Below are 57,671 nucleotides of genomic sequence, written 5' to 3'. Positions count from 1 at the left end.
TCTCGCCTTCGCTCATTTGACCAGCAACACCGGGCACTGAGTCAGATGCAGCACGCGGTTCGCCACCGAGCCCATAACCAGGCCGGCCACGGTGCCACGACCATGCGAGCCCATGACGATCATGTCGCACGCCAGTTCATGGGCCACCCGGGCAATCACCTCGGCCGGTTGACCGACGTGGATATGTGTCGTGTGAAAACGGCCCGCTGCATCGAGTTTTTGCTGGGCCTCGACCAGCTGCGACTGACTCTCTTCGAGGTAGTAGGCATGCAAGGTCTCCTTGTCGATATGCGCCTGAACGCGACCGATCGGAATCGGCGGATGAACATGCAGGAGATGAATTTCCGGTACCTCGCTATACCAGGCAAGGTGGGCAATCAGATGGTCGACAGCACGCAAGGCGCAGGCTGAACCATCAACCGGCAGCAAAATTTTCATAGTCATGGCGAATCCTAAATCCAGTGCAGCAAACGCAGCAGGCCAAGCAGGCCGTACAAACCGAAACCGAGAACGAGCAAGCCGGAAAAAATGCGCACCGACGGTCGACGGACGAACTCATTCATCCTCGCCAATACGATGCCCGCCAGCAACAGATTTGGCAAGGTCCCGAGGCCGAAAGCCAGCATCAGCAAGGCCCCACGACCGCTCGAACCTGCCGTCAAGGCACTGGCCAGGGCGCTGTACACCAGACCGCAAGGCAGCCACCCCCAGAGCAGGCCGAGCGGAAAGGCCTGGGCCACCGTCCGCGCCGGCAGGAATTTCCGGGTCAGCGGCTGCAACCGACGCCAAAGATGCTGCCCGAGCCGCTCGCTGAAAGCCAGCGCCCGCGTCACACCGAGCAGGTAAAGGCCGAGCGCGACCAGCATCAGGTTGGCGAGAAAATACAGCACGAGGCGGACCGGCATCTGTCCCTCCAAGCCCAGGCTGGCCGCCCCGAGAGCACCGGCGATGGCGCCGGCCGTGGCATAGGAGAGAACGCGCCCGACATTGTAGGCAAGGTGCATCGACCAGCGTGCCGGGCCGCCCATCGAGAGCGCCCCGACAATGCCGCCGCACATGCCGACACAATGGGTTCCGCCGAGCAGACCGACGAGAAAAAGCGCGAGATAGCCGGAATCAGGCATCAGTCAAAGCAGGGAGTTGGCAAAGCGGAGAGTTTAACCCGCCCCCTTCGGCTACAGGCGGCATTCCAGGACAACGCGCAGCGACACGATCCCGCCACCAGGCGGGATCGCAGCCAATCAGATGACTTTGGAGTAGCGCTTGCGCTGACGGTCGGCCCGCAGATAGCGGTCGAACGCCATGGTGATGACGCGGACCAGCATGCGGCCCGGCGGCAAGACGGTGATCCAGTCGCGATCGATCTTCAGCAGACCGCCGCGCTCCATTTCCTTGAGGTCTTCCAGCTCGGCCTCGAAATACTTGTGAAAATCGATCAGGTGCGCGCTTTCGATGCTTTCGATCGACAGCTCGAAATGGCACATCAGGGCCTGGATGATCGAACGACGCAGAATATCGTCGGCGGTCAGCTCAATACCACGGAAGACCGGCAGCGAGCCGGCATCGAGACCGTCGTAGTATTCCTCGGCGGTCTTGACGTTCTGGTAGTAGGTCGGCCCGACCTTGCTGATCGACGAAATACCGAACGACAGCATGTCGCAGTCGGCGTACGTCGAGTAGCCCTGGAAATTGCGATGCAGGCGGCCCTGGCGCTGGGCGACGGCCAGCTCGTCATCCGGCTTAGCGAAGTGATCCATGCCGATGAAGACGTAACCGGCTTCGGTCAGCTTCTTGATCGCCAGTGCCAGAATCTGCAGCTTGGTGTCGGCCGACGGCAAATCCTTTTCGTCGATCCGGCGTTGCGGCTTGAACAGGGTCGGCAGGTGAGCGTAGTTGTAGATTGACAGGCGATCCGGGTCCATTTCCAGCACGCGCTCCAGCGTCCGGTTAAAGCCCATCACTGTCTGGTGCGGCAGGCCGTAGATCAGATCGACGGAGACCGACTTGAAGCCGTTGCCGCGCGCCGCATTGATCACGTTGGCCGTTTCTTCGACGCTCTGCACGCGATTGACGGCGACCTGGACGCGCTCATCGAAATCCTGGACGCCGACGCTCATCCGGTTGAAACCGAGTTCGCCGAGCAGCGCCACGGTCGAGTAATCCACCTTGCGCGGATCGACTTCGATCGAATATTCGCCACCGTCGAGCAGCTTGAAATGCTTGCGCGTCTCGCCCATCAGCTGACGCATCTCGTCGTGCGACAGGAAAGTCGGCGTACCGCCACCCCAGTGCAGCTGGATGACCTCGTTGCCGCCTTCCTGGGCATCGAGTGCCGCGCTCTGGATCGCCAGTTCCTTGGCCAGGTACTTCAAGTACTTGGCACTGCGCCCGTGATCCTTGGTGATGATCTTGTTACAGGCGCAGTAATAGCAAATGGTGTTGCAGAAAGGGATGTGGAAGTATAATGAGAGCGGTCGGCTAATACCGCCAATGTTCCGCTTGCCAAGCCACAGCTTTGCAGCGTCCGAGTCGAAAGCCTCGACGAAGCGGTCGGCCGTCGGGTAGGACGTGTAGCGTGGGCCGTTCACATCGAAGCGGCGAATGATCTGAGGATCGAAGACGAGGTTTTCAGTTGCGAAATTCATTAGACATACCACCAAATGTAGGTCGGATTATGTTCGGATGGCGCCGAATCGTGGTTGACTTGGATCAAGCGAACGCAGGTTGACTATGCCCCAACATTCCACCTCCGGGGAAATATCCCTTTCGGTCATCAAGACCGCCTGCTCCAACTGCAACCTGCGCGAATTGTGCCTGCCTTTCGGGCTCAATATCGAAGAATTGGAGCGGCTGGATGATCTTGTCTCCACCCGCCGCCGCATCAAGCGTGGCGACCACCTTTATCGGGCCGGCGAAGCCTTTGACGCCATCTACGCCATCCGAAGCGGTTTCTTCAAGACCGACGTACTCCTTGAAGATGGCCGCGATCAGGTCACCGGTTTTCAAATGGCCGGCGAACTGCTCGGGCTGGATGGTATCAGCACCGAGCACCATACCTGCAATGCGATCGCCCTCGAAGACAGCGAAATCTGCGCCATTCCCTTCTCGCGCCTGGAAAGCCTGTCGCGTGAGATTCACACGCTGCAGCACCATTTTCACAAGGTGATGAGCCGTGAAATCGTCCGCGATCATGGCGTGATGATGCTGCTCGGCACGATGCGCGCCGAAGAGCGACTGGCCGCCTTCCTGCTCAACCTGTCGCAGCGCTTCACGGCCCGTGGCTTTTCGCATGCCGAGTTTTACCTGCGCATGACGCGCGACGAGATCGGCAGCTACCTCGGCCTCAAACTCGAAACGGTATCGCGCGCCTTCTCCCGCTTCCAGGAGGAAGGCCACATCGCCGTCCAGCAGAAGCACATCCGCATTCTCAACGTGAATGGCCTGAAGGCCCTGATGAACCACCGCTCCTGAGCGGAGCGCTACGCCCAGGAACTACCAGCGCAGCCGGGCCAGCTCGGCGGCGCGGTCAACTATCTTGCGCAGCAGTTTTTCGGCGCGCCCCCGGCCGGCGCTGCCCTGCCCCGGCATCCGCCAGGCCAGCACGACCGCAGCCGGCTCGCCCGGCGTCGTATAGACAGCAATCGACAGCGGACACAAGGCAATCTGGCTGACATCCTCTTCCAGCAGTTGCCAGGCCAGCTGACTGCTACAGAACTGGACGATTTCGGCCCCAACGAACGGACTGGCGCTTTTGGCCAGATCGCCCGCCGTACGCGCCAGCATCTGGTTGAAGGGAATCACCGCGCTGACCACCAGCCCTTCGGCCTCGATGGCTTCGACCAGGGCTTCGCGCGTCGCCGAGAAATCGCTGCCGGCGACCACTTTCGTCGCCACATCGTCGGCCGCCACGACCGGTGACCCCAGGCAACAGGCCAGCCCAATCAGCAGGCTAAACGCCGAGCGCAGAAAAAAAGGCGCCCCGAAGGGCGCCAACAAGAGCAAAGACGAGGGTGACATCCGGAACATGGCGGATATCGATTCAGCAAGAATCAGAAGAAGATGATGCCGCCAAAGGACAGGGTCCGGTTCTTGTTGTCGTAGTTGGTGTCAGAGACATTGGTAACCTTTTCATCGTTGAACTCACCGACCAGGGTGATGAACTTGTTCAGCGAATGATAAACGCCCAGCGTATAAGCGCGGTTCTTGATGCTGTTCATCGGGCTGGCGCCGGTCAGCGCATAGCCGTTCTTGTCCTTGTTCTCGCCGTAGTTCAGGCCGACCTTGGTGTCGCCGAACTTGTAGGTACCCTGCAGGAAATAGCCGTCCGAATCGGTCTTGTTGCCGGCGCCATTGCTGCCGCCGTAGAACTGGGCACCGACCGTGGACAAGCCGAGGCCACTGCCGGTAAAGGCATAGGCGACCGCTTCGAAGTTGCCGAAGCCGGCCTTGGCGCCGAGTTCGAAGCCATTGGCGCTGAACGAGCTGGTCGAGCAAGGGCTGACCGAGCAACTGGTCGTCTGGCTGACAAAACCGGTCCACAACTTGCCGCTGGCCGAGCTGCCTTTCCAATCGTAGCTGGCCATCCCCTGGATGCCCGGCGCCTTCGTTTCGTCACCGGCGAACTTGCTCGGCTGGAAGATGCCGATCGCGGCCTGGAGGCCGTTCAGGTTCGGCGTCGTATAGGTGATCTGCGGCTGGAAGCCGGTGTACATGTAGCCGTGGCCGATCATGCCGAAGGTGGTGTTGTACGGGATGCCGGCATTGCTGGTGCCGCCGACGCCGATCAGGGTCATGTCGGAGAGGATGATGTTCTGGCCGAAGAGACCGATGTCACGACCGAACTTCAAGGTACCCCAGCTGCTGTTGCCGAACTGGAAATAGACGTTGCGAGTGTCGATCTGGCTGTAGGGATTGGTCGTCCCGGCGCCACCGGCGTTGTTACCGATCGGCAGGCCGACGGTCTGCGAATTGTTGTTGATGCCGGGCGCGAAGCTGAAGTGCGCCTTGATGTCCTGGCCATTGGCCTGGGTCGTGGCGACAAAGTTGATCCAGCCCGGCAACAGGCCGTTGGTCAGTTCGCTGTTATTCGTCGTCGTCGAAGCGCCGGTGGCGCGGTTGATCGACTGGGCTTCGCGGTTGACGTAGAAGCCGTTGATCGTGCCATTGATATCGAGCGTGATGTCGTTATGGGTGAAGCTGACGGCCTGACTGGCGCCGCTCAGACTGGCAAGCATGGCGAAAAGCAAAGGACGAACGGTCTGATTGTGATTCATTGAATGTCTCCGGATGTTTGTACTTGAACCCCGCCGGCACCGATGCTTGGTGCCGGACTTCCCCGCTGCCACCATCTCGTGTGACAGGCTGCATCCCTGTTCGCGAAGCCCGTGCCAACACTTGGCAACAATTGCGAAAGCACCACCAGGCAAAGGTTTCAAGGGCATCCAGGCGAGTTTCACGAAACGCTGATGGAGCGATTCGAGCGCTCATTTTTCGGACACCTGTTCAAGCGCCTGAGCCAAAAATCAACATCCGCGCCGCTGGCGGTGGACGAAAAAAAAGCCCGGCGAACCGGGCTTCGAAGAGACAACGATCAAGTCATGTCAGAAGGCATAGCGCGCACTCAGGCCGAGCAGCCAATTGCGCCCCGGCGCCGATTCGTAATAACGGCCGTTGCTGTCGCCGACGACCACGGAACCGACGTACTGCCGGTCGAAGATGTTGTCGATACGGGCAAAGCTGCGCAGGGTCAGCGCGCCGTAGCGCAGGTCGAAACCGGCCCGCAGGTTGGCGATGGCGTAGGACGGCGCTGCCGGTTGCGAATTGCTGTCCTCGACATACATCTTGCTGCGCATGATGCCTTCGACGGCGGTGTGGAAGCCGCTGGCCGGGTGCTTCCAAGCCACTTCGCCGAACAGCGTATTGGCCGCGACGCCGGGTAGGCGGTTGCCGGCCGGCACGGTACCGGAGGAACTGGTGAAATCCTCGTCGTAGCGGGCATCGAGGTAGGTATAGGCAACCCGGCTGCTGAAGTTTCCGGCCCAGCGCGAATCGAGCGCTAGTTCCAGGCCGCGCCGCATCGTCTGACCGGCGTTCTGGTAACTGGTCCGTCCACCACTGCTGGCAGCGACGACCAGCTCATCCGTAGTGCGCACCTGGAAGAGGGCCAAATCGAGCCGGCTGTCGTTGCCGACATAGGCCTTGAAACCGGTTTCGAGATGGGTGCTGAGTGCCGGCTTCAGGCTGTAGCTGAAACTGCCGTTGGCGCCTGAGTAGAACAGCTCGTTCAAGGTCGGCGTCTCGAAACCGCGGGCCGCACTGGCGTAGAGGTTGACGGCCGGGGTCAGTTTATAAAGCGCGGCCAGCATCGGCGTCGTCTTCTCGTAGCTGACGTTGCCGCTATCATCGCCATTGCCGGTGGCGACGTAGTGATCATCCACCTTGAAATCGATCCGGCTGTGCCGCACGCCGCCGGTAAAGGCCCAGCGCTCGCCCTGCCACTCGGCCTGGGCGTACTGGTCGAAGCTGGTGACGCTGTCCGTCTCCTTGCGGCGCAGCGCGCCCTGGACACCAAGATTGGTAGCGCTGGTGTAATTTTCGTAGCCGCGCCGCTCGTCGGTCGATTGTTCGTATTCCAGGCCGACGGTCGTCGTCAGTTTGCCGCCCGCCAGGTCGTAGCGGCCGATCCAGCGCCCGGAGAGGCCGGAGTAATCGCGGTCGAAATCGATCACGCCACCTGAGTGCTTGCGCTTCGGATCGTTGGCCGGCGTCGAGGGCAGGATCAACTGAAGCGAGCGGGGAATGGACTGGAACTGGGTCACCGAACGCTGGCCGGCATAGGCGGCGAGCTGGATCGTGCTGGTGCCGAAGCGGCGCTCGTAGCTCAGGCCGCCCTGCGTCTGGTCGATGGTTTTGCGGGTGTTGTAGAGCAGCGCGGCGCTTTCGACGCCGCGCGGATCACTCTGGTACTTGTTCCAAGTCAGGCCGAGCGGATCTTCGGCCTTCTGCGAAAAGCCGTTGGCGATGAACATCAGGCGGCTGTCCTCATCCGGTCGCCAGGTCAGTTTGGCCATCTCCTGATTGCGTTCGGCGCTGCTGTGATCGCGATAGCCGTCGGTGATGAAGCGCGAGGCATCGAGCACGTAACCGACGCCGCCGGCTTCGCCCTGGGCCGCGACATTCCCTTTCCAGGAACCGTAGCTGCCGGCCGTGAAACCGCCTTCGACGCTGGGCCGGCCCTTGCCGTCGGCGGTAAACATCTGGATGACGCCGCCGGCGTGGTTGCCGTAAACCGAGGACATCGGGCCGCGCATGACTTCGATACGGTCAGCCCGGTCGAGATTGAAAGTGGCGGCCTGGCCCTGGCCGTCCGGCATCGAGGCCGGGATGCCGTCGCTAAGCAAGCGGATGCCACGGACGCCGAAGGCGGAACGGGCGCCGAAGCCGCGCGATGAAATCTGCAGGTCCTGCGCGTAGTTCTGGCGGTTCTGCACCGAAATGCCCGGCACCGAGGACAAGGCTTCGGACGCATTGACCTTGGCCTGATCGGCACCGATGCGTTCGGCTCCGACGACATCGACCGCGGCCGGCAGGTCGAAGCTGCTGTGTTCGATGCGGCTGCCGGTGACGACGACGCTGTCGAGGGTCAGCGGCTCAGTCTCGGCCAGGGCAAGACAGGGAAAGATGCTGGCCAGCATAAGGACCAGACGCTGCGGGCGATGTCTCATTATTTTCTGTTTCTAGTGGGGGTTGGCCTGGCGATTTTGCCTGAAATATCAGGTCGACCGCAGCCATCCCTTGTTATAGGCGGCGACCAGGAAAGCCTGGGTGTCGCGGGCGATTGCCTCGGGCTGGCCGGGAAAGGCCTGGTCGAGATCGGCGACGATGGCCTCGGCCGTGCGCATGCCATCGCAGCGCTTGAGAATTTCTCCGGCTGCCGGATTGAGTTTGATCAGGCCTTCCGGGTAGAGCAGGATGTAGGCGTCCTGGCTGGCTTCCCAGCGGAAGACGAATTGCGGGCTGAGGCGCGGACGTTCATCGGTAATCATGGCGACACCTGCTCGGACGGGGAAACAAAAGGTGGCGGCAGCAGCTGCCGCCACCGGGCTGCCTAGCGAACGTAAACGTAGGCCGTGACTTCGAAGCCGAGGCGGATTTCGCAATAAGCGGGGGTTTGCCAGTTCATGGTGTGTCTCCTTGTAGGTGTGAAACGACAGGCGCCGTTTCTGAATCCATTATTGAGAAGCGCTCCCGGCGCGGCGCCCGGGCATTTGCCAAAAGCGGCTCATGATTTTCATGAGATCGCTCAGGCCGTCTCGCCCATCTTGCGGTACGGCCCCCAACCGTCGACCTGCATCGGGCAATGGGCGAGCAACATGGCGTCGAGCATGCTCCACAGGATGTCGAGCTTGAACTGCAGGATGCTCAGCGCCCGCTCCTGCAACTCGCGGGTGTTGAAATGGCCGAGCGTGATGCGCAGGCCATGCACGACGTCGCGCGGCGCTTCGTTCAAGCGGCGGCGGAAGTAGTTGTAGCCCTCGGCCTCGATCCACGGATAGTGGGTCGGCCAGTGATCGAGACGCGACTTGTGGATGGTCGGTGCGAACAGCTCGGTCAGCGATGCGGCAGCGGCCTCCTGCCACGGCCGCTGGCGGGCAAAATTGACGTAGGCATCGACGGCGAAGCGGACGCCGGGCAGCACATGCTGCTGCGAGACGATTTCCTCGCGACTGAGGCCGACCGCTTCACCGAGGCGAATCCACGCTTCGATGCCGCCCGCTTCGCCCTCGAAACCGTCGTGATCGAGAATGCGCTGCACCCAGTGGCGACGCACTTCGCGCTCCGGGCAGTTGGCCATGATCGCCGCATCCTTGATCGGGATGTTGATCTGGTAGTAATAGCGGTTGGCGACCCAGGCCTGGATCTGCTGGCGGGTCGATTTCCCCTCGCCCATCATCACCTGGTAGGGATGGTGGATGTGGTAGCGGTCGCCCATCGCGCGCAGCTTGTCCTCGAAGACTGCTGCGGTCCACGGCTGCAAATCGTCCATTTTCATGTTGTCTCTCCGTACTCGATAAGCATCCCGTCCGCGGCCAGTTCGATGCCGGCCCGCGTCAGTTCGGCGCGCTCCGGCGAGTCCTCGTCGAGGATGGGATTGGTGTTGTTGATGTGGATCAGCAGCTTGCGCGGCTTCGGGTAGCGGGCCAGCAGCGCCATCATGCCGTCCGGCCCGGACTGCGGCAGATGGCCGATCGAGCGCGCCGTCTTGGTCGAAATGCCGAGGCGGATCATCTCGTCGTCGGTCCAGAACGTGCCGTCGAGCATGACGCAGTCGGAGTCGGCCAGGAACGGTTCGAGATGCGGCTCCATGGCGCCGAAGCCGGGCGCGTAGAAGACTCGCTGGCCGCTCCGCTCGTCCTCGATCAGCATGCCGATGTTGTCGCCCGGATGCGGGTCGTGGCGGTGCGGCGAATACGGCGGCGCCTTGCTGGTCAGCGGCACCGGCGTCAGGCGCAGCCCCGCCGCCCCGGGAATGGAGAAGGACGACGGGGGAACGACCGACACCGGCTGCCAGCGCACGGTGCAGAAATGGGACAGGACGTTGAATACCGGGTTGCCGCTAGTCAGGTCCTCATGCACCTGCGCCGTACACCAGACATCGAGCGGCTTGCCCTCGCGCAGCATGAAGAGGCCGGTGGTGTGATCGATCTGCGCATCCATCAGCACGACGCCGACGATGCCGGTATCGCGCAGGCCGCGCCCCGGCTGCAGCGCCGGGCTGGCGCGGAACTGCGTCAGGATGTCCGGTGAAGCGTTGAACAGGACCCAGTCGACGCCATTGGCGCTGACCGCGATCGACGACTGGGTGCGCGGCGTGGCCCGCAGGCTGCCGTCGCGCACCCCGGCGCAATTGCGGCAGTTGCAGTTCCACTGCGGGAAGCCGCCACCGGCGGCGGAGCCAAGGACAAGTATTTTCATGGCCCCAGTGTGCGCCGACCTGCTCCGGCCGGCCTGCAGGGAAGGATGAATTGGGCCTCATGCTTTTCTGGAGTTGGCGGGCCGCCGGTTTTTGCCCTTTTTTACCGGTCGACCGCCGGACTCCGCTGTACCGCCCGAAAACAAGCTGTTTACAGCAGGTGCCCTCCAGGCGAATACTGCAAGCCACCTGAACGCCCCGCCCAGGAGCCCGCTTGATGCCCCTCCCCCAGTTTTCCCTGAGCAGTCGTTTATGGCTGGTGCTGGCCATGGTGCTCCTGCCGCTGGTCGGCCTGACCATTTACGACTACCAGAGCGAGCGCCACAAAGCCAACGCCAGCCTCGAACGCGAAGGCCGCTTGCGGCTCAACAAGGTGCAGGTCGAGGAAGAAGCGGCGCTGCGCCAGATCCGCCAGACCTTGCAGACGATGGCGACAGCCGACAACATGCAAACGCTGTCGCCGGGCGACTGCAGCGCGCTGGCCGAACGCATGCTCAAGGCCAGCGAAGGCTTGGCGAACATCGGCGCGGTGCTGCCCAATGGCGATGTTTTCTGCAGCGCCAAGCCGTTCAGCACTGTTCAAAACGTCGCCGACCGGACCTGGTTCCAGAAGGGCATGCAAAGCCGCGAACTCAGCCGCGGCCAATATCTGCTGGGCCCGATCAGCAAGCAGCACAACATCACCTTCAGCTATCCCATGCTCGACGCCGACGGCAAACCACGCGCCCTGCTCTTCCTTGGCGTGACGCTGGATTGGTTTGACCGTTTCACGAAAAGCCAGGAACTCCCGGAAGGCTGGACATCACAGCTCTACAACGTGGATGGCACGGTGATCTCCCGTTATCCTGACCCCGAGTTGTGGCGAGACAAGCAATTGAGCGCCGCAAGCCTGGCGCGCTTTCTTGAAGCACGACGCCGGGGGGAAAACCGGGTCGTGATGACCGGCCTCGACGGCGTCGAACGGTTGTTCATGCTGGCCCCGGTCGGCATCGCCAACGAGCAGCTCATCGCCAGTATCGCCGCACCGCTCAGCCAGACGCTGACGCGGATCGAGCATTCCTTCTGGCAGCGCCTCGCCGTGCTCGCCGGGCTGACGCTGCTCTCGGTCATCTTCGGCCGCTACTATCTTTATCGGCTGATCGAAACCTGGGTTGAGCAGACGGAAAACGCCGCGCGGCGAGTGGCAAGCGGCGATCTGTCGACGCGGCTACCGAGCACCAAGATGCCGCAGGAGTTCGCCCTCCTCAATCAGCGCTTCAACGAAATGGCCAGCGCCCTGCAGCAGCGCGAAGCGCAATCGCTGACCGACCAGCAGGCGATCGAGGCGCTGAACCATGAACTGACCGAAAAACTGGCCACCCTGCAGGCTGCCGAACAGCGCCTGCGCCTGCTATCCACGGCCGTCGAACAGAGCCCGACGGCGATCATCATTACCGACGTCGACGCCAGGATCGTTTTCGTCAATGAGGCATTCACCCGGGCCAGCGGCTACAGCGCCGCCGAGGCAATCGGTGCCAACCCGCGCATCCTGCACTCGGGGGAAACCCCTCAGGAAACCTATGCCTCACTCTGGCCGACCCTGCTCGCCGGCCAGACCTGGCGCGGCGAGTTCATGAACCAGCGCAAGGATGGTTCGCACTACCTCGAGCGGGCGACGATTTCGCCGGTCCGCGATGAACAGGGTGCAACCACGCACTACGTCGCGGTCAAGGAGGACGTTACCGAGGCCCGCCAGATCGAGGCCGAACTGGCCAATCAGCGCAACCGCCTGGAGCAGCAAGTCAGCCAGCGCACCTACGAACTGGCCGTCGCCAAGGAAAGGGCGGAAGCCGGCAATCGCTCGAAATCAGAATTCCTGGCCAACATGAGCCATGAAATCCGCACCCCGATGAATGCCATCATCGGCCTCAACTACCTGTTGCTGCAAAGCCCGCTGCAGCCTCAGCAAAGGGACAAGCTGGCCAAGGTTTCGGCGGCGGCCAATCACCTGCTGCACATCATCAACGACATTCTCGACCTGTCGAAAATCGAAGCCGGCAAGCTACTGCTGGAACAAAATACGTTTTCGCCGCGCGACCTGCTCGGCACGGTCGCCGAACTGATCCGCGACCAGGCCGTCGGCAAGGGCCTGAGCGTCATCATCGACAGCGACGCCCTGCCGCGACTGGTCTGCGGCGACGCCAACCGCCTGCGCCAGATCCTGCTCAACTTTGCCAGCAATGCGCTCAAATTTACTGGTCAGGGCTCGATCACGCTGTCGGGCAAGGTCGTCGTCGGCGATGCGCAGGCCTGGGTCTGCCGCTTCGCGGTCAGCGATACCGGCATCGGCATCGAGCCGGAAGACACCGGGCGCCTGTTCAATGCCTTCGAACAACTGGATGGCTCGACGACGCGCCGCTTTGGAGGAACCGGGCTGGGCCTGGCCATTGCCCGCCACCTGGCGCAATTGATGGGTGGCGACGTCGGCGTCGACAGCACGCCCGGCCAGGGCAGCACTTTCTGGATCACGACCCGCCTCGGCCGGGTCAGCAGCCCGCTGCTGGCCGACGAAGCGCCGGTCGTCGCCGATTGGCAGCCGGCCCAGATGCAAGGCCGCATCCTGCTCGCCGAGGATGATCCGATCAATTGCGAAATCGCCGGCGAATTGCTGAGCAGCGCCGGCCTGCAGGTCGAAACCGCCGCAAACGGCATTGCTGCGGTCGACCTGTTCAAAGAGGCATATTTCGACCTGATCCTGATGGATGTCCAGATGCCAGTCATGAACGGCCTCGACGCCACCCGCCAGATTCGCGCCCTGCCCGGCGGCGGCGAGATTCCGATCATTGCACTGACGGCCAATGCCTTTAGCGAAGACAAGGAGCAGTGCTTCGCCGCCGGCATGACCGATTTCCTGGCCAAGCCGGTTGATCCCGACACGCTCTACCAGATGCTTGGCAAGTACCTGACCGAAATCCACCAGGCAACGGCTGGCCTGATCAAGGAAGCGGACAGCATCGACCGCCAACAACTCAGCCAGCATCTCGACCGGCTAGCCAGCCTGCTCGCCAGCGGCGATGTCGAGGCCAGCCATCTTTTCGCCCGCCTCGCCGCAATCCTGAAAAGCGACTGGCCGGAGGATTATGAAATCCTGCGCCAGGAGATCAGCACCTTCAATTACGATGCCGCCTTCGAACTGCTGCAAGCGCTGCAGGAAAAAATTGCCTGAAAATTGCGCCAGGCGGCACGGCATCGCTTGTCGTGCCCGCCGAGTCGAGAGACACTGCTGAAAACAAAACAGACATGATCGGAGCGTAGGGATGAGACATCCGGAATGGGAGGCGCAGGGCGGCAGCAAACCGATCGTTCTGGCAGTCGACGACATCCCGGATAACCTCAGCGCCATTTCCGAAATGGTGCGCGCCCTCGGCGTCGATGTCCGGGCCGCCACCAACGGCCCGACCGCCTTGCGCTATGCCCGGCTCGAACCCCGCCCCGACCTCATCCTGCTCGATGTCATGATGCCCGGCATGGACGGCCATGCCGTCCTCGCCGAACTGCGGGCCCAGCCGGAAACCTGCGACATCCCGGTCATCTTCGTCACTGCCCTGACCGACCCCGAGGAAGAAGAAGCCGGCCTGCACGAAGGTGCCGTCGACTACATCACCAAGCCGATCAAGCCGGCGGTGTTGCGGGCCCGCGTCGAGGGCCACCTTGAACTGAAACGCGCCCGCGACCTGCTGGCCGGGCAGAAACTCTGGCTGGAGCAGGAAGTCAGCCGCCGGGTTGCGGAAAACAACCAGCTCAACGCCCACCTGCAGGTTGCGCTGTCGACCTCCGGCTTCGGCACCTGGGAACACGACCATCAAACCGGCAGCATGCGCTGGAGCGACTCCCTGGCCCACATCCTGGGCCGGGAAAGCGGGCCGCCGAGCCTCGGCGAATTTCAGTCGCTGATCCATCCGGAAGACCGCGGCACGGCAGACAAGGGCATGGCCGAGGCGCTGACCGGGGGCGACGAGATTTACCTCGACGAAATCCGCTTGCAGCATCAGGCCGGCCATTGGGTCACGCTTGAAGTTCGCGGCCGGGTCATTCGCCGCGATGCCGAGGGCAAGCCACAGCTCATCCTCGGCACGATGGCCGACATCAGCCGGCGGAAGGCTGCCGAGGCCGAACAGCGGCTGACCTCGGCGGTTTTTGCCGGGATCAACGACGGCATTTGCGTGACCGACGCCAAGGGCAACATCCTGCTGATCAACGCGGCCTTTACCAAGGTTACCGGTTACCGCCCCGAAGAAGTGTTCAACCAGAATCCGCGCCTGCTTCAGTCCGGCGTGCATGGCCCGGCCTTTTACCGGGAAATGTGGGACTGCATCAACCAGCACGGCAACTGGCAGGGCGAAATCACCAACCGACGCAAGGATGGCGAACTGATCACCGAATGGCTGAGCATTTCGGCCGTCCAGGATGCGCACGGCCAGCCGATGCACTACGTCGGCATCTTCAGCGATCTTTCCGAACGGCAGAGCGCGGCCGAGCGCATCCAGTACCTGTCCAGCTACGACCCGCTGACCAACCTGCCCAACCGCAACCTGTTCGCCGACCGCCTCGGCCAGTCGCTGATCAGCGCTCACCGCTTCAAGCGGGAAACCGCCGTCATCCTGCTCGACCTCGACCGCTTCCGGCTGATCAACGACACGCTCGGACCGCCGGTTGGCGACGAGATCCTGGTCGAGGTCGCCCGCCGCCTCGGCCTGCAGGTGCGCGATGGCGACACCGTCGGCCGGCGCTCGGGCAACGAGTTCGGTTTCGTGATGGGCAGCCTCGGCCATGAACGCGATGCCATCGCCCTCGCCCAGCGCATGCTCGATGCGATCGCCGTTCCCTTCGAGCTCAACGGGCAGTCGGTCGTCATCACCGCCAGCATCGGCATCAGCGTCGCACCGCGTAACGGCGTCGATGCCGACGCCTTGCTGAAAAGCGCCGATGCCGCCCTGCTCCGCGCCAAGAAAGGGGGCCGCAACACCTTCCGCTTCTACTCGCCGGAGATGGATGCCGATGCCGCCCGTCGCCTCGGGCTCGAAGCAGCGCTGCGCGAGGCGCTGGCGCGCCAGGAACTGTCGGTGCACTACCAGCCGCAGATCAGCCTGGAAAGCGGCAACATGATCGGCATGGAAGCCCTGCTGCGCTGGAACAACCCACAGTTCGGCGCCATCTCGCCGCTCGAATTCATCCCGATTGCCGAAGAAACCGGACTCATCCTGCCGATCGGCGAATGGGTCCTGCGCACCGCCTGCCAGCAGACCCGGCAGTGGCTGGACCTCGGCCTGGTCAATCTGCGGGTGGCGGTCAACCTGTCCACCCGCCAATTTCGCCAGACCAACCTGGTCGGCGTCGTCCGCCAGGTGCTGGCCGAAAGCCGCCTGCCGGCCGGCGCCCTGGAACTGGAAATCACCGAAAGCGCCTTCATCGACGATATCGAGGAAGCCATCGTCCAGTGCCAGGCGCTGAAGGCGCTCGGCACCAAACTTTCGCTCGACGATTTCGGGACCGGCTATTCCTCGCTCGCCTACATCTCGCGCTTTCCGTTCGACAAGATCAAGATCGACCAGGGCTTTGTCCGCGACATCATCGAAAACCCGGTCAATGCGGCGATTGCCACCGCCGCCATCGTCATGGCGCGCAGCCTCAACCTGTCGGTCCTTGCCGAGGGGGTGGAAACCGAGGCCCAGGCCGACTTCCTGCGCGGCCGACGGTGCGATGCGATGCAGGGCTTCCTGTTCAGCCGCCCCTTGCCGCCCGCCGAATTCGAACAACTGCTGGCCAGCAACAAACGGCTGCCGCTGGTCGACAAGCCGCGCGACAGCGGCCAGACACTGCTCGTCGTCGATGACGAACCGCACATCCTGACCTCGATTTCGCGCCTGCTGCGCCGCGAAGGGTTCCAAATCCTGACTGCACAGTCGCCGGCCGAAGCCTTTGAACACCTGGCCAAACATAGCGTTCAGGTGGTGCTTTCCGACCAGCGCATGCCGGACATGTCGGGCACCGAGTTTTTTGCCCGGGTCCGCCAACTCTATCCAGACACCATCCGCATCGTGCTCACCGGCTACACCGATCTCGATTCGGTCACCGGCGCGATCAATCGCGGCGCGATCTACAAATTCCTGACCAAGCCATGGGATGACGACCAACTGCGCGAACAGATCCGCGAAGCCTTCCGACTGGCCAAGGACACGCACCCGCACAGCCCGCCCCCGCCAGCCAATGACCAGTAGCCCGCTTTTCGCATTTCTCAGGCTGTTCGTTCCCGGCGCACTGGCCATCCTGCTGGTCGGCATGTTCTACAGCAACAGCGAGGAGAACCACCGGCTCGACAAGATCAAGCACCAGGAAACGCTCGATGTCGGACTAGCCGCGACGACGCTGTTGCGCCAGATGGACGGGGTGCTCGGCGACATCGCGTATATCGCCGGTGACCTGACGCTGCAGCAACTGGCCAACAATCCGGCCTCCGCTGAAATTCGCCGCCTGGAAAGCAGCTTCATCAACCTTTCGGGCGCCAAAAAGGTTTACGACCAGATCCGCTGGATCAACCAGGCCGGCCAGGAAGTGATCCGGGTCGATCTGCGGGATGGCCAGGGCCGGCTGGTGCCCGCCGACAAACTGCAAAACAAGGCCGATCGCTATTACTTCCGCGAGGCGATGCAGGCCGACGCCGGCCGGATCTATCTTTCGCCGCTCGATCTGAATGTCGACAACGGCCAGATCGAAAAACCCTTCAAGCCGATGTTGCGCATCGCAACAGCAGTCGCCGACCGGCAAGGCAACAAGCAAGGCGTCGTCGTCCTCAATTACCTCGGCGATGTGCTGCTCAAGCACTTCGTCAGTAGCGGCGAGGCCAGCGGCAAGCACCTCGCGCTGCTCAACAGCGCCGGCTACTGGCTGCATGCCCCCAATGCCGCCGACGAGTGGGGATTCATGTTCAACGATGCCAGTCGCAGCCTGGCCGCCCGCTATCCGGGCAGTTGGCAGCGCCTGCAGGCCGCGAACGGACAGTTTGCCGACGAGCATGGGCTGTGGACTTACCAGAGCGTGCAACCCTATCCGGCCGGCAACGGCGCCGGGGTCGCGAGCGAGGATTATCGCTGGCTAGTCGTCTCGCATCTGAGCAATGACCAACTGGCAACCCTGATCCACCCGGCCGCCAACGGAAAATGGCTATTCACTGCTCTCCTGTTGCTGCTGCTCGGTGCCGCCATTTATTACCTGCAGCGCAGTCAGGCCCGCGAACGCCAGGCGGAAAAACGCTTTCGCACCATCTTCGACCATGCCATGGTCGGCATCGCCCGGACTTCGCTCGACCGCCGCTGGATCGAGGTCAACCCTGCCTTGTGCCGGCTCCTCGGCTATTCAGCCAGCGAACTGGTGCAAAAGACATGGGCCGAGATGACCCACCCGGACGATCTGAAATTCAACCAAATCCAATACGAATCGGTGATCAAGGGCCAGGCGGACGCTTATACGCTGGAGAAACGCTTCATTCGCCGCGATGGCAGCATCCTGCACGCCTATATCGCGGCCTGCGGTATCCGCAAGCCGGATGGCACACTCGACTGTTTTGCCGTGGTTATCGAAGACATCACCGACCGGGTGTTGGCCGACCAGGCGCGCGACCAACTGGTCCAGACTCTGCAGGGCTTCATCGACCATCTGCCGGGTGCGGTTTACGTCAAGGATGCCGAATCGCGTACGCTGTTTGCCAACAAGCGCTTTGTCAACGCACTCGGCCTGCGCACCGAAGACCTCCTCGGGCGCAGGCCGGAAGAGATATTCCCCGGCGAGGCCGGCCGGACGATAGTCGCCGAAGACCGGCGCATCCTGGCCACCGGCACCACCGAGACGACCGAACTCGCCTTCAATGGTCAACACTACGAGAGCACCAAATTCATCATCCCGCGCGACAAGGAGTCGCCCTGGCTCGGCGGCATCACGCTCGACGTGACGACGCGCCATCTGGCGGAACTCAACCTGGCCCAGCAGGTCAAGCGCTCTGCCGTCTTGCTGGAGTTGCCGAAAAAAGCCGAGGAAATGGCCGAGCAGGCCTTCATGCAGTACGCGCTGGAATGCGCCGAGGCACTGACGCAAAGCTCGATCGCTTTCATGCATTTCATCAATGACGATGGCGAGAGCATCGAACTCGTTGCCTGGTCGAAGAACACGCTCGAAAAATATTGCCATGCCACCTTCAACAACCATTACCCGTTGAGCGAAGCAGGCCTGTGGGCCGATGCGGCACGCCGGAAAGAAGCGGTCGTCATCAACGATTACGCCGCGGCCCCCGACAAGCACGGCCTGCCGGCGGGGCACTCGGTCCTCAACCGCTTCCTCAGCGCCCCGGTGATGGATGGCAGCGCGGTCCGCATGGTGACCGGGGTCGGCAACAAGGGCAGCGACTATTCGGAATTCGATATCGAGACGGTACAACTGATCGGTAACGAAACCTGGCGCATCGTCCGCCGGCAACGCTCCGAAAACGCCCTGCGCCTGGCCACGCAAGTCGTCAATGCCAGTCCGGTGATCTGCTTCCGCTGGGCGGCCAGCGAGGGCTGGCCGGTGGTCTTCGTCTCGGACAACGTCCGGCGCTGGGGTTACACGGCCGACGACCTGAAAGCCGGGCGCCCGCAATTTGCCGAACTGGTTCACCCCGACGACCTGGCCCGCGTCGTCGACGAGGTGAGCAGGAATACGGCGGCCGGCCTGGCCGGCTACGAGCAGGAATACCGGCTGCTGACCGCCGAAAACAAGGTGATTTGGGTGGTCGACCGCACGATTGTCCAGCGTGACGTCAGCGGCCAGGTCGAGTTCTACGATGGCGTACTGACCGACATCACCGAGCGCAAGACCCAGCAACTGATGCTGGCCGAAACGCTGGCGCAGCAGAAAAAACTGAACAAGCGGCTGGAAGATGCCGGGCAGCAATTGCTGCAATCGGAAAAGATGGCCTCGATCGGCCAGCTCGCCGCCGGCGTGGCGCACGAACTGAACAACCCGATCGGCTTCGTGCATTCCAACCTCGGCACCCTCGACGGCTACCTGCACGACCTGATGGCGATCATCGCCGCCTACGAAAAGCTGGCCGATACGGGCGGCGTCGATGCGCAGCAACTGGCCGGTGTCCATCGCCTGATGGAAGAACGCGACTACGGCTTCGTCAAGCAGGACATTTTCAGCTTGCTGGCCGAATCGAAGGACGGCCTCGGGCGGGTCCGCAAGATCGTCCAGGACCTGAAGAGCTTCTCGCGCGTCGGCGAACAGGAATGGCAGGAAGCCGACCTCGAGCAGGGTATCGACTCGACGCTGAACATCGTCTGGAACGAGCTCAAGTACAAGTGCAAGGTGATCAAGGAATACGGCGACATTCCGCATGTCTATTGCCTGATCTCGCAGTTGAACCAGGTCTTCATGAACCTGCTGGTCAATGCCGGCCACGCCATCGAAAAAGAGGGCAGCATCACCATCCGCACCCGCCGGCACGGCGAAGACATGGTCTGCCTCGAGTTCATCGACACCGGCAAGGGCATTGCGCCGGAACACCTCAACCGCATTTTCGAGCCCTTCTTCACCACCAAGCCGGTCGGCAAGGGCACGGGACTCGGGCTTTCCCTGTCGTACAGCATCGTCGAGCGCCATCAAGGCCGCATCGAGGTGGAGAGCCAGCCGGGTGCCGGCAGCACCTTCCGCCTGCTGCTCCCCTTGCGCCCGCAGCCGACGCCTGAGAAACAAGATTCGGAGATTTCATCATGAGCGAGGCCGTCGCCTCCCCCACCCTGCTCTTCGTCGATGACGAACCGGGCATCCTGTCGGCCTTGCGCCGCCTTTTCCGGCCGCACGGCTATCGCATCTTCATTGCCGAAAGCGGCGCCGCCGGTCTGCAGATCCTCGAAAAGGAAACGATCGACCTGGTCATCTCCGACATGCGCATGCCGGAAATGGATGGCGCCACCTTTCTCAAGCAGGTCCGCAGCCGCTGGCCGCAGGTCATGCGCGTGCTGCTCACCGGCTACGCCGACATCACCTCGACGGTGGCCGCGATCAACGAAGGCGAGATCTATCGCTATGTCGCCAAGCCGTGGGACGACAATGAGATCGTCAGCATCGTCCGCGAGGCCACCGCACGGCAGCGCCTGGAAAGCGAAAACCGGCGCCTGACCGCCCTCACCCAGGCCCAGAACGAAGAGCTGAAAGCCCTCAACGCCAGCCTGGAACAGAAGGTCGCCGAACGCACGGCCGAATTGCGCCAGGCCCTCAGTTTTGTCGAGCAATCGCACGGCGAACTGAAAAAGGCCTTCCTGACCAGCGTCCAGGTCTTTGCCGGGGTCATCGAACTGCGCAGCGGCCCGGTCGGCAGCCTGACCGCCGGCCATGGCCGGCGCGTCGCCGAGCAGGCGCGCAGCGTCGCCAAGCGCATGGGCCTGCCCGATGCCGAGGTCCAGAACATCATGCTGGCCGGCCTGCTGCACGACATCGGCAAGCTCGGCCTGCCCGACGAACTGCTCGGCAAGGCCTACAACACGCTGAGCGGCGAGCAGCGCGCCCTGGTCATGAAGCACCCGGTGATCGGCCAGAACATCCTGATGGGCATCGAGAAATTCAAGGACGCCGCGCTGCTCGTCCGCCATCACCACGAATGCTACGACGGCAGCGGCTACCCGGACCGCCTGGCCGGCATCGCCATTCCCCAAGGTGCCCGCATTCTCAGCGTGGTCAACGAATACGACTCGCTGCAGATCGGTACGCTGGTCCAGCGCCCGCTGAAGGCGAGCGAAGCGCTCAGCTTCCTGGTCGAAAATCGTGGCAAACGTTACGACCCGGTCGCGGTCGACACCTTCGTCAAGCTGATTTCCGAAACGCAAAAACCGGCGATCAGCGAACTGCCGCTGCGCACCATGCACCTGAAGCCGGGCATGACACTGACCCGCGATCTGACCCACCGCGACGGCTACATGCTGCTCGCCAAGGGCAGCGCGCTGACCGGCGAGATCATCGGGCAGCTGATCCGCATGGAACAGACCGAACAACAAACGCTGACGCTCTATATTCGCCAGGAGGAAAAATGAGTCGCATCCTGATCGTCGATGATGAGGAATCCATCCTCAAATCCCTGCAACGCGTCCTGCGCCTGGCCCCCTGCACCTACGGCAACAAGACTTTCGCGCTCGAAGTGCAGGCTTTCAGCTCACCGCAAGCGGCGCTCGATGCCGCCCAGCGGGAAGATTTCGATCTCTTCATGAGCGACTACCGCATGCCGGGCATGGACGGCGTCGAGTTTCTCAAGGCGGCCAAGGCCGTCCAGCCCGATGCGGCACGCCTGATCCTGTCGGGCTACGCCGACCTCAATGCGCTGACGCGAGCGGTCAACGAAGTCGGCATCGACCGTTTCATCGGTAAGCCGTGGAACGACTACGAGCTGATGTCGGCCATCGGCCAGGCCCTCACCCACCGGGAACTGCTGCTCGAAAACCGTCAACTGGCCAATCTGGTCCGCCTCGAAATGGGCGACACGACGGCGGAACAACTGGAAGCCGAACGACTGGAAAAGATCGAGCCGGGCATCACCGAAGTCAATTGGGGACCGGATGGCTCGGTCGTCCTCGACCCCGAGTTTCTCGACAAAAGCTGAACGGCGATGCCCGAAAGCGATCCGCGGCACCTGACCTTCAAGCTCGTGTATTACGGGCCGGCGCAGAGCGGCAAGACGACCAATCTGCTGCGCCTGCACGACCAGTTGGCGCCGGAAATGAAGGGCGAGGTCATGACCATGGAGACCAAGGACGACCGTACCTTGTTCTTCGATCTGCTACCGCTCGGCTTTCGCGCCCCCTCCGGGCTTTTGATCAAATTCCGGCTGTTCACCGTCCCCGGCCAGGTCGCCCACGACGGCACCCGCAAGGCAGTCCTGTCGCGGGCCGACGGCGTCGTCTTCGTCGCCGATGCGGATCGCGCCCAGGAAACCAACAACGGCGAATCCTTCCAGAGCCTGGCCGACAACTGTGCCCGGGTCGGCATCGATTTCAGCCAGTTGCCGCTGGTCGTCCAGTTCAACAAGTGTGATCTGCCCACGGCAACCCCGGAAAGCGAAGTCCGCGAGCGCTGGGCGTCGGCGCCGTGGCCACTGGTCTTTTCAATTGCGCTGACCGGATTTGGCGTCGAGCCCACCCTGGCCACCCTGCTCCGTTCGGTCTACCGGCGCTTTGCCGATGAATACGCGCTGGCCAGCCAGCACGGCCTGGACGAAGCGGCCTTCGTCGCCGGCGCCATGGGGCAAGCGGCATGAGCCAGGCCTTCGACCGCGAATGGCAACTGGGCGAACTGCTCGACGGCCCGCTGCTCGAACAGTTCGGCGCCAACCTGCGCACCCTGCTCGCTAGCGAACTGGCGATAAGCGATGCCGCCGGCCAGACCCTATGGGGCATCGCCCCGCCCGACGCCCAGCGCCTGCCCTTGATTCTCGAACTGGAGCCGATCGGCTATCTGCTCGGCCACGCCAGCGACAGCGGACGTCTGACGGCGGCCCGCAATCTGCTGCAGATCCAGCTCCGGGCACAGGTCCGCTTCCGGATGGCCTCCACCCTGCATCTCGAAGCCGTCGCCGAAGACTTCGAGTCGCTGCGCCGCGAGCACGCCCGGCTCAGTGAATCGGAAGCCCGCTACAAGGCGCTGTCGGCAGAACTGGAGGAACGCGTCCGGCATCAGGTCGCCGTCCTCGAAGAACGCCAGCAGATGCTCTACCAGGCGGAAAAACTGGCCTCGGTCGGCCAACTTGCGGCCGGCATGGCGCATGAAATCAACAATCCGCTCGGCTTCGTGCGCAGCAACCTGTCCACGTTCACCAAATACCTGGAGAAACTCGGCGAACTGAAGACCGCGCTCGGTGAGGACCTCGCCGCCTGGCAAACGCTGGATCTCGACTTCGTGCTGGAAGACGGCGTCGACCTGCTGCAGGAAAGCGCCAAGGGGCTGGAGCGAATCGCCCGCATCGTCGCCGACCTCAAGTCCTTCTCCAATGTCGACCGGGCCAGCGAGGAATTCACCGACCTCAACGACTGCCTGCAGCAAGCCGCCGGCATCGTCGAAAAACAGTTGCCGGCCGGCATCAACATCCAGCTCGACCTGCTGCCGCTGCCCCGGCTGATCTGCCTGCCGGGTCACATCAACCAGCTGTTTTTCAATGTCATCCGTAATGCCATGCAGGCCATCCAGGATGCCGGCCGACCAGGCAGCATCAGGATCTCGTCGGAGGCGAACGAAGCCGGCATTGCCATCCGCATCCGCGACGACGGCATCGGCATGCAGCCGGCCCAACTCGAACGCGCCTTCGAGCCGTTTTACACGACGCGCCCGGTCGGTGCCGGCGTCGGCCTCGGCCTCAGTACGGCGCGCAACATCGTGCTCGCCCACAGCGGCCGGATCACGCTCGACAGCCAGCCCGACGGCGGGACGACCGTCAGCATCTTTTTCCCGGCCCCGCCATGACCGACTATTCCGCACTTTTTACCGGCAAGACCGGTACACCGCAGGCCCCGGCCACCCACCTGACGCCGCCGCGCTATCGCCTGCTCCTGGTCGATGACGAGCCGGGCATCGTCAAGGCGCTGAGCCGCGTTTTCCGCCAGGAAAACTACGAGGTCGTCACCGCCGGCAGCGGCAAGGAAGGCCTCGAACGGCTGGCCGAAAGCCCGGTGCACCTGGTGATCAGCGACTTCATGATGCCCGGCATGAACGGCGCCCAGTTCCTCTACGAGGTCAAGAAACGCTCGCCGGAAACCATCCGCATCATGCTGACCGGCCACGCCAATACCGATGCGGTGATGGGCGCGATCAACGATGGCGCCGTCTACAAGTTCATTCTCAAGCCGTGGAACGACGACGACCTGCGCATCACGGTCGCCCTGGCCCTCGAGCAATTCGATCTGATCAGCCGCAACCGCAGCCTGAAAGCGGAAAACGAGCAGAAAGCCAAGGAAATTTCGGCCCTTTCCCGCCTCGCCGCCACCCATCGCAGCCGGCTCGGCATCATGCTGCACAAGAAGAACCTGCTCTCGGCCGCGCAACTGCAGGAACTGGCCCTGCAACAGGAGCGCCGCAAGGAATCGCTGATCAGCCTGCTGCTCGAGCACGACTGGGTACCGGAACGCCGCATCCGCGAGTTGCTGAAGAGCGAGATGATGATCGACGAGGTGCAACTGCCCGAATTCCAGGTCGATGCGGCGCTGGCCGACCTGATTCCGCGCAGTTTCTGCCAGCGCCAGCTGGTCGTGCCACTCAAGCTGGAAGGGCGCCGCCTGCTGCTGGCGATGGCCGACCCGCTTGACGAAGGGTTGATCGACGAGGTGAGGTTCACCGCCGGCCTCGACATCAATGCGGTGACGGCCGATGTCGCCGCCATCCGCAAGAAGATCGACGACCTCTATGGCGGCGGCGAGGTCGATTTCAAGGAACTGGAAACCCTGGTCAGTTCCCCCGACCCTTACGAAGGCATCGAGATCGTCATCGAGGACGACGATGCCGCCAAGCTCGAAGACCTGCTGCGCGACACCGAGGCACCGCCCGCCATCCGGCTGGCCAATGCGATCATTCTCGAAGCGATCCGGCTCGGCGCCTCCGACATCCACATCCAGCCGCGCACCAAGAGCGTCGTCGTCCGCTACCGGATCGACGGCGTCCTGGCCGACAAGATCCACATTCCGCACCACCTGCACCAGTCGCTGGTCTCCCGCCTGAAGATCATGTCGGAACTCGACATTTCCGAACGACGGCGACCGCAGGATGGCCGGATTACCGTCAAGACGCCGATGCGCATGGTCGACCTGCGGATTTCGACGCTGCCGACGATCAACGGCGAAAAAGTGGTGATGCGCATCCTCGACCGCAATTCGACGGTGCACTCGCTGGAGAAGCTCGGCTTCTCCAGCATCGACCTGCCGCGCGTCGCCGACATGGTGGCCAAGCCGCAAGGCATCATCCTCGCCACCGGCCCGACCGGCAGCGGCAAGACGACGACGCTTTATTCGCTGCTGCAGCACGATGCGACGCCGGACAAGAATTACGTCACCATCGAAGACCCGGTCGAGTACTACCTCGACATGGCCGGCCAGGTGCTGGTCCGCGAAAAGATCGGGCTGACCTTTCCCGCCATCCTGCGCGCCCTGCTCCGCCAGGACCCGGATGTCGTGCTGCTCGGCGAAATCCGCGATTTCGAAACCGCCGAGGTCGCCTTTCACGCGGCGCTGACCGGCCACCTGGTCTATTCGACGCTGCACACCAATTCGGCAGTGGCGACCATCGCCCGCCTCTTCGATCTCGGCCTGAAGCCCTATGTCGTCGCCACAGCGCTCGAAGGCATCATCGCCCAGCGCCTGGTGCGCGGCGTCTGCCCCGACTGTCGTGCCGAAGCGGCGCCCGACCCGGCGGTCCGCGCCCGCCTCGGGCCGATGTTCGGTGCCATCGACACCGTCTGGCGCGGCCAGGGCTGCCCGACCTGCCACGGCACCGGCCTCAAGGGGCGGGTCGGCATCTATGAAGTGCTGACCCTGGACAACGAGACTCGCGACCGCATCGGCAGCGGCGCCAGCGTGCTGGAGATCAGCCGCCAAGTCCGGCAAAAGGGCTTGCGCAGCATTGCCCACCATGCCGTCGAACGAATCCGGGCCGGCAGCACCACGCTGGAAGAAATATTGCGCGTACTTGGCCCGATGGCCGGAGAGGAATAAGCATGGATGCATTCATCTGGGACCAGCGTTACATGACCGGCGAAGCCATCGTGGACACGGAACACCAGGAACTGGTACGCATCATCAACCTGGTCGTCGAAAAGGTATCGAGCAAGACGCCGGTGGCCGAGGTCAACCAGATCCTTGCTCAGCTGGTCCAGTACGCCATGGTCCATTTCGGCCATGAAGAACGCCTGATGGCCGAGACGAAATGCGACCCCCGCCATATTGCCGAGCACGTTGCCATTCATCGCGACTTTGCCCAGCAGGTGGTCAAGATGCGTGAGTTTTCGAGCGATGGCGTCGGCACCGAAGACCTGTTGCGCTTCCTGACCAGCTGGCTGGCCCACCATATTCTCGGGGTGGACCAGTCGATGGCCAGGCAGGTAAGGCGGATTCGCGCTGGCGAGTCGGCCGACATGGTCTACCTCGAAGAGAAAAAACGCGCCGCCGATCCGACCACCTCCAGCCTGCTGGATGCGATGAAGTCGCTCTACCGGCTGATCGCCAGCCGCAACGACAGCCTGCAGAAACTCAACGCCAATCTGGAAAGCCAGGTTGCCCAACGGACGCAGGAGTTGAGTACAACCAACAGCGCGCTGCTGCTCGAGCAGGAGCGCCTGAAGAACGCCGTGCTGCAGGTCGAAATCACTCAGAAAAAACTGCTCGAATCCGAACACCAGCGCAGCGAGGCGACCAAGCGGCACATGGCGCTGTTCCTCGAACAGATCATCGATGGCGACCCGGTCCCGACTTTCGTGATCGACGCCAACCACCGCATCACCCATTGGAACCGGGCCTGCGCTGCGATCAGCGGCGTGACGAGCAGCGAAATGGTCGGCACCGATCTGCAGTGGAAAATCTTCTACCCCAGCCCGCGCCCGGTGATGGCCGACCTGATCGTCAATGGCAGCCTGGAGGAGCAGTTCGAAACCTATTACCACGGCAGCTTCCAGCGCTCGAAAACGATTGCCGGCGCCTTCGAGGCGGAAACCTTCTTTCCCCAGCTCGGCAGCACCGGCATCTGGCTGTTCTTTACCGCGGCACCGCTGCGCGATGCCAACGGCAGGCTGGTCGGTGCCATCGAGACGTTGCAGGATGTCACCGACCGCCATCGCGCCGAGGATGATCTGCGGCATTACCAGAACCAGCTCGAAGAACTGGTCGATCGGCGCACCTCGCAACTGGCCGAAGCCAATGCCAGCCTGGAAAAAGACCGCCGGGAACTAGAGCAGTTGCTGTCGAAGGTCGAGGAAGCCCAGCAGCAACTGCTGCAGTCGGAAAAAATGGCCGCCATCGGCCAGCTGGCCGCCGGTGTCGCCCATGAAATCAACAACCCGGTCGGCTTCGTCAATTCCAACCTCGGTTCGCTGAAATCCTACGTCGGCCAGTTGCTGGCCGTGATCAGCGCCTATGAAGGCGGCGATCCGGCCACTATCGCCCAGGCACGCCAGACGGCCGATCTCGATTTCCTGCGCGAAGACCTGCCCTCGCTGCTCGCCGAATCGCAAGAAGGCCTGGGCCGGGTCAGCAAGATCGTCCAGGATCTGAAGGACTTTTCGCACGTCGACCAGGCCGAACACCAGCAGGCCGACCTCAACGCGGCGATGGAAAGCACGCTGAACGTCGTCTGGAACGAGCTGAAGTACAAGGCTGAGGTGATCCGCGAATTCGGCGACATTCCCCTCGTCGACTGCATTCCGGCCCAGATCAACCAGGTCTTCCTCAACCTGCTGGTCAATGCCGCCCAGGCCATTCCGCAGCAGGGCAAGATCTTCGTCCGCTCGGGGGCCGAAAACGGCCATGTCTGGTTCGAGGTGGAAGATACCGGGCAAGGCATGACGGACGAAGTCCGCCACAAGATTTTCGATCCCTTCTTCACCACCAAACCGATCGGCAAGGGGACCGGTCTCGGCTTGTCGATTTCCTACGACATCATCGTCAAGAAGCACCACGGCCGGATGGATGTCGCCAGCCAGCCTGGCAAGGGCAGTTGCTTCCGCCTCTGGCTGCCGCTCGCCGTCTCGGAAGTGATCTAACCGGCGGCCCGCCGATGCCTGGCGGTTTTTGCCCTTTTTCGGGTGTCGACCGCAGGACTCGTTCGACGGGGCGCCGGCTGCTCCCATTTGCAGCAACCGTTCCGTTTCTTCACAGCCCGCCACAGGACAATGGCCTAGCCACGGGCGCCGGCCGCATAGCACGCTCCTTGCTGCATTTCCGTCATTCGAACCAAACATTCAACGACGGGAGCATCATGGAGAAAAACAATGAAGCCTGAGGAAGTGCTGCGCCAGGCCCTGGAAATTCACGCCCCCTGGCAGATCGTGCGCATGCGCAACGACCTCGGCAAAGGCCAGATCGACCTCTGGGTCGCCCGCGAAAGCGTCCGCAGCGCCTGGTTTTTCGCCGCACGGGCCGAGATCGGCCACGGCAACGAGCAGGTCTGGCGCCACATCAACATCGGCAACGCCCGCTGCCTGGTCCATGCCGTACCGCCCGCCGCTGACGATCAACCGGGCCTGCAATGGCTGGGCGAGGCGGAGCAGCCTTTCAGCCGCGCCCTGGCCCGGCAGATTGCCGGCATGTTCATGGAAGGGATCACTTTTCAGGCGATCTGTTCGCTGCTCGATATCCCGGTCGCCGAACTCTGGAAATTCAAGCACAGCCTGGACAACGGCAAGACCAACCTCTCCGGGCACCGCACGGCCAGCGCCGAGCCCGCCGCCAGCGGTGTGCCGGACGCCAGCGACCCGGTCTGGGAACGATTGCTCGATGGCAGGATCAATATCGAGATCCGCGTGCTCAGCCTGAAATTGCTGCTGACCAAACTGCGCGAGCAGTTTTCCCTCATCACCGACGGCGAGGTGCGCCTTCTCAAAACCCATGAGATGCAGCGCTATTTCGTCCGCCACGAGAAGCTGCTCGGCCACGAACTGGCCCAACTCACCGCCTTGGCGCCGCAGGAGGCAGCATGAAACCACCCCAGGCCTTGATGCCGATTGCCCGCGCTGCCGAACTGATCGCCAGCGGCCAATACCTCAGTATCGCCGGCGACGAAGCGGCGCTGCGCCAGTTGCCGCTCGGCAACTGGATCGGCGGCACGATTCCCTACTTCATGGGTGCCGAGGGCGGCACGAGCAGTTGCGAGCAGGTCTTCGTGAGCGAAATCGCCGGTTTTTCGACCCCGCCGAAATTGCGTTTCTACGACGTCGCGACGCTGCCGCAAATCTGTCGCAATGCGCCGGAAAACGGCTACAGCGTGCTGATCCTGCCCGCATTCAGCCCCATCCATGCCAGTTTTGCCCGCAATGCGCCGAACTATGAAGAGATGTACCTGAAGCCGCTGATTGGCTGGGTCGCCGGCGTCCATCTCGACGCCCTCGGCCAGCTCGAACCCAAGGTCGTGCTCGGCAGCAGCGGCGAGTTCTCGGCGCAGCACGCCGTAGTGATGGACGTTGCGCTGCCGGCGGACAAGTTCGCTCAGATCGACATCGTCAATCTGTTCCGGCCCGGCACCGGCAGCAGCATCACCTTCTTCGATACCGGCTTCAGCGCCGGAGCCTGCCAGATCAACGGCAAGCCGGGCAACCTGGCCGACTACCTGGTCGAGCACGGCATCGACCGCCGCCTGCCGCTGGTCGCCGATTACAGCGGGGCGATGGTCAATGTCAGCATCAAGCACATCGACCCGGTGACGCAGCGCGTCGAGTTCTACGCCCCGGTCTTTCCCGGCCTCGAATACCGGGTCGCGGCGCCGGTCAGCGATTACCTGGCCGAATTCAAGGCGGCGCTGCCGCCGCTGGCGACGGAAATCAGTTTCTCCTGCAACTGCATCCTCAACTACCTGTATTCGGAACTGGAAGGCAAACGGACCGGCCAGGTGATCGGCCCGATGACTTTTGGCGAAATCGGCTACCAGTTGCTGAACCAGACCCTGGTTTACCTCAGCGTCAGCGAATAGACCGCCGCCTGGCCCGGCCGCTCCCGAGGCCAGGGGCGGCCGAGTGCCTAGTCCTTTGGCTAGACCGAAAGGATTATTGCCGCCGTAATATTCGGATGTCAGCATCGGCGCCTCCGGAATCCACCGATCGTTGATCCATGCATGGCAATCTCCCCATCGGCATCGCCGCGCGTCTCGGCCAGACGCCGCTCTTCAGCGGGCTGGATGAAGCGGCCATCGCCCGCCTCAGTCGCGGTACGCGCGAAATCCATCTGAAGAAGGGTGAAATCCTCTACGGCAAGGGTGAAACCTGCTGTGGGCTGCATGTCGTGCTCTATGGGCAGATCAAGCGCTACTTCATCTCGCCGCAGGGGGGCGAGAAGGTTTGCGAAATTCTCGGCATGGGCGACAGCTCCGGCGAGGTCGCCATGTTTGCCGAGCAGCCTTACGCCGTTTCGGCCGAGGCCCTGACTGAAACGCGGCTGCTCCATGTCGCCAAGACGGTGGTGCTCGACGAACTGCCGCGCAACCGGCGGCTGACGCAAAGGATGCTGGCCAACGTCTCCAGCCGCACCCACCAGTTGATGAGCGAAGTCGAAGCCTTTTCGCTGCACTCCGGCCGCCAGCGCATCGCCGGCTACCTGCTGCGCACGGTGCCCGAGGACGAGGCCGGCGATATCCGCATGACCCTGCCGACCGCCAAGGGCGTCATCGCCTCGCAACTGAACCTGACCCAGGAACACTTCTCCCGCCTGCTCGGCGAGTTGCAGGGACTTGGCGTCATCGCCGTCAACGGCCGCCAGATCGGCATCCCGAACGTCGCGGCGCTGCGTGCCGAGGCCTGTTGCGGCTAGGTAGTCAGCAAGAGTCCGGCGGTCGACGGCCCTGAATCGGCATTTTTGCTTCCCCCAGCATCATCAGGCAATCCGCCCCCTGCTCGACGAACAGCCGGTGCACCTGCACGCCGGCCGCGCCGGCCTGGCGCGCCGCAGCCACCTCGGCCGCGCTGCGAATGCCGCCGACGGCGACCACGGCCGGCCGCTGGCCGAGTGCTGCGGTCAACGCCGCCAAACGGACAAAACGCCCGTTGTCTTCCGGCAGCACCACGGTCAATTGATCGAACCCGGCTGCTGCACCGATCAGAGCAGCCATCGGCAAGGGGTCGTCCGGCCCGCCCAGCGGCAATTTAAGCGCCAGCGGCAGGTAGCGGCCACTCTCTGCGGCCAGCACGTTACGCCGCCAGGCTAGGCGCCGGCAGGCATCGGCCAGCCGCACCCGGTGTTCGGCGTGCATGAAGCGCCGGTTGGCCGCTGCGCTCAGATTGAAAGACAGATAGTCGACGCTGCCCGCCAAGGCTTCCAGCCCGGCCAGCCAGGCCATCGCCAAGTCTTCGGCCGGCCATGCCGGCGGCAGGCCGAGGCCGGCGCCGAGCGCACAGCCGCTGGTGCCACGCCACGTGGCCAGACGCTCAGCGACATCTGCCAGCCCGTCCGGCATCACTGAACCGAACTCGACGCTGCCGAACCCCACGGCCAGCAACTCGCCGGCCCGGCTGCCGTCCTTGTCGATACCGCCGGCCAGCCCCGGGCGGGCCAGCCAGGGTAAGAGGCGACGGCTCACCCGTGACGCCTGGCGAAATCGGCCATGAAGTCGACCAGCGCTTCGACGCCGGCTAGTGGCATGGCGTTGTAGAGGCTGGCCCGCAAGCCGCCGACCTGCGGGTGACCGCGCAGATGCTGCAGGCCGGCCGCCGCGGCTTGTTCGATGAAACGCTCGGTCAGTGCTTCCACCGCCAACTCGAAGCGGACATTGACCGGCGAGCGGTGAGCGACCTCGACCGGCGCCCGATAGAAGCCGCCGCTGCCATCGATGGCACCATAGAGCAGCGCCGCCTTCGCCTGGTTCGCGGCCGCCATCGCCGGCAGGCCACCCTGCCCGGCGATCCATTCGAAAACCAGCGCCGCCATTTCGAGGGCCAGCATCGGCGGCGTATTGACGCAACTCCCCGCCTCGACCTGCCGGCGGTAGGAAAAAACGGCCGGCAACGCCGCCGGCGAACGTTCGAGCAGATCCTCGCGGACGATGACGACACATAGACCGGCCGGGCCGATGTTTTTCTGGGCGCTGGCGTAGATCAGGCCGAACTTGTCGACGGCGAGCGGTGCCAGCAGCAGCGACGAGGTGCAATCGGCAACCAGCGGCACCGCCCCGGTGTCGGGCAAGGCCGGATAGGCGATGCCATCCGCCGTTTCGTTCGGCGTGATGTGGCAATAGGCGCAATTGGCCGGCAAGGCCCACTTTCCGGCCACCGGCGCGGCAAGCGCGCTGGCGCCGGGATGGCGGGCAGCTTCGATGACTGGCCCCGACCAACCAGCCTCCTGCCGCGCCCGCCGTGACCAGTAGCCGGAATCGGCATAGGCGACCGCCTGCCCGGCCCGAGCCAGGTTCATCGGTAGCAGCGAGAACTGCTGCATGGCACCGCCGGCCATGAAGAGGATGCGGTAATTGCTCGGCAGATCGAGCAGTCCGGCCAGGCGCTGCCGGGCGTTGGCCAGCGCGGTACGAAAATGCGGGCCGCTGAACGGCCGCTCGATACAGCAGGCGCCGTCGTCAGCCCGCCGGAACAAGGCGCCGGCCTGGGCCAGCACGGCATCGGGCAGGCGGGCCGGACCGGCCGCGAAGTTCCAGGCCATCGCCCCTAGCCGAACAGGGCGCCGCCGTGGCTGCCGGCAGCCATGAAGAAAAGCAGCGGCACCGAGAGCATGGTGTTGGTGCGCGACGACAGATGGGTGACGCGCGAACAGCGCAGTCTTTCCTCAACGCTGGCCGGTTTCAGGCCGAGCACCTTTTGCTGGTGCGGCCAGAGTACGAACCACAGGTTGAGCAGCATGATGGTGCCGAGCCAGGCTCCCATGCCGATCGGCGCCAAGCCGCCTTGCAAAGTCAGGGCACCCGGCAGCCAGCCGCGCTGCCAGAGCATGAACATGCCGGCCCCCCAGGCGACGACCGAGGCCCAGCGGAAAGTGCCGTGCTCCCGGTTGATCACCGCCTGCAGGCGCGGGCCGCCCGCCTCGCTCAGGTCACTTGCCGCCAACGGCCGCCAGCGCGGACGCTGGACGACGCTGGCGTAGTTGTGGCCGACCCAGATGATGCCGGCAATCAGGTGCAGCCAGCGGGCGAGCAGATCGAACAGCGCGTGGTCCATGCCGCTCAGCCGGCCAGTTGGCGGACCAGCAGGACGAGCGCCACGGTCAGGGCGAGGCCGAGGGCAATGGTGCAGGCGGCGCTGTCGTAGGGGTGGCGCATGCCGCTCAGGCCTCCATGAAGGCCGTGGACACTGCCCCGGCCGAGCGCTTGACCAGCGGCTTCCTAAAACGCAGGGGCTTCTCGCTGACCGCCACGGCATCCCTGACCACGCCATGCAGCGGCGAGCGGCTGCAGGCAGGGTCGGTATTGCCGGCGTCGCCGGTCAGCAGCAGGGCCTGGCAGCGACAGCCGCCAAAATCCTTTTCCTTTTCGGAGCAGGAGCTGCACGGCTCGGGCAGCCAGTCCAGGCCGCGATATTTGCGAAAGAGCGGCGATTCGTGCCAGATCCAGCCGAGCGGCTGGTCGCGTACCGAGATGAACTCCAGCCCGGGAATCACCCGCGCTTCCTGGCAGGGCATGGCGACGCCATCCGGCGCCAGCGTCAGGTGAATGGCACCCCAGCCGTTCATGCAGGCCTTCGGTCGACCTTCGTAATAGTCGGGAATCACGAAGTAGATGGTCATCGTGTTGCCGAGCTTGGCGCGCCAGGCATTGACCACCGCTTCCGCCGCCTTGATCTGCTCCAGGCTCGGCATCAGTTCGTCGCGGTTCATCAAGGCCCAGTTGTAATACTGGATGTTGGCGAACTCGATGTATTCGATGCCGAGCGCCGCCGCCCATTCGATCATCGCATCAACCTCGCCGATGTTCTGCCGGAAGATCGGCACATTGAGCACCATCGGGAAGTTGTGCGCCTTGATCAGGCGGGCCGCCTCCAGCTTCAGCGCATGCGCCCGGGCGCCGACCAGCGCATCGGTCAGTTCGCCCTTGGTGGCCTGCAGCGACAACTGGACATGCTTGAGGCCGGCCGCCTTGAGGGCAAGCAGGCGCTCTTCGGTGAGGCCGATGCCGGAGGTGATCAGGTTGGTGTAGAAGCCGAGACTGTCGGCGTAGGCGACCAGCTCTTCGAGATCCTCGCGCAACAGCGGCTCGCCGCCGGTGAAGCCGAGTTGCAGGGCGCCCAGTTCGCGCACTTCGCGCAGCGCCTGCTTCCATTCCTCGGTCGTCAGTTCGCGCGAACCGTAATCCTCGAAATCGAGCGGGTTATTGCACCACGAGCATTTCAGCGGGCAACGATAGGTCAGTTCCAGCGAAACCCAGAGCGGCTTGCCCTGACCATCGAGACTGAGGCCGGTTTCTTCCTTGGGCATGGGATTCCTTTCAGCGACAACAATGCGATGAGCCATTGTTGGCCGACGCCAGCGGCGGCGCGACGGGAAAAACCGGAAGAAAGGCTAGCGAATTTCACGAGGCAGCCGCCGGCCACCCCGGGCCGGCTTCAGGCCAGCGTCTGCCGGATGGCGCTGGCCAGCACCGACGGATCTTCGGCGCCGACGACAATGCGCTGTCCGCCGACGATGAAGGTCGGCACCATCGAAATGCCCATCGCCCGAATCTGTGCCTCCATCGCCCGCACTTCGGCGACGTCCTGATCGGACGCCAGGTAGGCCGCGACCTCCTCGGCCGGGTAGCCGCATTCGCCGGCCAGCCTGGCGAGCAAGCCTTGATCGCCGACATGCTCGCCACGCTGGAACTGGGCGACGAACAGGCGTTCGACCAGCGGCTCGGCATCGCCGCGCTGCTGCGCCCAGTGGATCAGCCGATGCGCAGCCAGGGTATTGGCCCGTAGCGGGATTTTCTCGAAGGCGTAGTCGATGCCGTAGGGCCGGCCAGCGGCCCGCACCCGTTCGAACAGCGCATCGACCGGCGCCCGGCCGCCGAACTTCTGTTCGAGAAACGGCAGGTAGGGCTCGCCTTCCGGTGGCGTCTGTGGATTCAGGAAGAATGGCAGCCAGCGCTTGCGGCAGGTGAAGTCGGGAATTTCCCGGCGCACTTCGGCAATGGCCAGGTCGAGCCGGCGCAGGCCGATGAAGCACCACGGGCAAACGATGTCGGAGACGATGTCGATGGTCAGCATGGCCTTGATCATACAGGCGCCAGCCGCGTGCTGCCGAGCGGAGCGGGCCAGCCGGCATGACAAAAACCTTGCGCATCGCGGCCTGCCGCATATAACTACGTCATGGGCAGCCGCCCAACAACGACTGGAGGATGACATGGCCAACAAGAACGCTCCGTTCCACCCGATCATCTATGTCCGCGGTTATGCGATGACACCGGGCGAAATCGACGAAACCACCGCTGACCCGTTCTGCGGTTTTAACCTCGGTTCGACCGTTTACCGCGCCGTTCCCGAAAAAGAGCGCCAGCCGCGCAAGTTCATCTTCGAGTCGCCGGTCATCCGGCTAGCCTCCGACTTCGGCTACCAGGATGTCTACGAGGAAGGCTATGACATCCTCGACCCGGAATGGGAAGCCGACCCGGACAACAAGGTGCCAAGCCGCGCCATCATCATCTTCCGCTATTACGACGAAGCCTCGCGTCTGCTTGGCATCGGCCAGACGCCGAACATCAGCCAGTTTGCCGACAAGTTGCGCCTGCTCATCCTGCGGGTCCGCGAACTGGTCTGCAAGAACCCGGCGAACGGCATCGGCGAAGACGATTTCCGCTGCCACCTGGTCGCTCACTCGATGGGCGGCCTGGTCTGCCGCGCCCTGCTGCAGAACCCGGCCGCCGAGTTTCGTGCCGCGGTCAAACATGTCGACAAGCTGTTCACCTACGCCACGCCGCACAACGGCATCGAAATGGTCGGCGTCAATATCCCGAAATGGCTGGATATGAACGACATGAAGAATTTCAACCGCGACTACATGGCTGAGTACCTGAATATCAAGGACGCCTTCAAGGCAACCGGCCGGGTGGACTGGTTGCCGGAAGACAGTTTCCCGTCAGAGCGGGTGTTCTGCATGGTCGGCTCGAACCGGATGGATTACGAAGCCGCCCTCGGCATGTCGCGCACCTTTGCCGGCCACGGCAGCGACGGCCTGGTCCGCATCGAGAATGCGGCCTTGCATGGCTGGCGGCGCAGCGGCAAAAACAAGGGCAGTGCCGGCGACAGTTGCGCCAAGGCCTTCGCCTACCGCGCCCACTCCGGCTTCTTTGGCATCGTCAATAGCGAGGAGGCTTTCCAGAACCTGACGCGCTTCCTGTTCGGCGATATCCGCGTCGACCTGTGGGTCGATGTCGAGCAGATCCGCCTGCCCAAGCCAGTACAGGACGAGGCGCAGGCCGGGCGCAAGGTCAGTGCGCTGTATCAGTTCGAGATTCTCGCTTCGCCGCGCGGCAAACTTTGGTATTTGACCCGGCGCACGGCAGAGGAAGATTCGGTGGCCTGCCTATCGCACGAGGAGTGGATGCAGGCGCCGGCGCAACGCCAGGCGCTCTACCTGTCCAGCGTCTTTCTCGCCAACCGGGCCCGGGTCAATCCGCGCCGCCGTTCGCTGGCCTACAGCATGACGCTCGGCGTACGCGTGCCGGATTACGAGGTCGACCGCCGGCTATGGGTCAATGAGCATTACGAGGGCGGCTACCTGTTCCGCGATTCGATCATTCTCGAAATGGTCCCGCCCAAGGCCGACGGCGATGCCTGGCAAGTCAAATACGCCTGGCAGGGCAGCGGAGTCAGCAAGGCCGATACCGCGATCGACGCCAAACTGCTCGGTGACAGCCGGATGGAGGTCTGTGTTCCATTCGGCAGCAGCGGTTCGCCCGGCATGCAGGGGCAACTGCGTTTCATCGTCTCGCTGTGGAACAAGGAGGCCGCCGGCAACTGAGCCAGGCCCACCGTCAGGGGACGGCGGCGCGACGCAGCAGCCACTTGCGGCCTTCTTCGAGCAAGGCAAAAACCGCCGCCAGGCCGGCACCGAGCAGCCAGACATCCTGGCCCAACGGTGCCGTGCCGAACAGCGCATTGCCCCAGGGGGTGTACAGGATGGCCAGCAGCAACAGGATTTCGGCCAGCACACCGGCGAGCAGCAAGCGGTTTTGCAGCAAGGGAAAGTGCCAGGTCGGCAACAGCGGGTGGCGGCAGACGAAGACATTGGCGACCTGGGCCAGCACGATGCCGAGCAGGCAGGCCGAGGTCGCCTGCAGATAGCGCGGATCGGTTGCGGCCAATGCTGTACCGTAGGTCCAGCCGACTCCGTTCAGAACGAAGAAGAAACAGCTCATGGCGATGGCCGCCTCGAGTGGCCCGAGGAAGAGGTAGGCACGGGCCAGCAGCGGCCAGGAGAGCAAGCGCTCCTGGCGGGGCCGCGGCGGCCGGCTCATCACTTCGGCATGGGGACGCTCGGCACCCAGCGCCAGGGCCGGCAACATGTCGGTACCGAGATCGACGGCGAGGATCTGGATGATGGTCAGCGGCAGCGGAATGCGGAAAAGTACCGAGATCAGGTAAGGCACCAGCTCGGGAATATTCGAAGTCAGGATGTAAGTGAGGAACTTGCAGATGTTCTCGAAGACCGCCCGCCCCTCCTCGATGGCATTGACGATGGTGGCGAAATGGTCGTCGAGCAGCACGATATCGGCCGCTTCCCGCGCTACGTCGGTTCCCGACAAGCCCATCGCGATGCCGATATCGGCAGTTTTCAGCGCCGGTGCATCGTTCACCCCATCACCGGTGACGGCGACGATTTCGCCCTTCAATTGCAAGGCCTGGGTGATCAGCATTTTCTGCTCGGCACTGACCCGGGCAAAAACCATCTCCGGCGCATCGAGGGCCAGTTGCAGGCTGGCCGGACTCATTTTCCCAAGCTCCTCTCCGGTCAGCACGCGCGGTGCAGCCGAACGAACCAATTCGACCTCGCGGGCCAAGGCCAGGGCGGTATGCGGATGATCGCCAGTCACCATGAAGACCCGGATGCCCGCCCCATGACAACGCCGGACGGCTTCATGGACATCCAGCCGCGGCGGATCCTCAAGGCCGACCAGGCCGCACAGTCGCAGTCCATCCTCGCCACTATCGCCGGCATCAGCCAAAGGCTTCCAGGCCAGTGCCAGCACCCGAAAGCCGCGGCCAGCCAAATCCTCATGCGCCGCCTGGAATACCTTCAGCGCCGCCGCATCGAACGGCCGCGTCGCATCGCCGTCCAGCCAGTCGGTACACAGCGAAAAAACCACCTCCGGGGCGCCCTTGCAATACAGATCGCCGCTGCCATCCGGCTCGCGCCAGATCACCGACATCCGGCGGCGTGCGGTATCGAAGGGAATTTCCCCGGCCCGCTTGCCGAATTCCGGCAGCCCGCCGGCAAACTGCCAAAGGGCGATTTCCATCGGATCACCGGCCGGTTCACCTTCGTGGAATTTGAGGCTGTGGCAGAAGCGGGCCACCGCGCGCAGCCGTAAATCGTCGGCCCGCGGCCAGCGCTCAGCGGCCAGGTGATGACGGCCGGCGACGAACAGTTCGCGCACCGTCATCCGGTTTTGAGTCAGCGTGCCGGTCTTGTCGGTCAGGATCACCGTCGCACTGCCCAGTGTTTCGACCGCCGGCAGATGGCGAACCAGGGCATTGCGCTTTGCCATACGCTGGGCGGCCAGGGCGAGGGCCAGCGTCACGGTCGGCAACAGCCCTTCCGGCACATTGGCGACAATGATGCCGATCGAGAAAATGAAATTGGCCCAGAACGGCAGCCCGACCAACTGACCGATGACGAAAAAGAGCACGCCGAGGCCGAGCGCCAGCAGGGCGACCAGATGAGAAACACGGGCGATCTCCTTTTGCAGCGGCGACTCGGTGTCGCCCGCGGTTTGCGTCAGGTGGGCAATGTGGCCGAACTCGGTACGCATGCCGGTGGCGTAGACCAGGGCGCTGCATTCGCCGGAAATGATCAGTGTCCCGGCAAAAAGCAGGTTTTGCGCCGACATCGGATCATCGCTGGGCTTCGCCTCGGCCGAGATCGAGCGGGCGTAGGACTCGCCGGTCAAGGTCGCCAGATTGACGCGCAACGCCCAGCTTTCGATGACCCGGCAATCGGCCGGCACCTTGCTGCCTTCGACCAGTTGCACCAGATCGCCCGGCACCAGCGCCGCCGCCGGCACGGCCAGGGTCGCTCCGTCGCGGCGTACATCGACCTGTTGCGGCAGCAGCTTCTGCAGGGCGGCCAGCGCCTGCTCGGCTCGATAGGCCTGCCAGAAGGAAAAACCGCCGTTCACGATGATGACGCCGACAATCGCCAGTCCCAGTTCAAGCATGCCCTGCCCCGGTTCGGCGTAGGCGGCAAAAAAGGCCAGGCCGGCCGCCACCCACAGGACAAGCGCAAAAAAATGGCTGATTTCCCGCCCGAGCATCCGCCAGAGCGGCTCGGCAGCGACCGGCGCCACCTGGTTGGAACCGAATTCGCCCAGCCGGCGCCGGGCTTCGCTCGCACTCAGCCCGGCCAGGCCACTGCCCAGGCTGGCCAGCGCCGCCTCCGGCGTCAGCTTGCTGATATTCAAAGCGGGATGCTGGATCATCATTGGGCCTTGTCGGCCCGGGCCGGGCCATCAATTCAACATAGCAGCTTTGCCGGCAGACGAAAGGCATAAGCCATGCACTTCGCCAACTCCCCATCCGGCAAAGGGTTTAAGATTTCCTCATCTGTGCGTCCCGCAAAATACGCCCTGCGCTTCGGGCTTCAAACAACAGGTGACATCGTGATGCAAAGCTCTCCCCCGGCGGCTCGAAAGCCCTTGCTCGGCGGCAAGCAGGTCCCCGGCGACTTCTGGGGGGCGCTGGCCGCCATGCTGGTTGCGTTGCCTGCCTCGATCGCCTTCGGCGTCACCATCTACGCCGCCATTGCGCCGAGCTACGCGGCCATCGGCGCCCTAGCCGGCATCATCGGGGCGACGGTAATCGGTCTGGTCGCCTCGACACTGGGCGGCACCGACCGCCTGATCAGCGCCCCCTGCGCCCCGGCCGCCGCCGTGCTCTCCGCCTTCGCCATCGAACTGGTCGGCCAGGGCATCGATCCCAATACCATCGTCCTGCTGCTGGTGCTGCTCGGCGTGCTGGCCGGCATCGTGCAATTGCTGCTCGGCTTCATCGGCGTCGGCCGGCTAATCAAGTACATCCCCTACCCGGTGGTCAGCGGCTACCTGTCGGGAGTCGGCCTGATCATCATCGGCAGCCAGATCCCGAAATTCGTCGGCGCCGCCGTCGGCACGCGCTGGTGGGAAGCCTTGCTCGCCCCGTGGAACTGGGACTGGCGCGCCCTGGCCATCGGTACGGCAACGGTCATCGTCGCCGTCGCCGCCCCCAAAATCACCAAGAAGGTGCCCGGCACCATCCTCGGCATTGTCGCCGGCCTACTGACCTATTTCGCGCTGGCCATCCAGGAGCCGAAGCTCTGGGAAGTCACCGGCAACCCACTGGTCATCGGTCCGCTCGGTGCGGCCCGGGACGGCTATTTCGCCGCCATCACCGAGCGCTGGCACGACATCGGCGACCTGCACCTGAGCCAGATAGCCAGCCTGTTCGGCAGCGCGCTGACCCTCGCCGCCCTGCTCTCGATCGACACCCTGAAAACCTGTGTCGTCATCGACCAACTGACCCGGACACAGCACGACTCGAACCGCGAACTGGTCGCCCAAGGCATCGCCAACATCAGCTCGGCCGCCGTCGGCGGCACGCCCGGCGCCGGCACGATGGGGGCTTCGCTGGTCAATCTGAACAGTGGCGCCCAGACCCGGGTTTCCGGCGTCATGGAAGGGGTACTTTCGCTGATCGCGGCACTGATCTTCGGCTCTTTCCTGGCCTGGCTGCCGGTCGCCACGCTGGCCGGCATCCTGATCGTCATCGGCATCCGCATGCTCGACCGCGAACCGCTGCGCTTCATCGAATCACGCGCCACGGTCTTCGATTTCGCGGTCGTCCTTGCCGTCGTTGTCGTCGCGCTGACCATCGGCCTGATCGCCGCCTCGGCGGTCGGTGTCGCGATGGCCATCATCCTCTTCGTCCGCGAGCAGATCGGCGGCTCGGTGGTGCGCCACAAGGTGTACGCCAACCAGATGTCCTCAACCTGGTACCGGCCGGAAGCCGAGATGCGCATCATCGAGCAGAAAGGCAACCAGGCCGTGATCTTCGAACTGCAAGGCAGCCTGTTCTTCGGCACCACGCAACAACTCTATAGCGAACTGGAACCGGAACTCGGCAAACGCAACTACGTCATCCTCGACCTGAAACGGGTCCAGTCCGTCGATGTGACGGCCGCCCACCTGCTGCACAACGTGCGTCAGACGCTGCAGGAGCGTGGCGCCATGCTGCTCTTCTCCGGTGTCCGGGAAAAGCTGCCGAATGGCCGCAACCTGCGCGAGTTCCTCGAACAGACCGGGGTCGTCAATGCCAGCGATGACAGTGTGGTCCGCGTTTTCCCCGAACTCGATGCCGCCATCGAATGGGTCGAAGACCACATCCTCGGCGAAGTACAGGCCCCTACCGAAATCGAAACGCCGATCGAACTGCAGGAAATGGATCTGTTCAGCCACCGCAAGGATGAAACCCTGAAGGATCTCGAAACCCGGATGGAGCAGCGCACCTATCGGGCCGGCGAGACCATTTATGCGCAAGGCGCAGCGGGCGATGAAATTTTCTGGATACGACGCGGTACGGTGCGCATTTTTGCGCCGCTCGGCGCCGGCCGAAGCCGGCATATTGCCAGTTTCAGCCGCGGCGACTTCTTCGGCGGCCTGGCCTTCCTCGACAATCGGCCGCGCGGCAACGACGCGGTGGCACTAACCGAAACCGAGGTCTATGTCTTGTCGCGCGAGCAGTTCGACCTGCTCGCCGAAGAGCACAAGAAACTCGCCTTCAGCCTGATCACCGCCATCGCCCGCACGCTGGCCATCCGCCTACGCCACGCCGACACCGAACTGACGATGTTGCAGGAATACTGAGCCGCGCTTTCCTGCCCAGCTCAGCGCGGTGCAGCCTGCAGGTTTGCATACACAGCAAAATAGAACATCGTCATTGTCACGAAACAACGCCTCAAGTATGCTATCGGATTATTTTTACAGCGCGCAGCGACCACTCCGTTGCCCCCTCTTATCCGCATGCGAGGCGCCATGTTCCAGCTTTTTACTTCCGAGACGCGTTTATACGATCTGACGTGGCGCGACGAAGCGGGGCCGGCGCTGGCCGTCGAAGCGTGGTGGGGCAAGGAAAGCCTGTCGGGTGGTTTTGAATACTGCCTCGATCTGCTGTCCACCGACGCCCACATCGAACTCAAGCGCTTTCTCGGCCGCGCCCTCAGCCTGCAGACGCGTCTCTCCGACGGCAGCGCCTTGCCGCGCAGCGGCTATGTCCGTGCCGCGCTCAAACTGGGCAGCGATGGCGGGTTCAGCCGTTACCGGCTGACCATCGTGCCCTGGCTCTGGCTGCTCTCGCGCAGCCGGCACAACCGGGTCTTTCAGGAAAAGACGCTGCAACAGATCGTCGATGCGGTTTTTGCCGACTACGCCGATGTCGCCGCCTGGCATTGGGCCGACGAAGTCGGCAACTTTCTGGCCGACAGCCGGCCGCGCAGCTATTGCGTCCAGTATGGCGAAAGCGATTTCCAGCTTATCGCCCGCCTGCTGGCCGAAGAAGGCCTCGGCTGGCGGATCGAGGCCGACAAGGAGGCACCCGGCGCCCACCGGGTCGTGATCTTTGCCGACAGCCGCAGCTTCCCGGAAGACATTCTTTCCCAATCGGCCAATGGCGGCCTGGGCATCCGCTACCACCGGGCCGACTCGCAGGAAGACCAGGACGTCGTCCTCGCCTTTGGCGAACATCGGCGCCTGCTGAGTGCACTCAGTACCTTCATTTCCTACGACTACAAGGCCAAGCGCAGCGTCGCGGCCAGCGTGCCGACGGCGCTGGCCTTCGCCAGCGAACGCGCCCCGCGCCTGGAGTCCTACGACGATGCCGGCCTCTACGCTTTCGCCAACGCCAGTGAAGCCGAGCGTTACGGCCGATTGGCCATGGAGTCGCTCGAAGCGCGCTACCAGACCTGGATCGGGCGCGGCACGGTGCGCAGCCTGACGGCCGGCACCCGGCTCGACCTGACCGGCCTGCCGCTCAATCCGGCCCAGCCGGATACTGAACATCGCTATGCGATCACCGAAATCACCCATGTCGGTATCAACAACCTGTCCGGCGCGACGATGGCTGCGGTGGCCGAGCGCCTGGCCCACACGCAGCGGATTGACGACCACGCAGCGCTGAGCAGTGGCGACTTCATCGAACCGGTCTCGGCGCCAACAACTCTGCCGCCCGAATTGCTGAAACTGGCTTGCGAACGGGGCTATGGCAATGCCTTCACGGCCATCCATGCCACCCTGCCCTGGCGGCCGCAACTGCTCGATGACAGCGGCGCCCGCCTCAACCCGCGGCCGACCGCCCCCGGCCCGATGAGCGCCATCGTCGTCGGCCCCGAGGGCGAAACCGCCGCCAACGGCGCCGATGAACTGTGGTGCGATGCGCTGGGCCGGATCAAGATCCGCTTTCACTGGCAGCAGGCAGCAATACCGGGTGACGCCCCGCAGGAAGCCCCCTCGGAGGGCCGCGATTCGTGCTGGATTCGCGTCGTCAGCCGGCAGGCCGGCGCCGGGATGGGCTGGCAGTGGTTGCCGCGCATCGGCCAGGAGGTCCTGGTTGATTTCATCGCGGGCGATATCGATCGCCCCATCCTGCTCGGCGCCTTGTTCAACGGCCAGGGCGAAGGCGGTGTGGCCAGCACGCCCGGCGGCGCCCCCGGGCAAAGCGAACCGACGGTCTTCGATCCGGCGACCGATCTTCGGCCGAGCGGCCAGGGCAATCTGGCCAGCGGCCAGAGTCCGGCCTGGCATGGCGGCGCCGCAGAGAGCCATGCCCATCCGGCAGCCCTCAGCGGTTTCAAGAGCAAGGAATTTGGCCAAAACGGTTACAACCAACTGGTTCTCGACGACACCAACCAGCAGCAACGAATCCAGCTGAAGAGCACCCAGCACAGTAGCGAACTGAATCTCGGCCACCTGATCCACCAGGCGGACAATTACCGGGGCAGTTTCCGCGGCACCGGCACCGAGCTGCGGACCGACGCCTGGGGTGCGCTGCGCGGCGGGCGCGGGGTGGCAATGTCCACCTGGTCGATCACGCCGGAAACCGGCGCCGGCGACATGGCGCCGGCCATGGCACTGATCAAGCAGGCCGACCTGCTGGCCCGCAGCTTGTCGAAGGCGGCGGCCACCCATCAGGCCGTCCAGCTGGCTAGCGCGATTGGCAGCACCGGCCGCGACCAGAGCGTCATCGACGACCAGGCAGCACCGCTCAAGGCGCTACAGATCGTCGCCAGCGGCATGGTCGATGCGCGCAATGAAAGTGCTGCGGTCGACGACGCCGAGCAGAAGAATTCCACCACCGGCCAATGCAAACTACCGCACCTGACCGACCCGGCCATCATCCAGGCCGGCAAGGCCGGCATCGCGCATGTCGCCGGCAAGAATCTGCAATACGCCAATGGCGAGACCCTGACTTTCGCCAGCGGCGAGGACAGCAACTTCGCCATCGCCGGCCGGACGAGAATCCACAGCGGCCAGGCCATCGGCCTGCTCGCCGGCGCAATCAAGACAGGCGATGGCAACACCGGCTTCAAACTGATCGCCGCCCGGGACGACATCGACCTCCAGGCGCAGAGCGACGAGATGAAGTTCCTGGCCAGGAAGGACATCAAACTCGTTTCCGCCAGCCAGCACATCGACTTTGCCGCCGCCAAGAAAATCCACCTTGCCGTCGCCGGCGGCGCGAGCATAACCATCGATGGCGGCATCACCGTGCAGTGTCCGGGAACGATTACGGTGCATGCGTCTAAAAAGTCGTTCAGCGGGCCGACTTCGATGAGCTATGAATTCAAACAGAACCCAACCACTGACTACGATGAGGGTTTTGTGGTCAAAGACGGGTTGACCGGTCAGCCGATCAAGGATTTTTCCTATCGAATTAAAACTGCTGGCGGGCAGACAGTGAACGGAGCCACTGCTGCCAATGGCGCCACCAGCATCGTCAACGCCTCTGCCGTCGAGGCCATGCATCTTGAACCCGAAATAATGCCGATCAAACGCCTGTTGACCCCGAAAGCCTGAGCACAGCCATGGTACAAAAGACCCAGCCGCTGGCCTCCTCCCATGCCAGCCCGACCAGCTACCAACAACGCAAGGAAGTTTTTCTTCCGCCCGAGATGCCGGGCATCATTATCTTTGTGCATGGGGTAAATAGCGATGGTGAATGGTATAGCGCTGCTGAGGAGCATATTCTTGCCGGGCTAAACAAACGTCTAGGCCGAGATGACCTGATGGCGAGGGAATTTGACCTAGACCTGGCTAGGCCGAAGTTGGAGAGCAGTGATACCTCTCCCATCCTTCATTTCTTCTGGGGCTACCGCGCCAAGGAGGGCGAAGAGAAGACATGGAAAGTGCCATTACGGGATAAAGATCGCAACTCTGCCTGGGAAAAGGATTACAAACCGACGCCACCGCTTTATTGGGGCGGCGGTGCCTTCCAGAACGGTTGCAACAACTTGCCTTTGCTTTGGTCTGACGAAGGATTCAAACGCCGCATCTGGGCTGCTTTTATTCCAGTCGACGTTCAGGGAATGAACCCTGAGGTGGATCGGCAGTTGCAGGACGCGCCTCCACGGCATTACTACGCCCACGCTGCGGGACGCTTGGCTAACCTTGTGCGCAAGGTGCGCACCAAATATGAGGCCGACACGATCACCCTGATTGGCCATAGTCAGGGGACGCAAATCGTTCTGGGGGCCTTGGCATTGTTGGAGGCCGCCAACCAGCCTGACGCCGTGATGCTGATGAACGGCCCCTATGCCTTGGAGTCCAAGGTGACGGATACCCTGGCCCAAGGCAATCGTGCCCCAACGGAAAAGGCCCGCAAGAAAACTTTTGAAAATATCATCAAGCGTTTCCAGAGCGGTCATCGTGCCTTGACGGACGACCTGTTGGCCAAGCTCAGGGTCGGTTTGACCTCCGAAGGGAAATTGTGGACCCCGAAAGCGCCCGGCGAACGTGACAATACCGGCCGGCTCTACATCTACTTCAATCCGCATGACCGAGTCATGGGCTCGACTGCTTTGCAGAGTATCGGCTGGCAGGGTGTGCCGGATAATTTGCTGGATCAATTCAAGGGTACGCTTTACCAGCGCATGCTGGCACGTACCACCCCCTGTGGCGCAGAACCCGGTAAAGCCTATCTCTGGCCGCGCGACCTCGATGGCAGTCTCAAACCCTTTTGGAACAAAATGAAGAAGACCAAGGGGTTGATTCGGACGGATCTATGGACGACGCCGGACAAAGACCGGCAAGTGACCATCAATGCGGAAGCCGTGCCGGAACCCATCGAAGCCAAAGAATTGGTCAGTTTTGATGAGCCGTCAGAAGGTCAGCCAGAGTGGAAAAAAACGAAAGATTACCCATTCTTCCGGGATATTTATGATCGCGAAGAGCGGCACGAGGTTTCGCCGGCTACTCCCCGGCAGCCGGCCCGTCGTCGCCTGGAAACACAGGATGAGTTGGAGCAGCGCATCGGGTCATATGTACCCGAGCCGACCGACCACAGCACGCTTCCTCAACGTAAGGAATTTCTCAGCCGCGTGGTTGCCTATGACCTCCCGATTGGTTTCTGTCAAAGCCATCAGGACAAGCCCTTCTGGCAGGAACTGAACCGGCTGGCCGATTGGCGAGATGGCGATTCCTACTTCAAAACCGGGGAACTCTCTATCCCGCCGATGCCTGACTTGATCGAGACTGAAACCTTCGAAGATCTGCAGAAACAGCGCGACCAAACGGCCGCCTTGTGGCAGCAGCCCGGCAATAACGACACGGTACTGGTATGAAATATCTTGCCCTAGCAATTTCCATCGCCTTCCTGGGTGGCTGCGGAGCAATCGCTTCTATCGGCACCGGGGCGGGTGCCATGCCGGTGCATCAACGGACTGAATACAAAAGTCAGCAACAGGTGATTTATCGCATCGATAAAGATCGTTACGTCACGCTGGAAAACTACAAGGACTGCGAGGTCGGCGGCATCATGAAATGGCATGATGAACGGCAGAATCTTCACGTCACCATGAGCCGGTACAAAAATGGTGGAAACGGTTTCTGGCCCGGTAAATTCAGCATTGCACCCGGCGACGAACGGATCGCCGTCGCCAGCTTTGGATGTGGCGACAAAAATTGCAATCTGTGGCTTTTATTCTCAAACGACGGTGGAAAGACTTGGGATGAGTTTTCTTCAGAGCAATATAGCTATTACGCCTACAAAAAAAATGATTCCAGTCGGAATAAAGTAATCAACACCGAGGTGCGTGTAACGCCAGAGGGGCTGATCTACATAATTCCACAGCATCGACAGTTCTTTTATCGCTATCGCCTTGACGGGATGAAAAGTCAAAGACCCAATTCAACAGGGCTGACCGATAGGCGTTGCTGGATGGGGGTTGGTGAGTCTCTCGCGGAAGAGGAGTGCAATGCTAAAAACAGCCCCAACTCACCTTTGCCAGAAGGGAAATTCGACCCAAGAAATCTTTCCAGTATTCCTACCGTCAAAACCCCGTCAGGCCAAGAGCGCTTTACCTGCGACCCTTCGCTGAACCCGGTAATCAAGCCAGAGGACGATTGACCAGAAGTTCCAATTTTGGCCATTTTTTCCGGTTGGCCAAAGGAACCCCGAAATTCCCTGCTTGAACCGCCACGAAGCCCACGACCGCACCTGGCTAGTTCGGGGTACCGTGCGCAGCCTGCGCCCCTGCACCGCCTTCCACTTCATCGGCCTGGCCCTCGACCCGGCCAAGCCGGATGCCGAACACCGTTACACCGCCACCGACATCACTCACCTCGGCATCAACAACCTAAGTGCCACCGAAGAGGACTTCATCTACCACGCTGTTGCCAGAGGCAATCAAGACGCCCCGGAAGCTGCGCCGGACGTTCGCCTCGTTATCGAGCAAAAACGAGAAAACGCTATAAAGATTGGCATCACACCTTTGACGCAGGATGAAGTCCTGAAACTTGCGCGGCAAATACCGGCAAGTGTAGGGCCGCGTAAAAGCCAATAGGCGTAACCCCCCTACGGAGAAGACAATGCGCTGCAACCGTACTGCGCTGTTTGCCGCGCTCGACTACAAGGCAAAGCGCAGAACTCCTCAAACTCGCGGTCGAACGCGGTTACCCAGGCGCTAGAATCCCTGCCTTTCCTCCCAAGCTACCTGCCCATGCGGCCCAAACCTCCTCCTGACTATCTGGCCAACTACCCATCCTCCCTGACTGAACCAGTATGGCGGTTAATCAAGGAGAAGCGGCTGGGCGAGGTGCTGCTGAGGAAATATCCGCTGGCGCATGAAGTGCGGAGCGACAAGGCGCTTTATGACTATGTGCAGGCGTTCAAGAACCAGCACATGCGCAATGCGCCGCAGCCGAGCAAGGTGGGGTTTGATGCCAAGCTGCGCGACTTGCGCCAGGCGCTGGGGACGCACACCAGCATTGCGCGGGTGCAGGGCGGCAAGCTGAAGAGCAAGCGGGAAATCCATGTCGCCGCCCTCTTCCGCGAGATGCCCGAAGCCTTCCTGCGCATGATTGTCGTCCATGAACTCGCCCACCTGAAGGAGCGCGAGCATGATAAGGCTTTCTACCAGTTGTGCTGCCACATGGCAGCCGATTACCACCAGCTGGAATTCGATCTGCGGGTCTATCTGACCCACCTGGCGGCGGGCGGCGAGGCCTTGTGGTCGACTGCTGCGGTCGACCTGCCCCAAAACCCGAAAACCGAGCGCTGATTTTCGCCGGCTCAATCGGGAAACAGGCACCCCACCACCGCGGGCTGCCCGAGCGCAACACTACAGGGCGCGCACCTTCACCGTTTTGCCCTTGACCTTGCCGGCCGACAGCTTGCGCACCGCCTCGCGGGCGATGCTACGGGCGACCGCGACATAGGTGCTCTGGTCGGTGACGGTGATCTTGCCGACCTGCTCGCGGGTGAAGCCCGCTTCGCCGGTCAGCGCGCCGAGTACGTCGCCGGGGCGGATCTTATCCTTGCGGCCGCCGAGAATCTGCAGCGTGGACATCGGCGGCACCAGCGGTGCCTCGTCCTTGGCTTCCAGTTCGCTCAGTTGGTGCACCGGCAACTGGCAGTTCATCGCCTGGGCGATGGCCGCAACCCGGCGCCGGTCGCCGGAACTGCACAGGCTGAGCGCCCAGCCTTCCTCATTGCCGCGACCGGTACGGCCGATGCGGTGGATATGGATTTCCGGGTCCGGCGTCACGTCGACATTGATCACCGCTTCCAGCTGGTCGATATCGAGGCCACGCGCCGCGACATCGGTCGCCACCAGCACCGAGATGCTGCGATTGGCGAACTGGATCAGTACCTGGTCGCGCTCGCGCTGTTCCAGGTCACCATTCAGCGTCAGCGACTGGATGCCCTGCGAACGCAGCACTTCCATCAGGTCACGGCATTGCTGCTTGGTGTTGCAGAACGCCAGCGTGCTGATCGGGCGGTAATGCTTGAGCAGCGTCGCGACGGCCTGCAGGCGATCCTTGTGCTCGACTTCGTAGAAGCGCTGGCGAATCTTGCTCTCGGCGTGCTGTTCGAGCAGCTTCACTTCCTGCGGCTGGCGCAGGAACTGTTTGGCGAGCTGGGCGATGCCTTCCGGGTAGGTCGCCGAGAAGAGCAGCGTCTGGCGTTCCTTCGGGCAGCGCTTGGCGACGTAGGCGATGTCGTCGTGGAAACCCATGTCAAGCATGCGGTCGGCTTCATCGAGCACCAGCGTGTTCAGTTCGTCGAGCTTGATCGTGCCGCGTTCCATGTGATCCATGATCCGGCCCGGGGTGCCGACGACGATATGGACGCCGTTTTCCAGGCTGGTGATCTGGTTGCGCATTGCCGAACCGCCGCACAGCGGCAGCACCTTGATGTTTTCCTGGAAGCGGGCGAGACGGCGGATTTCCTGCGTCACCTGGTCGGCCAGTTCGCGCGTCGGGCACAAGACCATGGCCTGCACGGCAAAACTTTGCGGATTCAGGCTGCTGAGCAGCGCCAGGCCGAAGGCGGCGGTCTTGCCGCTGCCGGTCTTGGCTTGCGCGATCAAATCGTGGCCGGCCAGCGCGATCGGCAGGCTGGCCGCCTGGATCGGCGTCATCGTCCGGTATTCGAGCTGTTCCAGCGTCGCCAGCATGGCCGGCGCCAGCGGCAGTTCGGAAAATGGCTGTCCGGCGGCGTCGACCGCAGGCATGGGGGCAGTGGGCAAATCGCTCATCGGCGAACTCAAAGCTTGCGCTTCTTGGCCGGCATCGGCTTGCGCTGGCGCTGGCCGGGGCGGCTGGTCCCGCCTTCCGGCTTCGGCTTGGCGACCAACAGGTTCTTGACCGTCGTCTTTTCGGTGGCCCGATGCGCCAGAATGGCCGCCGTCACCTGCTCCAGCGTCAGGCTGACTGGAGCGGACTCGCCCTTGGCTTCGTAAACCGACAACTTGTCTTTGATAGTAAAGACGCGCTCGGACATATCCGCCTTTCTCGACTTGGTGGCAACGATTTCCTGCGCCGCCGGCGTCAGCGTATAACCGCCGTCCGCCTCGGCCAGCAAACCATGGACGCCCAGGCGTTCGAAGGCCTCGACCAGCTTTTGTTCGGCGGGCACATTGCCCTGAATCAGATCGGCCGCCGCGACGACCTCGACCAGCTCCGCCGGCCGCCGTTTGGCAGAAAGCATCATGGCTAGTAAGAGAAGGGCATCAACATCGTGAACGGGGTGCATCGGGTAACCTTTGAAAAGCAGTGGAATGAGGCGAGGCGGCTGTCTGGCCGCAGCAGGCGGCCGAAAGAAAAGCGGACGAAGGCCGATCGGCCCCGCGCAAAGACGAGAGTGTAATGGTTTGCGCCGCTTCCCGCCGGCAAAAATGGGCGCCTTGAAGAAAAAAACCGATCAGATTCAATGATCTGGCGCCAACCAAAACCACAATAAACCCTGAGCGCCCGGCTAGCTCACACCATCGGCAAGACCGCCCGGCCCTGCGGTCAACCGCCAGCAGAGGCAAAAACCAGGCTTGACCAACAATCGCCAATCCTCGCTAAGCATCTGTTGGCGCAAGGGTTTGAATCGTTTAGCATACGCCATACAAATTGACCCGTTGGGACGCCCGCTGGTGGATATTTCTCCTCTTTTCCGCAGGATAGAAGCGAGCCGCCCTTCGCCGAATTGCTGGCGGCCGCAAAGCCAAGGAGTCGCCACAGCCGAAATTGCCCCTTACCGGGCCAGGCTGGTTGGACGAAAGCGGGTTGCAAGGCGGCTGGTCCGATGCTTTTGGCGGCTTAAGTCCATGGCAATCAAGCACATCCCGGCCAAAGCCTGGGCACGATCACCACCAGGAGCCTCATTATTGATATAAATCAATTTTGACACGTGTCTACCAGAAGCCGGCCAAAACGATTATAAGTAGCGTTTTCGGCAAACAGCCTCACAATAAATACGAAAATTAGCAAAATCATGAAAACAATCTTTCTCGTCGACGACTCTGCCACCATCCTCCTCAGCATTTCCAACATCCTGACCAAGGCCGGCTATGCCACCGAAAAGGCCGCTAACGCGGAAGAGGCTCTGCGCAAGCTGCGGACCGGGATCAAGATCGACCTCCTGATCACCGACCTCAACATGCCCGGCATGAACGGCATCGAGCTGATCAAGGAAGTCCGCAAACTGCCCGCCTACAAGTTCGTGCCGATTCTATTCCTGACCACCGAATCGCAGCAGTCGAGAAAGCTGGAAGCCAAGGCAGCCGGCGCTTCGGGCTGGATCGTCAAGCCGGCAACGGCGGACGAACTGCTCAACACCATCAAACTGGTAGTGCGCTAACGCCATGGATTTCGCCAAACTCCTGCAACGAACGCTGATTGTTTCCCTGCTGGTTGCCCTGGGTGCTGCGACAACCGTGTATTTCATGCACGACTGGTTCCACAGCACATTCAATCCTGCTCCGATAGCGGATGCAGTTGGCGTTGTCTTCATCGTCCTGGTCGCCTTTATCGGACAGCGTCTGGTCTCGATCGCCATCTACAAGGATTCCATGCTTGGCCTGAACGTCGTGGCCGAGAAAGGTGAAAACAAGCAGGAAACCTTCAGCAAGGTGGCCGAGGAAGTTTCAGGAGAACTGCAGCAGGTCCATGATTTCAATGAAGTGGTGCGCGGCCAGTTGAAAAGCGTCATCGATGACACCGAAAAGGCCGCCTACGACATCGTCGAGCGCCTGCAAACGGTCGATGCCGTGATCACCAAGCTGGATCGCTTCGTCAATACGACCGCCGACGAAACCACCCAGCTGGTCCGCGATTCGGAAGCCCGTATCGCGCAAAACCAGACCATCGTCTCCAGAATGGACGGCTACGTTCAGCAGCGCCTGCAGGAAGCCGAGCAGGACCAAGCCAGGGTGACACAGGTCGTCCAGGAGGCCCGCTCGCTCGAATCGCTGGTCAACCTGATCAAGCACGTCGCCGGCCAGACCAACCTGCTGGCGCTCAATGCTGCCATTGAAGCAGCACGGGCCGGCGAAGCCGGTCGCGGTTTTGCCGTGGTTGCCGACGAAGTGCGCAAACTGTCGAGCGAGACGGAAGCCGCCGTCGTCAAGATCAGCCAGGGGATTTCATCGGTCGCCGAGCATATCGAGACCCAGTTCCAGGACAAGCTGTCGAATGTCAATCTGGCCAAAGAAAAGCAGCTTCTTGAATTTTTCTCCGCTCAGCTCAACGAAATGGGCCAAAGCTACGAGGACCTGATGCGGCACGAAGCCGGCGTCCTCTCCGAAGTCAGCGACAGCAGCCGGCAGCTCGCCACCATGTTCATGGAAGCCCAGGCCAGCGTTCAGTTCCAGGATGTCAGCCGGCAGCAGATCGAACATGTGATGCAGGCGCTGTCACAACTCGACGAACATGCCAGCTTGCTGGCCGATCGCCTGAAGGCCTATGACGATGCCCATTTCGTCTACACGCCGATCGCCCAACATCTCGAAGCGCTCTACAGCCGCTACGTCATGGAAAGCCAGCGGTCCACCCACCAAAACTCGCTAAAACGGGAAACGGCAACCGCAGCACCGGGCCAATCCCGCATCGAACTGTTTTAAGGGTTAGCGCCATGCCCTCCAGCCAACTTCTTTCGATTACCGAAGACCTCACCATCTATCACGCCCTTGAGCAGAAACAGATGCTGCTCGATGCCCTGGCAGTGACCGATGAGCTGGAACTGAATCTCGCCCAGGTTGCAGAAATGGACACCGCCGGTCTCCAGTTGCTCGTCCTCCTCAAGAAGGAATCGCAACGGACCGGCAAGCGCCTGCGTATCGTCGCCCACAGCCAGGCCGTCAGTTCGGTAATCGATTTCTGCAACATGGCGGCCGAATTTGGCGACCCGCTCGTCATCCCGGCACACGAAGCCTCCTGAGAAAGCTGAGAAAACCACATGGACGAGATTACCAGCGTCTTCATCCAGGAAAGCCGCGAACAGCTCGCCGAAATGGAAGCCGGCCTCCTGCGGCTTGAGCAGAATCCGGACGATCACGACAACATCAATGGCATTTTCCGGGCGGCGCACACCATCAAGGGCGGCTCCGGCGTCATCGAGTGCCACTTCATCGAAGCCTTCACGCACCGGGTCGAAAACCTGCTAGACGCCCTGCGCAACAACGAACTGGCCGTCAGCCCGCCGCTCGCCACGCTACTGCTCGAATGCTGCGACCACATGGTCAGCCTGATTGACGTACTGGCCGCCGAAGGCGAAGCCCCGGACGCCGACCTCGGCGCCAAGGGCGACGCACTGACCGAGCGCCTCAAGGGCTTTCTCGACGGCATCGGCCAGCCCGCCGAAGCCTCGGCCAATTCGGAACTGGCGGTGCAGGACAGTACGGTGGAAGTCGAAAGCTCCGGCGGCGGCATCGTCCTGACCGATAGCTGGCACATTTCCGTGCGCTTCGGCGAAAACGTGCTGCGCGGCGGCATGGACCCCCTTTCCTTCATCCGCTACCTGGCCTCGCTGGGCGAGATCCTCGGCATCCAGACGATCACCGACGCCATGCCGGTCGCCGCCGAGATGGACCCCGAATCCTGCTACATCGGCTTCGAAATCCAGTTGCAGACCCGCAGTTCGAAAGCAGACATCGAACGTGTCTTCGATTTCGTCCGCGAGGATTGCGACCTGCGCATCCTGCCGCCGAACAGCAAGCTTTCCGAGTACATCAAGCACATCCAGGAGTTGCCGGAAGACACCATGCGCCTGGGCGAAATCCTGGTCCGTTGCGGTGCACTGACCCAAGCCGAAGTCGACCAGGGCCTGAGTGAGCAGAAATCCTCGGTCGAACATGCTCAGCCTGGTGACCCAACTGCCGCCTCCCAACTGGGTCAGATTCTCGTCGACCACAAGGTGGTGCACAAGGAAATCGTCGATGCCGCGGTCGTCAAACAAGCCCAGGTCAATGACAAGAAGGCGAAGGACGCACGCCTGGTCCGGGTCCAGGCTGACAAGCTTGACCAGCTGATCGATCTGGTCGGCGAACTGGTCATCGCCGGCGCCTCGGCCAACCTGCTCGCCCAGAAAAGCAAGCAGGTCGACCTAGTCGAGGCCACCTCAGTCCTCTCCCGCCTCGTCGAAAATATCCGCGATTCGGCCCTGCAACTGCGCATGGTCCAGATCGGCGACACCTTCACCCGCTTCAACCGCGTCGTGCGCGACGTTTCCAAGGAGTTGGGCAAGGAAATCGACCTGGTGATCAGCGGCGCCGAAACGGAACTCGACAAGACCGTCGTCGAAAAGATCGGTGACCCCCTGATGCATCTGGTCAGAAACTCGCTGGACCACGGCATCGAGCCGACCGCCCTGCGCCTGGAGCGTGGCAAGCCGGCCTGCGGCCGGGTCGCACTGAACGCCTATCACGATTCGGGCAGCATCGTCATCGAAATATCGGACGACGGTGGCGGCCTGAACAAGGAGAAGATCACCGCCAAGGCGCTTGAACGCGGCATCATCCAGGCCGGCGAAACGCTTTCCGAAACCGAGGTCGTCAACCTGATCTTCGAACCCGGTTTCTCAACGGTCGACAAAGTCTCCAATCTCTCCGGCCGTGGCGTCGGCATGGACGTCGTCCGCCGCAACATCCAGGCGCTGCGCGGCGCCGTCGATGTCGCCTCGGTCGAAGGCGAAGGCACCACCTTCACCATCCGCCTGCCGCTGACCCTGGCCATCATCGACGGTTTCCTAGTCGGCGTAGACAAGGCGGCCTACGTCATTCCGCTCGACACGGTCGTCGAGTGCATCGAACTGAAGAACCTGCCTTCCGATCGGAATTTCATGAACCTGCGCGGCGAGGCACTGCCTTTCATCCGCCTGCGCGAACTCTTCGAAATTCCGGGCGACGCCCCGCCTCGCGAGAGCATCGTCGTCGTCCAGTTTGCCGGACAGCGGGCGGGGATCGTCGTCGACCAACTGATGGGCGAGTTCCAGACGGTCATCAAGCCCCTCGGCGCCATGTTCCGCCATCTACGCGGCATCGGTGGCTCAACCATTCTCGGCAGTGGCGAGGTGGCATTGATCCTGGATGTTGCCGCGCTCGTCCAGACCGTCACCCACAGCGAGCAGCAGTTACTGCCAGGACGCAGCCACGCGGCGCCGGCAGCGCTCAGCAGCAACCAATTTACCCAGCATTGATACGAGGATCATAATGTTCAAAAACCTGAAAATCGGCGTCCGTCTCGGCCTTGGCTTCGGCTTTGTGCTGACCTTGTTGATCGTCATCGCTACTATTTCTTTCCTGCGCATCGGCAGCCTCAATGATGAGATCCACGATCTGGTCGAAGACAAGTTCCCGAAGACGGTCCTGGCCAATGACATTATCGATCAGGTCAACCTGGTCGCCCGCGCCCTGCGCAACGCCATCATGCTCAGCAAACCGGAGGAAGCGCAGGCCCAACTCGACCGCATACCCGAATCCAGCAAGATCATCAGTGACCGCCTCGACAAGCTGGACAAGAGCGTCACTTCCAACGAAGGCCGGCGCTTCCTGGCCAGCGTCGGTGAAGCCCGCAAGGCCTATGTCACCGACCTGAACAAGATCCGCGAGCTGATCGCGGGCGGCAAGCGCGACGAAGCGCAGAGCATCCTGTTCGGCAGCATGCGAAAATCCCAATCCGACTATCTGGATGCGATCACCAAATTGATCAGCTACCAGACCGATCTGATGACCCAGAGCGGCAAATTTGCTGCCGAAGCCGCAACAAGCGCAAAAACCCTGATTCTCGGCATGGCGCTTACCGCCATCCTGCTCGCCCTCGCCTTCGCCGTCTGGGTTACCCGCTCAATCACCGTGCCGATCAACCGCGCTGTCGAAGCTGCCGGCCGTTTGGCCGAGGGCGACCTGACGGTAAAGCTGGATTCGGACAGCAAGGATGAAGTCGGTCACCTGATGAATGCCATGCAGAACATGATCGGCCGACTGACGCAGATCATCGGCGAAGTGCGCACCGCCGCCGACAACCTGACCAATGCCGCTGGCCAGGTCTCGGCCACCGCCCAGTCGCTGTCGCAATCGTCCAGCGAACAGGCCGCCTCGGTCGAGGAAACCACTTCCTCGATGGAGCAGATGACCGCTTCCATTTCCCAGAACACCGAGAATGCCCGCGTCACCGATGGCATGGCCGCCAAGGCTGCCCAGGAAGCAGCCGAAGGGGGTGACGCCGTCAGCAGGACGGTCGATGACATGAAGAGCATCGCCAGCAAGATCGGCATCATCGACGACATCGCCTACCAGACCAATCTGCTCGCTCTCAATGCCGCCATCGAAGCGGCCCGTGCCGGCGATCATGGCAAGGGCTTCGCCGTCGTCGCCGCCGAGGTACGCAAGCTGGCCGAACGTTCGCAGGTCGCCGCCCAGGAAATCGGCGATCTCGCCTCCTCCTCAGTCAAACAGGCAGAACGGGCCGGCACCTTGCTCACCGAGATGGTCCCGACCATCCGCAAGACTTCCGACCTGGTCCAGGAAATCGCCTCAGCCTCCTCCGAACAGTCGAGCGGCGTCGCCCAGATCAACGGCGCCATGGGCCAGTTGAACCAGGCTACCCAGCAGAATGCCTCGGCTTCCGAGGAACTGGCGGCGACCGCCGAGGAACTCGGCTCGCAGGCCGAGCAGTTGCAGCAGACAATGACTTTCTTCCGTCTCGATGACAACGGCCGCAACGCCGCCCGCAGCTTCGCTCCGCCGGCCGCCCGCACGACCGGCAGCAAGCCGCGCACTGCCATGCGCAGTCCCGCCGTCCAGATCAACGAAGGCGACTTCGAGCGTTATTGAGGAGCCGTCATGGGACAAATTGTGCAAGCCAGGGGCTCTGCCGTCGTCGCCACCAGCGATACGGCACCGGCCCAGTACCTGACCTTCACGCTCGGTGGCGAGATGTTTGGCGTCGGCATCCTCAACGTCAAGGAAATCATCGAGTTCGGCAACCTGACCGAGATTCCGATGATGCCGGCCTTCATCCGCGGGGTCATCAACCTGCGTGGCGCCGTCGTCCCGGTCATCGACCTGGCTGCCCGCTTCGGCGGCAAGACCACCACGGTCGGCCGGCGTACCTGCATCGTCATCATCGAGGTACCCGAAGAGGACACCCGCCACGACATCGGCATCATCGTCGATGCAGTTTCCGAGGTCCTGGAAATCCCGGCCAGCGAAATCGAGCCGCCGCCCTCCTTCGGCGCCCGCATCCGTGCCGACTTCATCCACGGCATGGGCAAGGTCGCCGGCAAGTTCGTCATCCTCCTCGACATCACCAAGGTCCTCTC

45 protein-coding genes (2 of these 45 only partly in view) are annotated in these 57,671 nt (G+C 62.7%); 26 read left to right on the top strand and 19 right to left on the bottom strand.

All coding sequences use genetic code 11. From position 1 onward, the window contains the following. From GH663_RS10980 to hemN, 4 genes are all read right to left on the bottom strand, one after another. Window positions 1–16 carry the beginning of a heavy metal translocating P-type ATPase gene (locus tag GH663_RS10980; RefSeq protein ID WP_153131722.1) on the bottom strand. The gene continues 2,219 nt to the left of window position 1, outside the view, so the window shows 16 of its 2,235 coding nt (coding positions 1–16); the start codon lies at window positions 14–16; its stop codon lies beyond the left edge, outside the window. Beyond that, entirely contained in the window at window positions 13–444 is a 432-nt protein-coding gene (locus GH663_RS10975; protein WP_246181558.1) for a universal stress protein, read from the bottom strand. Before GH663_RS10975 ends, GH663_RS10980 begins: the two co-directional genes overlap by 4 nt. Before the next feature lie 8 nt (window positions 445–452). Then, entirely contained in the window at window positions 453–1,124 is a 672-nt protein-coding gene (locus tag GH663_RS10970) for a sulfite exporter TauE/SafE family protein (RefSeq protein WP_153131720.1), read from the bottom strand. A 117-nt stretch (window positions 1,125–1,241) separates the two neighbouring features. After that, complete coding sequence (gene hemN, locus GH663_RS10965) at window positions 1,242–2,645, bottom strand: oxygen-independent coproporphyrinogen III oxidase (protein WP_066881694.1); 1,404 nt, start codon at window positions 2,643–2,645, stop codon at window positions 1,242–1,244. 85 nt (window positions 2,646–2,730) lie between these two features. Here hemN and fnr point away from each other — a divergent pair, with 85 nt between their 5' ends. Continuing rightward, entirely contained in the window at window positions 2,731–3,471 is a 741-nt protein-coding gene (fnr, locus tag GH663_RS10960; protein ID WP_153131718.1) for a fumarate/nitrate reduction transcriptional regulator Fnr, read from the top strand. A 21-nt stretch (window positions 3,472–3,492) separates the two neighbouring features. Here fnr and GH663_RS10955 read toward each other — a convergent pair whose 3' ends face one another. From GH663_RS10955 to pqqB, 7 genes are all read right to left on the bottom strand, one after another. Continuing rightward, window positions 3,493–3,909 carry a DUF302 domain-containing protein gene (locus GH663_RS10955; protein WP_157651226.1) on the bottom strand — a complete coding sequence of 139 codons (417 nt, stop codon included), beginning with the start codon at window positions 3,907–3,909 and terminating at the stop codon, window positions 3,493–3,495. Between the two features lie 140 nt (window positions 3,910–4,049). Further along, a complete protein-coding gene (locus tag GH663_RS10950) occupies window positions 4,050–5,273 on the bottom strand; it encodes a porin (RefSeq protein ID WP_153131715.1) in 1,224 nt (407 codons plus the stop codon). Window positions 5,274–5,600: 327 nt separating this feature from the next. Then, window positions 5,601–7,724 (bottom strand): TonB-dependent receptor family protein, encoded by a 2,124-nt coding sequence (locus tag GH663_RS10945; RefSeq protein WP_153131713.1) that lies wholly within the window; start codon window positions 7,722–7,724, stop codon window positions 5,601–5,603. A 48-nt stretch (window positions 7,725–7,772) separates the two neighbouring features. Further along, a complete protein-coding gene (gene pqqD / locus GH663_RS10940) occupies window positions 7,773–8,045 on the bottom strand; it encodes a pyrroloquinoline quinone biosynthesis peptide chaperone PqqD (RefSeq protein WP_153131711.1) in 273 nt (90 codons plus the stop codon). 62 nt (window positions 8,046–8,107) lie between these two features. After that, on the bottom strand, window positions 8,108–8,182 hold the full coding sequence (pqqA, locus tag GH663_RS21445; protein WP_084019755.1) for a pyrroloquinoline quinone precursor peptide PqqA: 75 nt from the start codon (window positions 8,180–8,182) through the stop codon (window positions 8,108–8,110). Window positions 8,183–8,302: 120 nt separating this feature from the next. Continuing rightward, window positions 8,303–9,052: a pyrroloquinoline-quinone synthase PqqC gene (gene pqqC / locus GH663_RS10930; RefSeq protein ID WP_211371122.1), complete on the bottom strand. Its 750-nt coding sequence runs from the start codon at window positions 9,050–9,052 to the stop codon at window positions 8,303–8,305. Next, entirely contained in the window at window positions 9,049–9,975 is a 927-nt protein-coding gene (gene pqqB / locus GH663_RS10925; protein WP_153131709.1) for a pyrroloquinoline quinone biosynthesis protein PqqB, read from the bottom strand. The genes pqqC and pqqB overlap by 4 nt, the downstream gene beginning before the upstream one ends. Window positions 9,976–10,190: 215 nt before the next feature. Between pqqB and GH663_RS10920 the strand changes: the two genes are divergently transcribed. From GH663_RS10920 to GH663_RS10865, 12 genes are all read left to right on the top strand, one after another. Next, window positions 10,191–13,178 carry a response regulator gene (locus GH663_RS10920; protein ID WP_153131707.1) on the top strand — a complete coding sequence of 996 codons (2,988 nt, stop codon included), beginning with the start codon at window positions 10,191–10,193 and terminating at the stop codon, window positions 13,176–13,178. 91 nt (window positions 13,179–13,269) lie between these two features. After that, window positions 13,270–16,230, top strand: a complete 2,961-nt coding sequence (locus GH663_RS10915) for an EAL domain-containing protein (RefSeq protein ID WP_153131705.1) — start codon at window positions 13,270–13,272, stop codon at window positions 16,228–16,230. Next, a complete protein-coding gene (locus GH663_RS10910; RefSeq protein ID WP_170291399.1) occupies window positions 16,220–19,759 on the top strand; it encodes a PAS domain S-box protein in 3,540 nt (1,179 codons plus the stop codon). The genes GH663_RS10915 and GH663_RS10910 overlap by 11 nt, the downstream gene beginning before the upstream one ends. Next, window positions 19,756–21,072: a response regulator c-di-GMP phosphodiesterase, NosR family gene (gene nosR, locus GH663_RS10905; RefSeq protein WP_153131701.1), complete on the top strand. Its 1,317-nt coding sequence runs from the start codon at window positions 19,756–19,758 to the stop codon at window positions 21,070–21,072. Before GH663_RS10910 ends, nosR begins: the two co-directional genes overlap by 4 nt. Beyond that, window positions 21,069–21,635, top strand: coding sequence for a response regulator (locus GH663_RS10900; protein ID WP_153131700.1), 567 nt, complete (start codon window positions 21,069–21,071; stop codon window positions 21,633–21,635). The genes nosR and GH663_RS10900 overlap by 4 nt, the downstream gene beginning before the upstream one ends. 6 nt (window positions 21,636–21,641) lie before the next feature. After that, entirely contained in the window at window positions 21,642–22,289 is a 648-nt protein-coding gene (locus GH663_RS10895) for a GTP-binding protein (RefSeq protein WP_153131698.1), read from the top strand. Beyond that, on the top strand, window positions 22,286–23,488 hold the full coding sequence (locus tag GH663_RS10890; RefSeq protein WP_153131696.1) for a sensor histidine kinase: 1,203 nt from the start codon (window positions 22,286–22,288) through the stop codon (window positions 23,486–23,488). The genes GH663_RS10895 and GH663_RS10890 overlap by 4 nt, the downstream gene beginning before the upstream one ends. After that, window positions 23,485–25,725, top strand: a complete 2,241-nt coding sequence (locus tag GH663_RS10885; protein ID WP_153131694.1) for an ATPase, T2SS/T4P/T4SS family — start codon at window positions 23,485–23,487, stop codon at window positions 25,723–25,725. Before GH663_RS10890 ends, GH663_RS10885 begins: the two co-directional genes overlap by 4 nt. Before the next feature lie 2 nt (window positions 25,726–25,727). Further along, on the top strand, window positions 25,728–27,764 hold the full coding sequence (locus GH663_RS10880; RefSeq protein ID WP_153131692.1) for a bacteriohemerythrin: 2,037 nt from the start codon (window positions 25,728–25,730) through the stop codon (window positions 27,762–27,764). Between the two features lie 228 nt (window positions 27,765–27,992). Then, window positions 27,993–28,700 (top strand): hypothetical protein, encoded by a 708-nt coding sequence (locus GH663_RS10875; protein ID WP_153131691.1) that lies wholly within the window; start codon window positions 27,993–27,995, stop codon window positions 28,698–28,700. Next, window positions 28,697–29,686 carry a DUF6976 family protein gene (locus tag GH663_RS10870; RefSeq protein ID WP_153131689.1) on the top strand — a complete coding sequence of 330 codons (990 nt, stop codon included), beginning with the start codon at window positions 28,697–28,699 and terminating at the stop codon, window positions 29,684–29,686. Before GH663_RS10875 ends, GH663_RS10870 begins: the two co-directional genes overlap by 4 nt. Window positions 29,687–29,823: 137 nt before the next feature. After that, window positions 29,824–30,519: a Crp/Fnr family transcriptional regulator gene (locus GH663_RS10865; protein ID WP_153131687.1), complete on the top strand. Its 696-nt coding sequence runs from the start codon at window positions 29,824–29,826 to the stop codon at window positions 30,517–30,519. 4 nt (window positions 30,520–30,523) lie between these two features. On the opposite strand, the gene GH663_RS10860 is transcribed toward GH663_RS10865, so the two are convergent. The 5 genes from GH663_RS10860 to GH663_RS10840 all read right to left on the bottom strand — a co-directional run bounded on the left by GH663_RS10860 (window position 30,524) and on the right by GH663_RS10840 (window position 34,901). Continuing rightward, window positions 30,524–31,285 (bottom strand): dihydroorotate dehydrogenase, encoded by a 762-nt coding sequence (locus GH663_RS10860; RefSeq protein ID WP_153131685.1) that lies wholly within the window; start codon window positions 31,283–31,285, stop codon window positions 30,524–30,526. Next, the gene (gene serC / locus GH663_RS10855; RefSeq protein ID WP_153131683.1) at window positions 31,282–32,358 is read right to left on the bottom strand and encodes a 3-phosphoserine/phosphohydroxythreonine transaminase; all 1,077 of its coding nucleotides are present in this window, start codon (window positions 32,356–32,358) and stop codon (window positions 31,282–31,284) included. Before serC ends, GH663_RS10860 begins: the two co-directional genes overlap by 4 nt. Before the next feature lie 5 nt (window positions 32,359–32,363). Continuing rightward, complete coding sequence (locus GH663_RS10850; RefSeq protein ID WP_153131681.1) at window positions 32,364–32,870, bottom strand: urate hydroxylase PuuD; 507 nt, start codon at window positions 32,868–32,870, stop codon at window positions 32,364–32,366. Window positions 32,871–32,976: 106 nt separating this feature from the next. After that, window positions 32,977–34,122 (bottom strand): pyrroloquinoline quinone biosynthesis protein PqqE, encoded by a 1,146-nt coding sequence (pqqE, locus tag GH663_RS10845; RefSeq protein WP_153131680.1) that lies wholly within the window; start codon window positions 34,120–34,122, stop codon window positions 32,977–32,979. Window positions 34,123–34,250: 128 nt separating this feature from the next. Then, on the bottom strand, window positions 34,251–34,901 hold the full coding sequence (locus GH663_RS10840; RefSeq protein ID WP_246181557.1) for a DsbA family oxidoreductase: 651 nt from the start codon (window positions 34,899–34,901) through the stop codon (window positions 34,251–34,253). Between the two features lie 124 nt (window positions 34,902–35,025). On the opposite strand from GH663_RS10840, the gene GH663_RS10835 reads away from it, so the two are divergent. Beyond that, a complete protein-coding gene (locus GH663_RS10835) occupies window positions 35,026–36,642 on the top strand; it encodes an esterase/lipase family protein (RefSeq protein ID WP_153131677.1) in 1,617 nt (538 codons plus the stop codon). Window positions 36,643–36,655: 13 nt separating this feature from the next. Here GH663_RS10835 and GH663_RS10830 read toward each other — a convergent pair whose 3' ends face one another. Further along, window positions 36,656–39,322, bottom strand: coding sequence for a cation-translocating P-type ATPase (locus GH663_RS10830; protein ID WP_246181556.1), 2,667 nt, complete (start codon window positions 39,320–39,322; stop codon window positions 36,656–36,658). 180 nt (window positions 39,323–39,502) lie between these two features. Between GH663_RS10830 and GH663_RS10825 the strand changes: the two genes are divergently transcribed. The 6 genes from GH663_RS10825 (at window position 39,503) to GH663_RS10800 (ending at window position 48,642) form a co-directional block, all read left to right on the top strand. Next, the gene (locus GH663_RS10825) at window positions 39,503–41,737 is read left to right on the top strand and encodes a SulP family inorganic anion transporter (protein WP_153131675.1); all 2,235 of its coding nucleotides are present in this window, start codon (window positions 39,503–39,505) and stop codon (window positions 41,735–41,737) included. A 168-nt stretch (window positions 41,738–41,905) separates the two neighbouring features. Beyond that, window positions 41,906–44,941 carry a type VI secretion system Vgr family protein gene (locus GH663_RS10820; protein WP_153131673.1) on the top strand — a complete coding sequence of 1,012 codons (3,036 nt, stop codon included), beginning with the start codon at window positions 41,906–41,908 and terminating at the stop codon, window positions 44,939–44,941. 8 nt (window positions 44,942–44,949) lie between these two features. Continuing rightward, window positions 44,950–46,704 carry a T6SS effector phospholipase Tle3 domain-containing protein gene (locus GH663_RS10815; RefSeq protein ID WP_153131671.1) on the top strand — a complete coding sequence of 585 codons (1,755 nt, stop codon included), beginning with the start codon at window positions 44,950–44,952 and terminating at the stop codon, window positions 46,702–46,704. Further along, window positions 46,701–47,489: a T6SS immunity protein Tli3 family protein gene (locus tag GH663_RS10810; protein ID WP_153131669.1), complete on the top strand. Its 789-nt coding sequence runs from the start codon at window positions 46,701–46,703 to the stop codon at window positions 47,487–47,489. The genes GH663_RS10815 and GH663_RS10810 overlap by 4 nt, the downstream gene beginning before the upstream one ends. Before the next feature lie 61 nt (window positions 47,490–47,550). Next, on the top strand, window positions 47,551–47,925 hold the full coding sequence (locus GH663_RS10805) for a hypothetical protein (protein ID WP_153131667.1): 375 nt from the start codon (window positions 47,551–47,553) through the stop codon (window positions 47,923–47,925). A 156-nt stretch (window positions 47,926–48,081) separates the two neighbouring features. Further along, window positions 48,082–48,642, top strand: coding sequence for a YgjP-like metallopeptidase domain-containing protein (locus GH663_RS10800; RefSeq protein ID WP_153131665.1), 561 nt, complete (start codon window positions 48,082–48,084; stop codon window positions 48,640–48,642). A gap of 60 nt (window positions 48,643–48,702) precedes the next feature. Here GH663_RS10800 and dbpA read toward each other — a convergent pair whose 3' ends face one another. Both dbpA and GH663_RS10790 read right to left on the bottom strand, forming a co-directional pair. Continuing rightward, window positions 48,703–50,121 (bottom strand): ATP-dependent RNA helicase DbpA, encoded by a 1,419-nt coding sequence (dbpA, locus tag GH663_RS10795; RefSeq protein WP_153131663.1) that lies wholly within the window; start codon window positions 50,119–50,121, stop codon window positions 48,703–48,705. An 8-nt stretch (window positions 50,122–50,129) separates the two neighbouring features. After that, a complete protein-coding gene (locus GH663_RS10790; RefSeq protein ID WP_153131661.1) occupies window positions 50,130–50,618 on the bottom strand; it encodes a hypothetical protein in 489 nt (162 codons plus the stop codon). A gap of 729 nt (window positions 50,619–51,347) precedes the next feature. Between GH663_RS10790 and GH663_RS10785 the strand changes: the two genes are divergently transcribed. The 6 genes in view from GH663_RS10785 to GH663_RS10760 are tightly spaced (at most 18 nt apart) and all read left to right on the top strand, a layout consistent with a single transcriptional unit that may run on beyond the window. Then, a complete protein-coding gene (locus GH663_RS10785) occupies window positions 51,348–51,713 on the top strand; it encodes a response regulator (protein WP_066882643.1) in 366 nt (121 codons plus the stop codon). 4 nt (window positions 51,714–51,717) lie between these two features. Beyond that, entirely contained in the window at window positions 51,718–52,974 is a 1,257-nt protein-coding gene (locus GH663_RS10780) for a methyl-accepting chemotaxis protein (protein ID WP_153131660.1), read from the top strand. 11 nt (window positions 52,975–52,985) lie between these two features. Next, window positions 52,986–53,291 carry an STAS domain-containing protein gene (locus tag GH663_RS10775; protein WP_153131658.1) on the top strand — a complete coding sequence of 102 codons (306 nt, stop codon included), beginning with the start codon at window positions 52,986–52,988 and terminating at the stop codon, window positions 53,289–53,291. Window positions 53,292–53,309: 18 nt separating this feature from the next. Beyond that, the gene (locus GH663_RS10770; RefSeq protein WP_153131656.1) at window positions 53,310–55,547 is read left to right on the top strand and encodes a chemotaxis protein CheA; all 2,238 of its coding nucleotides are present in this window, start codon (window positions 53,310–53,312) and stop codon (window positions 55,545–55,547) included. A 13-nt stretch (window positions 55,548–55,560) separates the two neighbouring features. After that, window positions 55,561–57,183, top strand: a complete 1,623-nt coding sequence (locus GH663_RS10765) for a methyl-accepting chemotaxis protein (RefSeq protein ID WP_153131654.1) — start codon at window positions 55,561–55,563, stop codon at window positions 57,181–57,183. A 9-nt stretch (window positions 57,184–57,192) separates the two neighbouring features. Then, window positions 57,193–57,671, top strand: partial view of a chemotaxis protein CheW gene (locus tag GH663_RS10760; RefSeq protein WP_153131652.1) — the 5' portion only. Its footprint extends 76 nt past the window's final position; only the first 479 of its 555 coding nucleotides appear in the window; the start codon lies at window positions 57,193–57,195; the stop codon falls past the right edge of the window.

It is taken from the genome of Dechloromonas hortensis (assembly GCF_009469765.1).
GTDB lineage: Bacteria > Pseudomonadota > Gammaproteobacteria > Burkholderiales > Rhodocyclaceae > Azonexus > Azonexus hortensis.
Note: the sequence above shows the minus strand (reverse complement) of the source record. Positions and strands in the feature narration are given on the sequence as shown.

Bases quoted from the DNA above. Each gene is read 5' to 3' on its own strand.
- GH663_RS10945 (WP_153131713.1), bottom strand. From the start codon at position 7,724: ATGAGACATCGCCCGCAGCGTCTGGTCCTTATGCTGGCCAGCATCTTT.
- GH663_RS10830 (WP_246181556.1), bottom strand. From the start codon at position 39,322: ATGATGATCCAGCATCCCGCTTTGAATATCAGCAAGCTGACGCCGGAG.
- GH663_RS10850 (WP_153131681.1), bottom strand. From the start codon at position 32,870: ATGGACCACGCGCTGTTCGATCTGCTCGCCCGCTGGCTGCACCTGATT.
- GH663_RS10890 (WP_153131696.1), top strand. From the start codon at position 22,286: ATGAGCCAGGCCTTCGACCGCGAATGGCAACTGGGCGAACTGCTCGAC.
- dbpA (WP_153131663.1), bottom strand. From the start codon at position 50,121: ATGAGCGATTTGCCCACTGCCCCCATGCCTGCGGTCGACGCCGCCGGA.
- GH663_RS10780 (WP_153131660.1), top strand. From the start codon at position 51,718: ATGGATTTCGCCAAACTCCTGCAACGAACGCTGATTGTTTCCCTGCTG.
- GH663_RS10765 (WP_153131654.1), top strand. From the start codon at position 55,561: ATGTTCAAAAACCTGAAAATCGGCGTCCGTCTCGGCCTTGGCTTCGGC.
- GH663_RS10915 (WP_153131705.1), top strand. From the start codon at position 13,270: ATGAGACATCCGGAATGGGAGGCGCAGGGCGGCAGCAAACCGATCGTT.
- GH663_RS10810 (WP_153131669.1), top strand. From the start codon at position 46,701: ATGAAATATCTTGCCCTAGCAATTTCCATCGCCTTCCTGGGTGGCTGC.
- GH663_RS10815 (WP_153131671.1), top strand. From the start codon at position 44,950: ATGGTACAAAAGACCCAGCCGCTGGCCTCCTCCCATGCCAGCCCGACC.
- GH663_RS10785 (WP_066882643.1), top strand. From the start codon at position 51,348: ATGAAAACAATCTTTCTCGTCGACGACTCTGCCACCATCCTCCTCAGC.
- GH663_RS10870 (WP_153131689.1), top strand. From the start codon at position 28,697: ATGAAACCACCCCAGGCCTTGATGCCGATTGCCCGCGCTGCCGAACTG.
- serC (WP_153131683.1), bottom strand. From the start codon at position 32,358: ATGGCCTGGAACTTCGCGGCCGGTCCGGCCCGCCTGCCCGATGCCGTG.
- GH663_RS10790 (WP_153131661.1), bottom strand. From the start codon at position 50,618: ATGCACCCCGTTCACGATGTTGATGCCCTTCTCTTACTAGCCATGATG.
- pqqB (WP_153131709.1), bottom strand. From the start codon at position 9,975: ATGAAAATACTTGTCCTTGGCTCCGCCGCCGGTGGCGGCTTCCCGCAG.
- GH663_RS10895 (WP_153131698.1), top strand. From the start codon at position 21,642: ATGCCCGAAAGCGATCCGCGGCACCTGACCTTCAAGCTCGTGTATTAC.
- GH663_RS10875 (WP_153131691.1), top strand. From the start codon at position 27,993: ATGAAGCCTGAGGAAGTGCTGCGCCAGGCCCTGGAAATTCACGCCCCC.
- GH663_RS10950 (WP_153131715.1), bottom strand. From the start codon at position 5,273: ATGAATCACAATCAGACCGTTCGTCCTTTGCTTTTCGCCATGCTTGCC.
- GH663_RS10840 (WP_246181557.1), bottom strand. From the start codon at position 34,901: ATGATCAAGGCCATGCTGACCATCGACATCGTCTCCGACATCGTTTGC.
- GH663_RS10825 (WP_153131675.1), top strand. From the start codon at position 39,503: ATGCAAAGCTCTCCCCCGGCGGCTCGAAAGCCCTTGCTCGGCGGCAAG.
- GH663_RS10920 (WP_153131707.1), top strand. From the start codon at position 10,191: ATGCCCCTCCCCCAGTTTTCCCTGAGCAGTCGTTTATGGCTGGTGCTG.
- GH663_RS10970 (WP_153131720.1), bottom strand. From the start codon at position 1,124: ATGCCTGATTCCGGCTATCTCGCGCTTTTTCTCGTCGGTCTGCTCGGC.
- GH663_RS10770 (WP_153131656.1), top strand. From the start codon at position 53,310: ATGGACGAGATTACCAGCGTCTTCATCCAGGAAAGCCGCGAACAGCTC.
- fnr (WP_153131718.1), top strand. From the start codon at position 2,731: ATGCCCCAACATTCCACCTCCGGGGAAATATCCCTTTCGGTCATCAAG.
- GH663_RS10910 (WP_170291399.1), top strand. From the start codon at position 16,220: ATGACCAGTAGCCCGCTTTTCGCATTTCTCAGGCTGTTCGTTCCCGGC.
- hemN (WP_066881694.1), bottom strand. From the start codon at position 2,645: ATGAATTTCGCAACTGAAAACCTCGTCTTCGATCCTCAGATCATTCGC.
- GH663_RS10865 (WP_153131687.1), top strand. From the start codon at position 29,824: ATGCATGGCAATCTCCCCATCGGCATCGCCGCGCGTCTCGGCCAGACG.
- GH663_RS10975 (WP_246181558.1), bottom strand. From the start codon at position 444: ATGACTATGAAAATTTTGCTGCCGGTTGATGGTTCAGCCTGCGCCTTG.
- GH663_RS10800 (WP_153131665.1), top strand. From the start codon at position 48,082: ATGCGGCCCAAACCTCCTCCTGACTATCTGGCCAACTACCCATCCTCC.
- GH663_RS10820 (WP_153131673.1), top strand. From the start codon at position 41,906: ATGTTCCAGCTTTTTACTTCCGAGACGCGTTTATACGATCTGACGTGG.
- GH663_RS10835 (WP_153131677.1), top strand. From the start codon at position 35,026: ATGGCCAACAAGAACGCTCCGTTCCACCCGATCATCTATGTCCGCGGT.
- pqqE (WP_153131680.1), bottom strand. From the start codon at position 34,122: ATGCCCAAGGAAGAAACCGGCCTCAGTCTCGATGGTCAGGGCAAGCCG.
- GH663_RS10775 (WP_153131658.1), top strand. From the start codon at position 52,986: ATGCCCTCCAGCCAACTTCTTTCGATTACCGAAGACCTCACCATCTAT.
- nosR (WP_153131701.1), top strand. From the start codon at position 19,756: ATGAGCGAGGCCGTCGCCTCCCCCACCCTGCTCTTCGTCGATGACGAA.
- GH663_RS10900 (WP_153131700.1), top strand. From the start codon at position 21,069: ATGAGTCGCATCCTGATCGTCGATGATGAGGAATCCATCCTCAAATCC.
- GH663_RS10880 (WP_153131692.1), top strand. From the start codon at position 25,728: ATGGATGCATTCATCTGGGACCAGCGTTACATGACCGGCGAAGCCATC.
- pqqC (WP_211371122.1), bottom strand. From the start codon at position 9,052: ATGAAAATGGACGATTTGCAGCCGTGGACCGCAGCAGTCTTCGAGGAC.
- pqqD (WP_153131711.1), bottom strand. From the start codon at position 8,045: ATGATTACCGATGAACGTCCGCGCCTCAGCCCGCAATTCGTCTTCCGC.
- GH663_RS10885 (WP_153131694.1), top strand. From the start codon at position 23,485: ATGACCGACTATTCCGCACTTTTTACCGGCAAGACCGGTACACCGCAG.